Here is a 56,471-nt window from a genome sequence, read left to right as displayed (position 1 = left end):
CAGAAAATGACCTTTCTGCGGGGTTTGTTTTTTCAAACAGACACGGATTACCCTTCAAACGGGTCTTTCATCAAAATTGTGTCTTCACGTTCCGGGCTGGTGGAAAGAAGTGTCACGGGAGCGCCGATCAGCTCCTCAATCCGGCGGACATATTTAATGGCCTGCGCTGGCAGATCTGCCCATGAACGAGCCCCTGCTGTTGTCTCGCTCCAGCCCTGCATGGTTTCCAGCACAGGTTTCACTTTAGCCTGAGCCGCTGGTGAGGATGGGAAGCGGTCAATTTTCTGGCCGTCCAGCTCATATCCTACGCAAAGTGAGACTTCTTTCATGCCATCCAGCACGTCAAGTTTGGTCAGGGCGATACCGTCAACACCACCCACACGCACAGCATGACGCACCAAAGTCGTATCGAACCAGCCGCAACGACGGGGACGGCCTGTCACTGTTCCAAATTCATGACCGCGTTTGCCAAGCCCCTGCCCGACTTCATCATGCAGTTCGGATGGGAAAGGCCCTTCGCCAACGCGTGTTGTGTAAGCCTTGGCAATCCCCAGAACAAACCCAACAGCTTTTGGTCCCACACCGCTGCCTGAAGCCGCGATGGCCGCAATGGTGTTTGAGCTTGTCACAAAAGGATATGTGCCATGATCCACATCCAGCATCACAGCCTGCGCTCCTTCAAAGAGAACACGCTTGCCAGCTCTGACGGCTTCATCCAGCCGGTCCCATACAGGGCAGGCGAAAGGTAGGACTTTGGGAGCCACTTCATTGAGGAACGTCAGAACCTGCTCTTTGGTGAATGTTTCTGCGCCGAGACCTGACAGAAGAGCATTATGATGAAGCAGGAGTTCATCAATCTTCCAGTCCAGCGTTTCCGGTTCTTTCAGATCACAGAGACGGATGGCACGACGAGCCACCTTATCTTCATAAGCCGGGCCAATGCCCCGCCCTGTTGTGCCGATTTTATGTTCCCCGCGAGCCGCTTCACGGGCACGATCAAGTGCTCCATGAAGAGGAAGAATAAGGGGAACTGTCTCAGCAATCCATAATGTTTCAGGTGTGACGACAAGCCCTTGAGCCGTTACACGCTCAATTTCCCCCAGAAGCGCCTGGGGATCGACAACCACACCATTACCGATAACGCCGATCTTGCCGCTGACCAACCCTGAAGGCAGAAGGGAAAGCTTATAAACCTGATCCCCCACAACCAGGGTATGACCTGCATTATGTCCCCCCTGAAAGCGGACAACAATATCAGCGCGACTGGCAAGCCAGTCAACGATCTTGCCCTTTCCTTCATCCCCCCATTGGGTGCCGATTACGGTTACGTTGGACATAAAAACAGACTTTCCTTACAGCAAGAACAGAAATTTAAACGATTAAAGAGCTTCAGCGTGGCCATTATGCCAGTAGTGGCTGCAACGCAACCGGCGAGCCTCGTCTGAAGACGCTCTGGTCTCTCCCAGAGCCTCAATTGTGGCAAACCCTTCTTTATGAAGAGCCGATAAGACCTCATGCACCAGACCTGATGGCACCAGACAGCGCGGCCGGCGGGAAGGAACAGGGGCGACTTTCAATAAAGCCTCAGGATGGAGCGTCAAACCGCATGCAGGCTCCTTGCCTGCCAGATAACGCCCGCCGCGTCCCAATTCATCTCGCGATTTGAGAGCAAAAACCGTGACGCAAAGCCCTGTGTGATAACGCCATCCCCTGAAATCAACAGGGTCAATTGTCAAACGCAGGGACGGAAGACGCTGCCTTAACGCAGCAACACTTTCCTGCAACCGGTCCAGATAGGGTTTCAGAGACGGTGGGAAAACCAGTTTCCCAAGACGTTCCAAAGCCCGGTCAGCCTGCCCGGCGGCCTCCATCATTCCCAAAAGAAGCGGTGCCAATGCCCCACCCTCTTCAGCAACCGCCGCCGCGTCCCGGCGATCAAGCGCATGAATAAGGGCCTCTCTTTTTGCCCCTTCAAAGCTTTGATCAATCAAATTCCAGACGAGCACCGGCATGGATAGATCGAAAGAAACACCTTTAATCCCCAGCGCTTCAAGTGCTTCTGCCCCCAGGGCAATTACTTCAGCATCGGCCTGAGGGGTGTCCGGGCCAATCAATTCAATCCCGGTCTGTAAAATCTGCCTGTCTGATTCACGCCCTGCCGTGCCGATTACAACGCAATCGCCAGCATAAGAGAGGCGTAAAGGCCTTGGCATATCATGAAGCCTTACCTGGGCAATACGCGCAATTTGCGTCGTCATATCAGGCCTCAGCGCCATCATACGATGAGAGGACGGGTCCATAAGGCGGAAGCTCTGCTCAGACAATGCCTCACCAGCACCGCTGAGCAGGGACGTTTCAAATTCCAGAAGGGGAGGACGAACGCGTTCATAACCATAAGAGCTGAACACATCCATCACTTTGGCAATACCCTGCGCTTCTGCTTCAGCATCGCCTGGCAAAAGATCGACAAAGCCCATAGGTAACAGAGAAGGGCTCAGAATATCTGTTGAACCCATCATGCTGTAAATTCCTTTCTGGTTTCCTCAGCCGCCCAATCCAGCCAGGGCAGAAGGCGGACAATATCTTCAGATTCAACCGTTGCACCGCCCCAGATACGTAAACCCGCAGGCGCATCGCGATAAGAGGCAAGATCGTACCCCGCCTTCTCTTTAGCGAGAAGCCCGGTCAGGTGCTTTACAGCTTTCCCGCGCTGTTCTTCGGATAACGCCTCAAACCATGGCGCTGTAATTTTCAGGCAGATTGACGTGCAGGAGCGCGTTTCCGGCCTCTCTGCCAGAAATGAAACCCAGTCAGAGGCTTCAACCCAGGGTCTCACGACAGAAAAATTCTTTTGCGAACGCGCTTTCAGAGCCGGAAGCCCTCCCACCTGCTCTGCCCATTTTAGACTATCGAGCGCATCTTCAACACAGAGCATGGAAGGTGTGTTAATGGTATCACCTTCAAAAATTGCTTCAATCAGACCTTTTTTATTCGTCAGGCGGAAAATCTTGGGCAAAGCTCTCGGAGCCCCCTGCTCCAGACGCGCGACAGCCCGTGGGCTGAGTGCCAGCATCCCGTGAGCGGCCTCTCCCCCCAGAGCCTTTTGCCAGGACCATGTCACAATATCGAGCCTGTCCCAAGGCAGATCCATCGCGAAGGCGGCAGACGTCGCGTCACAAATAACCAGTCCTTCATGCTGTGCTGGAATGGCTTCAGGCGATGGAATACAGACGCCTGATGTCGTCCCGTTCCACGTCAGAACAACATCGCGGGACCAGTCAATACGGGAAAAATCGGGTAGCTGGCCATAAGGCGCTTCCAGAACGCGGATATCCTCAAGCTTCAGTTCATTTTTAAGATCTTTGGCCCAGATCCCGGAAAAACTCTCAAAAGCGAGAACATCAACTCCTCTTTGCCCACCAAGCCCCCATAAGATCATTTCCACCGCTCCTGTATCAGAAGCAGGGACAATCCCTACGCGCCAGTCCTGCGGAATCCCCAGAACAGCCTTGCTCCGTGTAATGACTTCCTTAAGACGTGCCCGCCCCTCCGGCGAACGATGCGAACGCCCCAGAAGTGCCTCTTTCAGAACATCGGGAGACCAGCCGGGGCGTTTGACACAAGGACCGGAAGAGAAAAAAGGACGTGCGGGGCGCAAAGAAGGTTTGGAGTGAAGCATGGCTAAAGGGAAATCCATCAGCAAAAGAAACACGATAAAAACCGGATCAGCCCGCTCCTGAACGTCACAACGTCAGATGTAAGCGCCACCGATGACAGAAGACCTTCCGCTCCAGAACCAGCTATCACGCAAGCTTACTGCCGGCTGGGACATTAACATAGTGCGCCTGTGCTGTCATGGCTGCTTATGACCTGGCGCAAGAGGAGACTATAAATTTTTCTGAAAAAGTGGTGCGAGAGAGGGGACTCGAACCCCTAAGCCTTGCGGCGGTCGATTTTGAGCCGACTGCGTCTACCAGTTCCGCCACTCTCGCTTTTTAAGACACCTTCTGACCGGAGAAGATATCCATTGAGAGAGCTCAATAATCCATCTTCTCCGAAAGAGCTATAGTAAATCCGCAAAAATGTGAATTTTCGTCAGATGCGCCCGCTCATAAGCATAAGATTACGCACAGCCGCGCCTGAAGCACCTTTGCCAAGGTTATCCAGCGTTGCTGTCAGAACGATCTGCCCTTCATGGCCATGAACGCGCAGTTCCATATCGTCACGTCCGGCCAGACGGTCTGCAAGCAATGTGGGTTCCTCTTCACAGACGCGAATCGTTTCAGAATTCTGATAGGCTTTTTTAAGAACCTCTTTAACCGCCTCCTTTGAAGGAAAGCCCGGAAGCTTCACCAGATGCAGAGGAACCGAGACAATCATTCCTTGTGCAAAATGACCCACGGATGGAACAAAAAGCGGCTTATGCATAAGTCCGCTATAATGAGTCATTTCGGGCAGATGCTTATGCGCAAGTCCCAGCCCATAAAGCATGAAGGCGGGACCATGGTCACGCTCATGGTCTTCAATCATTGTGCGCCCTCCCCCACTATAGCCGGAAACCGCATTTATGGAGACAGCATAATCAGCAGGCAAAAGACCCGCCTGGACTAAAGGGCGCAGCAAGGCGATTGCACCCGTTGCATAACAGCCGGGATTACTGACGCAGGACGCATTGCGAATCAGATCGGGTTGTTTTTCAGAAAGTTCCGGCAGGCCATAGACCCAGTCCGGAGCCACTCTATGCGCTGTGCTGGCATCCAGAAAACGCGTAACATCCCTACCAAGCGCAACAGCTTCCCGGGCGGCATCATCGGGCAGACAAAGCACTGTAATATCAGCCTGCTGCATAAGGGCCTTACGGGCTTGCGGATCTTTCCGCAGGTCCGGATCAATATGCAGAAGCTCAAACCCATACTCAGCGGACAGATTTTCCAGCCTGTGGCGAATCCCCAATCCTGTGGTTCCGGCTTCTCCATCAATAAAGATTCGCGTTGTCATGACTATTCCTTTTTTGCCTTACCACTCGAGGGATGTCTGTTTCTTTTCATAAAGATACATTGTCTGCCCATCACGCAAGAACTGTTCAGAAAGGGTCATACCAATACTGCCCAGAACAATCCGGGATGCTAGATTATCTTCACGCGTGACGGCAACAACTCTCTTTTCCCCACTATCCAATGTGAAAGAAAGTGCCCGGGCGGCCGCCTCACGGGCAATCCCTCTGCCGGAAACGGCCGGAAACAGAGCGATCCTCAACCCAAGCCCTCGCCCATCGGGGCGTTCATGCACACCGGTCATGCCGACGAAACGATTCTTTTCAAAGATAGAGAAAATGCCAACACCCCGCCTGGCCCAGAACGTGATGTCTTCCGCCATTTCACGTTCCGCCTGCACGCGATTGCGCACGCCGCCAAGCATGGCACCAAAAGCACCTATATCGCTTTTCAAGCGGGCCATAGCCTCCATATCCTGCCAATTGACAGGACGGAGGACCAGGCGCGCTGTCTGAAGCTCACGCCCCAGCACAGCAGCCTGTAATGATCATACGATCCTTAACGCGCGATGGGGCGATAACGGATACGACCTGGCTCAGTCGCATCAGGCCCCAGACGACGGCGTTTATCTTCTTCATAGTCCTGGAAATTGCCTTCAAACCATTCGACGTGACTATCACCTTCGAAGGCTAGAATATGTGTTGCCAGACGGTCAAGGAACCAACGATCATGGGTGATGACCACAGCACACCCGGCAAAGCTTTCAAGAGCTTCTTCAAGAGCACGCAGCGTATCAACGTCAAGGTCATTGGTCGGTTCGTCGAGCAGGATCACGTTATTATCCTGTTTCAACATTTTAGCGAGGTGAACGCGGTTACGCTCTCCCCCGGAAAGAACCCCGACACGTTTCTGTTGATCTGAGCCCTTGAAATTGAAGGCTCCGACATAAGCACGTGAAGGCACCGCCCGTTTGCCCAGATAGATGACATCTGTCCCGCCTGAAATTTCTTCCCAGACGGTTTTATTATCATCCAGGCTATGACGGGACTGATCGACATAACCAAGCTTGACCGTATCACCGATGGTCAAAGACCCGGCATCAGGCTGATCCTGACCCGTAATCATTTTAAAGAGCGTGGACTTACCGGCACCATTGGGGCCAATCACGCCGACAATCCCCCCTGGTGGCAGTTTGAAGCTCAGATTCTCGATCAGCTGACGATCACCAAACCCTTTTGAAAGGCTTTCCGCCTCAATAACCGTTCCACCCAGACGAGGGCCAGGCGTGATAACAATTTCAGCCGTTCCGCCGACGCGCTCCTGCTCAGCTGCCAGCATTTCTTCATAACGGGTAATACGGGCCTTACTTTTAGCCTGTCGGGCCTTTGGAGAGCTGGCAATCCAGTCCTGCTCTGCGGCAAGAGCGCGCTGACGGGCACTTTCCTCTTTCTCTTCCTGAGCCAAACGTTTGCGTTTCTGAACGAGCCAGGAAGAGTAATTCCCTTCAAATGGATAACCACGACCACGCTCAATTTCCAGAATCCAGTTCGTGACATTATCGAGGAAGTAACGGTCATGGGTGATAACCATGACGGTGCCGGCATAATCACGCAAAGTCTTTTCAAGCCAGGCAACACTCTCTGCATCAAGATGGTTGGTCGGTTCATCGAGCAGAAGAAGGTCAGGCTTTTCCAGCAGAAGACGGCAAAGGGCCACGCGACGACGTTCACCGCCTGAAAGATGGGTCACCGGGCTGTCAGCAGGTGGGCAACGCAGAGCGTCCAGAGCGATGTCTAATTTGCGATCAAGCTCCCAGCCATCACCGGCATCAATCTTTTCCTGAAGTTCTGCCTGTTCTGCCAGAAGAGCATTCATCTCCTCATCGGACATGGGCTCAGCAAATTTAGCGGAGATTTCATTAAAACGGTCGACCGCATGCTTGATTTCACCAAACCCGATGGCCGCATTTTCACCAACCGTCAGATTGGGGTCAAGCTGGGGCTCCTGCTCCAGATAGCCGATCCGCACACCTTCAGCGGCCCAGGCTTCCCCTCCGAATTCCTTTTCAATCCCTGCCATGATTTTAAGCAATGTGGATTTACCGGCACCGTTCACACCAAGAACACCGATCTTCACACCAGGGAGGAAGGAAAGCGTAATACCCTTGAAGACCTCTCTCCCACCAGGATAAGCCTTGGTAAGGTCCTTCATGACATAGACGTACTGATAGGCTGCCATGGGAGGTCTCCTTTAACGCAAGCCGGAAAAATGACAGAGAAACACACTATAACCCTTGAGGTTAACCTGGTGGCAAGGTGTCAGAAAGAACACCCTGCGCCCGGCAGGACTCGAACCCGCAACCTAGCCGTTATGAGCGGCCAGCTCTAACCAATTGAGCTACAGGCGCCCAGGTGAGACATGGAAATCGCCTAATTTTATCTTTTTTTCAACCCCATTAGCTACAAATAATATCCAAATTCTATAGAATTGCCCCTGGAAATGGCTTTTCTGCTAAAAAAGTAACAGTTTTTTAGGATGGAAGGTCTTTCATTACGTCTTAATTGTTTTTTGCAACCCTCAGTGAGTATGATTCCTATGGATATTTCCAAAATCGCAGCGGGCAAAGATGTGCCTAATGATGTTAATGTCGTTATCGAGATTCCGCAGGGTTCTCAGGTTAAATATGAAGTCGACAAGGAAAGTGGTGCTATTTTTGTCGATCGTTTTCTTTTCACACCTATGGCCTACCCGACCGCTTATGGATTTATTCCCAACACATTAGCTGCTGACGGAGACCCGGTTGATGCCCTGGTTCTGACACCCAATGCCGTTGTGCCAGGATGCGTGATCCGCGCCCGTCCGATCGGTGTGCTGAAAATGGAAGATGAAAGCGGCCGCGACGAAAAAATCATTTGTGTCCCTCACGATAAAGTTCACCCTCAGTTCCGTGACATCAACAAAATTGAAGATCTTCCCGAAATCACCCTGAAAGCGATTTCCCATTTCTTTGAGCGTTACAAAGATCTGGAACCCAATAAGTGGGTCAAGGTCTCTGGCTGGGATAATAAGGAAGAAGCCGGGAAAATCATTCTTGACGCTCTTAAAGCGGCACAGAAATAACAACCGCCCCTAAATAATGGAACCGGTCGGTCTTAAGGGTATTAAATACCAGACTGACCGGATATATATTTTAGGTATGCTTGCATATTGGCAACACGATGGTAAAAAAATTCTGACCTCACGACGTTGTTGGCAACACTTTTTCTTCAATAATCGCTACAACCACAGGATGGAAAAAAACGACACCGTTTCAAAAACTTATATGACAGGATCTTCTATGGAGCACAGGCTTTTAGAAAAAAAACGACCTTCATTCGGTCATGCTCTCTGTAAAACATTTTTTGCCACACTTCTTTTGAGTGGGGTTTCCATTACGGCACAGAAAGCCCAGGCCCAGACAGCGCCAGCTGACCATTCGAAAAATTTTTCTAAAGCCGCCACGGCTGCTCCTTCAGCCACTCCCCCTTCTAAAGAAACGGGTATCATTAAACCTGCAACACCTGAACTTCTTCAGGATCTGGCGCCAATTCACATAAATCCTTCTGCTACGGGCCTCAATTACGGATATGAGCCCATTCAATATGGTGTTTATGACCAGAATGGCATGGATATGGCTGAACGCGTCACACTGCCACTGAACAATATTGCCTTTGGTAAAAACAGCTCTGTCCCGGCCCTGCCCCACCCGGAAGCCATTCTTCCCGACCCATTCGGGTGGAACAGCTATCTGCGGTCTCATGGTATTGCCATCATGCTGGATAACACAAACGAATTTGCCAATGGTGTTACGAGCCCTTCGAGACGATGGAATAGTCATCATGGAGGCAGTTTACGCAAAGGTGGTGCCAATGCCGGACAATATGCTATTGAAAGTGATATTGACTGGGAAATGCTTGCCGGCCTGACGGGTTTTGCCACACACGCTGTTGCTGTTGGCCGTTATGGAACACCGGGCAGTAATATGTATGGCGACAACCTCAATCCCAGCTCTGAAATTTATGGTGGTGGTGGTAACGTTTTTTTCCATATGGTCTATTTTTACGGAGAGGAAACCCTTCTCAAAGGCCATCTGGACATTGCCGCTGGACGCATGTCTTTTCTCTCAGACTTCTCAGCCGATACGCTTTACTGCAACTTCATGAATAATGCCTTTTGCGGTAACTTGAAGCCCTCTTCCGACAATTATGCCCACTCCTCTTACCCCGCTGCCAACTGGGCTATACGCGTAAGATACCGCCCGACCAACCACACCTATTTTCAAATTGGTATCTATTTCCCACAAAAAAATGTTTATGATTACACGCGTAATCGCTCAGGTCTCAGATATAGCAGCTCAGACTTAAGTGGACAGAGCATCCCTGTTGAGTTCGGCTGGACGCCTGAATTCGGCAAGGACAAACTTCCTGGAAATTACAAGGTCGGCTTTGCCGAGGACACTGCTGAACACGACGATAATTATTACGACGTCAATGGCAAGCCATGGGCCATTACAGGGGGCAAAAAACGCATCAATCACAACGCCTGGGCTGCCTGGGTTATTGTTGACCAGATGCTGATCCGCAACAAAACACCTGACACCATGGAGGGTGGCCTGTCTCTTGTTGCTGGTGCTTATTTCAACCAACCGCGTTCCTCTACACGTAAAAACGAGTTCCAGTTCGGCCTGGTAGACACAGGCTTCTGGCCCGCACGCCCTCTGGATGCCTTTGGCGTTAATTATAGTTATACGAGTGTCTCTGGCAGCGTGAAACGTACGCAGAAGCTGCAATTGGCTCAGGGAGGCCATGTCACTGCCATAGGAGGCCCTGCCCTCATGAATGGCTCTTATGACCTTCAGAGAAGCGGCAGCACGATTGAGGCCATGTACCGCATCCACGTCACACGCGGCGTCACCTTTGCGCCTGATTTCCAGTATTACATCCATCCCGGTGGGCAAAGAAGCCTGAAAAACGCCGCAATGATCGGCTTTAAATCCCACATCCAGCTTTTTTAAGATCATTCCGCCCGCTCATAGACAGACATTTCATGAGCGGGTTTTTTGTATCCTGATGATACGTTCTCTATCTTCAGCCAAAAGGAAAGACTTATTGCGGATTACGGATCTTTATAATTTTCTTACTTATCTGACGATTCCAGGCGGGTAATGGTTGTCTCAGGAAATCAAACAGAAATTCCCTTTGAAAAACCATCTTTAACCAAGAAAGACACTCTTTAAAATTTTAAGGAGATTTAACTCTGAAATCATTTTTCAGAAAAAAGGAAGAATAGTTTGCCACTCTTTAAACTATTCTGTTTTATAATAGACCGACTGGAGCGGGCGATGGGATTCGAACCCACGACCCCAACCTTGGCAAGGTTGTGCTCTACCCCTGAGCTACGCCCGCGTTCCGTCGTTCGGTAGGTGCGTTATGCTCGAAAATTCGGATCAGCGCAAGCCCTAAAAAACAAGTTTTTTCATTTTTTTATCTTTTTTTTCAAAAACCTTTAAATCATTGGAAAGGAGACCATCATGACGAGACTGACAGCTAAGGAAAGACGGGCTTTGCCCGATAGTGCTTTTGCTGGTCCTAACAGGACCTACCCTATTCCTGATCGCTCTCACGCTGCCAATGCAAAGGCCCGGGCGACGCAAGCCTTTGAAGCAGGCCGTATGCCTCTCAGTGAGGAATTAACGATTGATCATAAAGCTGACGAAGTTCTGGATGAAGAGCCTAAAGAAGGTCATAAATAGGACCCGCTGTGACCTTCATCCATTATCTTCTTTGCTAAGAAGTTCTTATTTATTAGGGCCGTAAGAGACTTCAGTGTCCGTCTGGACGGGGTGCGGCGCCGTGTCAGCGGTGGCCGTTGATTGCTGAGCTGCGGCTCCGGTTGCGCCCCCGCCCATCGCAGGCCCGTGCCCTTCTTCATCAGGCACATTCGCAGGCATGGAAAGGAAAGGAACCCGGTCAGATGATTTTTTGTGCCCGGATTTTCCTAAAGCCAGAGACGCACCTGGGTAGGCTTCCGTCATATCAGCTTTTGGACCATTGAACTGAGGGCCTTCGTCATCAGAGCAGGCAGCCAGAATTAATGGGCATAAAATAGACAGAATCAGTAATTTATTCATTATGACATCTCCCCTCGTCATTTCCATCATTGACGCTTCTCTCTTAGCATGGAAATAGACAGCAATGTTTAAAGGGAAGCCCACCTCATTTCATCGTTATTTTCAAGCCTGGTGTGACAGTCTTTTTGTAGACCATGCCATTTTCAGGCTTGTCTGGACCAATCTTTCACCTGTTATTGAAGGGAAAGTCTGGCGCAGCAATCATCCTACACCAAAACGAATCAAACATTTGAAGAAGATGCTTGGGCTCCGTAGCATTGTCAATTTAAGAGGGCATCGCCAATGCGGCTCTGATGCTCTTGCGCGCGCCTGTTGTGAAGCTGAGAACCTGCCCTATATCGATATGGCTTTCGAAAGCCGAAATGCCCCCCACCGGGACCGCATTCTGAGATTTTACGAAATTTATAAAACATTACCGACGCCAACCCTCATACACTGTAAATCCGGTGCAGACCGGGCTGGCTTAGCCAGTGGCCTGATTGTCCTTTTCGAAGGGGGAACAGCGCAACAGGCCTTACAACAACTTCATTGGCGGTTTTTGCATTTTAAAGGATCACGCACTGGGGTTTTGGATGCATTTTTCCTCTTATTTCAGAAAGAAGGGGAAGGAAAAATGCCTTTTATAGAGTGGGTGAAATTCCATTATGATGAACAGAGACTGCGTAACGCGTTCAAAGTCCGTCCATGGAGCCATATTGTGACGGACTATATCCTTCGCCGGGAATAAGGATTTTATCCATCCTGCTCGGCCAGATTTTTTAAAAGTTGCAGGATCTGCCGCCTCGTCGCAACGTTCTGCACGCGGTAATAAGCCCTGACAAGCTTCAGTGTTTCCGCTTTTGTCAGAAGCTTCGCATCATCAAGGATATCATGGTGTGCCATATGGTTTTCATGGCTTACAGGAGGCCGCAGAGGCCTGACTTCATCACGCATGACCTGCTCAGTTTGAACGGTCGAGACGCGGTGCAATTCTTCAAAGAAAAAACCAACCGGTATCTCAAGAACCCGAGCAATTTCGTACAGGCGCCCTGCTCCTATCCTGTTTGATCCCCGTTCATATTTTTGAACCTGTTGAAATGTTATCCCGAGAGCCTCTGCCAGTTTCCCCTGGGATAACCCCCGAAGGACACGAACCAGCCTTATCCTGTTCCCGACATGAATATCTACCGAAGTAGGTGCTGACATCCCCCTTATGGCTCCTTTCAATAAGGACCACACAATAACGAGCGATCTCTCCAAAAAACGAAGACAATATAGTTTAAATTTAATTAAAAAGCAAATTTAAATTAATAAAGAAAAACTAAGATACTCTTCTGTATCCAACACATATAGAGAAAGCGATCATCAATATAGAAATAAACGTCGCTATTAATTTACCACATAACGAGAATATAGTTTCCTTCTTAGGAGACGGTATAATAGAGCTCATGATTTCCTCTTGACCCCATTTTGTTCTTTTTACCTCATGGCCTCGTGAATCATAAACTGCCGATACACCCCTATTATTTACAAAAACCACTGGAAGACCTTCCTCGACCGCACGCATACGTCCAGTCGCAAGATGTTGGTAGGGCCCCGCACTATTGCCGTACCAGGCATCATTGGAAATTGTCAGTAACCAGTCAGGCCGGTTATGCCGCTCCGTCACTTCTCCGGAAAAAATAATTTCGTAACACACCATCGGGCCAACACGCCCTGTTTCAGGATAATCCCACGTTTCAAGACCCTTCCCAGGCGTTATGACTTCCGGAAGAATATTAAAAGGGATAATGGCAGGCTGGTATTCCCCGAATGGCACCAGACGGCTTTTATCGTAAATGGCTTTGATATTCCCCTGGCTATCAATAGCCTCCAGGCTGTTATACCAACGATGATCAACTCGGCGATCTGAGCCAATAAATGACGTAGCCCCCTGTGCGGCTGCCGCAATATCCTTACGCGCCCATTCATCCTCATCGAGCAAACCAGGAAATGCCGATTCCGGCCACACGACAACAATTGGCCTTTTCTCAGAAAGTCTTTGGGCTTTTTCAACCCCTTCCCGCGTGAGAGACAGATAGGACTGAAACTGTTTGACAGCATCATCATGCCCCAGAACCTCTTTTTCAGGAACATTCCCCTGCACAAGCACAAGTCTGGGATTGGAAACGGGTTTATAATGAGGGTGCGTCCATAACCACCCTCCAGCAATGAGCCAGAGAGAAAAACCTGCCATAACGCAGATGAGTCCTTTCCTCTTCTGCCATAGCGACAAAGAGGCCAGCACCAATAATGCCGTCAGCCCATCAACCCCTATAATGCTGGCTGGCTGTATAAGGATGTCACCGACACGCCCAGGGACCTCCAATGCACTACCGAGAGGGTTCCATGGGAAACCGGAAAAGATAAAAACGCGACTCATATCAGCCAGCGTCCAGGCACCCGTAAACATGAAAACACGCGGCCAGCCAGGGCTGACAAAACGGCAAAAAACAGCAGGAACCGCGATCAGGGGAGCGATAATCAGCGACACGCCCGGGGCTGCAAGCGGTACAACCCACCAATATTCATGAACACGGGTTAAAATGGCATTTGTCAGCCAGTAGAGCCCGGCTATATGAAGGCCCATTCCGAAAAGAAAGCCCCGTAAGGCCGCTTTGCGAGCATTAGGGGCGTCCTGAGCTACCTGAAAGAGAACAGGAAGCGTCAGAGCCAGAATAGGGAAAAAATTGATTGGCGGCAAAGCCAGGGCTGACAGAGCCCCTGCCCCCAGCAAGAACAACGCCATCCGCCACTCTGAGCGAAAGCAGGGTATCTTGAATATAGGAGACATGATCCTCTGTAGCTTTAATCCAGGGCGTCCCTCAAACGACGTTCATAATGACGATAATATTTATCGGCCAGAAGTTCGCTTTTTACGATGACCGCAACGTCGGTCGTGTTGAACTGTTCATCAACAACGGCACCATCTCCCACATACCCCCCAAGACGAAGATAACCTTTAATCAAAGGTGGCAAACGAGACAGGCAACTTCTCTGATCCAGTTTCGCCGGGTCCGTACGCTGCATGGTAACGTAACGCTCTGGAAGCGCTTTCACGCGTAAAGCCGGTGGGGCCAGATGATTATGATAAAGCCAGGTTAATTCGTCATTCAACGCATCAGGATCCGTCCCGTGCAAACTGGCACATCCAAACAGAACATCAATACGATGCAGGAAGATATAAGACGCAATCCCCCGCCATAAAAGCTGCATGGCTGTACGACCACGATATTCCCTGGCGACACAAGACCGTCCTACTTCCAGCAGGTGCCCGGGAAACCCGGTCAGGGGGGAGATATCATATTCAGAGGAAGTATAAAAACGCCCTATCTTGCGTGCGGCCTCCGAACGCAAAAGGCGGTAAGTCCCAACCACACCAGCCGCATCTGACGCCTTGGAGTGATCAATGACCAGAAGATGGTCCGCAACCTCGTCAAACTCATCAGAGTCCAGACGCGTCTGCATGACTCTTTCATCAGGCCGCGCACCCATTTCTTCGAAAAAAACTTTATAACGCAAAGCCTGAGCTGCTTCACGCTCGGAATCAGTCTGTGCGATTCTTACACCAAGGGCGCCGCCGCGTAATTCCTGGAAGCCACCATTACGATCAAGCGAAAGCGTCGCCAGTGTTTCCATCTGCTCACGCGCTGTCTCGCTACTGACAACCCGCACATCATCATCCTGATCTGCTGTCTGATTATTTTCTGACGAGAGCGCCGATTGTGGCTCGAAAGAAGGACCCTGTGCCAGCATTTTTACGGTCATATCTGGTCATCTTTCATTACGTGATCCACTCTCTCCACGTCTTTGCGACATAGCTCCGGCAGCTGTCTGCTGTTTTTCAGGCGTTTCATCCTCCGCCCTGTCAGACCGTCTCCCGAAGAGTTCTACATGATTTGAAACCAGACTGTAACCCAGTTTGGCAGCGATTTTCTCTAAGAGAGCCACGAGTTCGCCACCCTCAAACTCTACAACGCGCCCCGTATCAACATCAATAAAATGATAATGGCGCCCATGCTCGGTCGCCTCATAACGCGCCCGACCGCCACCAAAATCACGTTTTTCAAGAATACCTTTTTCCTCCAGTAGCCGGACCGTTCTATACACAGTTGCAACGGAAATCCGGCTATCCAGAGCGGACGCCCGACGGTAGAGTTCCTCTACGTCGGGGTGGTCCTCAGCCTGAGACAATACATAAGCAATAACACGACGCTGGCCTGTCATCTTTAAGCCGTTCTCGACACAGAGACGCGCTATGGGAGAATCCCCCACACCCGCTCCGTCGAGAGGACGCCGTTTTTTAGACTCGTTATAATTAACTACCATATAGAGGGGCCTAGCCGATTAAAGGTCGTTATGTCCAATTTAAAAATCAGGCAAAACACTACTTAACCCCTCTATAATGGATTTTTTCCTTATTGTTGCAAAGAGGGCTCACTCACCCCGGCGACGACCAAGTCCGATACGGCGTGCCAAAGACGAGCGATGATTGGCATAATTAGGTGCAACCATCGGATATTCTGGCGGAAGCCCCCAACGCTCACGATATTCCTGCGGCGTCATGTTATAAGCTGTTTTCAGATGACGACGCAAAAGTTTCAACTTTTTGCCATCTTCCAGACAAATAATATAATCAGGGAAAACGGACTTACGGGGAGGAACCGCAGGAACCGGCTTTTCTTGCGTTGCAGAAGGACGCTCAGCAACACCGGCTAAGGCACCGTAAACGGAACGGACAAGGTCGGGAACTACTTCGGCCGCAACATCGTGGCTCCCAACATAAGCAGTAACGATCTGAGCGGTTAACGCGCGCAGGTTCGGAAGATCAGTATCTGATGACATGGAATTACCTGTTCTCTTTCATGGTTTAGTTATCGAGCTTATGGAAAAGGTCTCAAAGGTAGAGGTTTCATACTATTTTCTTCTGGAAGATTATAGTCTTAATAGTGAATAAAACTAACAAAATTAGACCTTTAATCTTCCGATGAAGAAAAACTGTTCTCAAACATCCTGTCTATATATATAGTTTATCCAAATAGAATTAAAAGGTTCTTAAATAAAATAATTATTTTATATAAAAAAATTATGTGTTTTCACGTTATGGACAAACACTCATCCTGAAGCTACTGTAAAGAATATCTTAACAGAATTGCCTCACTTCCGTCACGATAATACCCGGAACGGCGGCCGACTTCGTGAAAACTACAATTCTTATAAAAAGAAATAGCCCCACTATTGTTAACACTGACTTCCAAGTAAATAAACCTGACAGCCCCCTCCACAAAACTTAAAAAATATTTAAAGAGTGCCTGACCAACACCTTGCCTTTGCTTTAATGGTCTTACAGCGACCGTCAGGACTTCGCTTTCATCAAGAACTGTCCTGACAAGTAAAAAACCAAGAGGTTCATCATCCCGCACAGCAAGCCATGCAGTAACACCAGGCAAAGACAGAAGTTGCCCAAACGAGGCTTCATCCCATACTTCGCCTGTATTTTCGAATGCTTCTTTGTGAATCAAAGCCAATAACGCAGCCCCTTCCGGGCCGATGGTTCTGATAATCACGCTATTTTCCTATCTATAGCTTCTTAACGTGGTGACGGCCTGATACCTTTGGCAGGCAAACGTGCTTCAGGTGGGTCAATATATAATGGGGCCAGAGGAAGAGACTTTTTCAAACAGGCTGCCCGGTAGATCCCCACAGCATCAGGCGCAGCAAAAGCTAAAACCGTAACATCCGGTTTTATAAATAGTCCCTGCTCACCAATACACTCTTCGAGAGCATCCTCTCCATAGACTGCATCTCCGAGCACAAGCGGCCACGTTTCACTCACTAAACTACCAAGATCGGCCGCCCTGACGTCCTGATCGGGAGGGTCGATAAAAACACGCCCTTTTCTTGCCAGACAAAGACATACGGCCTGAGGCGCCCCTGCTGTTTCCCGCAAGGCATCTCCGAGCCGAACGCCTTTCGCCTCGCAGCCCCAACCGCGCGCGAGACCAGCGGCCAATGAAAGAGACGCTCGCAACCCCGTAAAAGACCCCGGCCCAATGACGGCAACAACCTGGTCAGGCGCTTTCTGCCACTCTGCTTTTCTGAGCAAAGCCTCTACAGTCGGAGCAAAACGTTCCGAAGCGCCTCTCCCCGCCATAACTTCCGAAGCAATAACCCTTTCGCCTTCCATAACAGCGATCAGATTCGTACGTCCGCTGCCGGCACCGGCTCCATTTAAAATCAAAGAACGCACATTTTCCTGTCTGATCTCATTAAAAGGCTGGTTTTTGTTAACAGAACGAATCGAAGAAGCTCGTTTTACAGACACAAACAAGCCTCTTCAAAAGAGAGGCGCTCAGCACGACCGGCAGAATCAGTTTTTTCCGTTTCACAAGGGTAGCCTAGCGCGACAAGGAAGTTGGCTCTCCATCCCTGCTGTTTCATAAAGGTTTCTTCAACAATCATACTGTCAAAACCCGACATGGGCATCGCGGCAAGACCAAGAGCCCGTGCCGCCATAATCAGATAGGCCCCTTGAAGCGTTCCATTCCGGAAAGCCGTCTCTTCACTCAGACCAACGTCACCGGCAAACCATTCCCTCAGTCCGCTGATATCATTTAACCGGGGCAGGTTCTCAAAAAAAAGCGGGTCATGAGCCACGACGACAATCACAGGAGCTGACATTGCTTTTGCAATATTCCCCGCAGAAAGCGCTGGTTTGAGTTTCTCATGAGCCTCCCCACTCGTCAGAAACACAAACCGACCAGGCTGACAATTTCCTGAAGTTGGCCCCAATTTGAGTGCATCATAAAGCTCCTGCAACAAGTCTTCCTCTACCGGACGGGAGGAAAGTTCGTGAGGCGTATGATGATCCGTAAATAAAGATTTCAATGGAAATTGCGTCTCTTCTGTCATGAAGTAGAGTTACTCCTCTACCTGCTCGACCGATGTTACTTGAGGGATATAATGACGCAACATGGACTCAACCCCATGACGCAAAGTCGCCTTGGATGAAGGACAACCAGCACAGGCTCCCTGCATGACAAGCGAAACAACTCCTTCTTTGTACCCTCTGAAGATAATATCCCCCCCGTCACCCGCGACAGCCGGACGCACCCGTTCATCAAGCAGCTCTTTAATCTGCGTAATAATGTCCTCATCCTCGGAAGAGACGGCACTATCTGCAGACTGTTTCTCAGGGGAGTCACTATGATGATAAAAAGGCTGCCCCGACTGAAAAAAAGAGGTCAGAGATGCAAGAACAACCGGGCGAAGCTCAGACCAGTCAGAGTCGTCAGTTTTTGTTACAGAGATAAAATCATGCCCCAGAAAAACGCTTTTGACTTCCGGTAGGATAAAAAGAGCTTCTGCCAGAGGTGAAGAAGAAACGTCGCCCCCACGAATCGTGAAGTTAAGAGGCGCCTTATCCCCCATAACCGCCCGTCCTGGTAAAAATTTGAGTGTTGCAGGATTAGGGGTGTTCTCAATCTCTATAAGCATAACGTTGTGTCTGTTCCGGACTCTTCTATTCGGTTATCATGAGTCCCACGAAATGGAGCTTTTATCGTCAAAATACAAGACAAAATAACGATAAGTTTATTAATCGAGAAAAAGTGACGGAATATTTAGGGAAAAAGATTAAATTCAGATTTAATCTTTTAGCTAAAAATTTATTTATCGCCTATTATGAAGCCCCTTAAATCTTTTCAACAGGGCTGGTAGATTCATGGACGACCTTCCTCTCTCTTCAAATTCTTCAGCGCACGTTCCCGCAGGTGTGGTTTCAGGTGCCGATTACCGCACATTACTGGAAGCCTGCCGGACAGGCGGCTATGCCCTGCCTGCTGTTAATGTTGCCAGCTCAAGCATGGCTAACGCTGTTCTTGAGGCGGCATCCCAGGCGCGTTCAGATATCATCATTCAAATATCGCATAGCGGTGCCCGTTTCTATGGCGGCAATAGCCTGGCAGACAAACATAAAGCGGCTGTCTATGGCGCACTGTCTCTGGCTCATCACGTCCATCTTCTGGCCCAGTCTTATGGCGTGGCCGTTATTTTACATACAGACCATGCGAATCGCTCCCTCATTCCATGGCTGGATGATCTGATTACTCATAATGCGCAACATCACGCCAGAACGGGCCGCCCGCTCTTCTCTTCTCATATGCTTGATCTGTCCGAAGAGACAATGGATGTAAATCTTGAGCTTTCGGCCCAGATGCTCAAACGCCTGGCCCCACTCGATATCGGGTTGGAAATAGAGCTGGGAATTACAGGAGGCGAAGAAGACGGCATTGGCCATGAGTTCGATGAAAACGCGACTGATAATGCCCGTTTATACACGCAACCAGAGGAAGTCCTGAGAGCCTGGCAGCAATTGAGCCCTCTGGGAATGCTTTCTATTGCGGCAAGTTTCGGCAATGTGCACGGTGTTTATAAACCTGGAAACGTAAAGCTCCACCCGGAAATCCTCAGAGAATCGCAGTCTCTTGTGCAACGCACTGCTCATACAGCTGCCAACCCCCTCCCTCTCGTTTTCCATGGAGGATCCGGTTCAGAGCTTCATAAGATCAAAGAAGCGATTTCATATGGCGTCTTTAAAATGAATCTGGATACCGACACCCAATTCGCCTACGCCCATAGTGTCGCCGCATTCATCAAGGAAAATCAGGAAGCTTTTGAACATCAGATTTCCCCGACAACAGGGAAACCTTTCAAAAAGATCTATGATCCACGCGCCTGGCTGCGTCTTGGTGAACAAGGGCTCGCTAAACGCGTTACCGAATCCTTGAAAATCCTTGGCTCAGAGGGCAAAAGCATCGCCCGCTAAAGCTCTCAGGACTTGGCAGAAGACGAAGGAAGTTTCTGACAGGAAACTTCCTTTTGTTTTTCATGGCCACAAACAGGGAGCGGCCCATGAGCATGAAGGGGCCAGAAAAGCTCGATTCCCACTGAAATCAGAATCAGGAAAAGAGCCATAAGCGCCCAAGGCCATAGTGACGGCAATGGCTTCCCCCATGAAGGGATCCGTTGTTCATTTTGAAGAACTTTCCCCTCATTCAGGATTTTCTTGAGGTCACTCATCTGCCGCCCCTGCTGCCTTTAAATGAAAAACAATCCAGCTTTCAGACAGAAGGCCGCCCGAGCACGGCCATCATTTCGGTCCATTCTCTTTTTGTCAGTCCTGACGTCTCCTGTGTCACATCGTCTCCGGCGAGAAGTCGGCGCACGACTTTCAACATTCCAGCAGAAAAACTATAGGCTCCAAGACGATATTCCTCAAAAGCGGCAGCTGTATGCGGGACCCATGCCTTAAGAATTTCAATCATTTTCTCGGCATAGACGCGAATTTCATATTGAGCATGAGGGTCTGCTCTTAAAGCCAGAAAATGCATGAAATTATGCAGATCTATTTTCCAGTACCATTGCGTGTACATATTCAGGGTCAGATTGATACGGGCCAATTCACGAGCAACGCCGCCACGCTCAGGAGCCAGAAGATCTTCATAATCTGCATAACAACGAGCGGCATCCCGTTTAAAAATCTCCAGGACATCCTGTGCCTGGGCAGGATCAATCACGTCTCCCCGCCCCTGATTATTTGTGGCACTCTGCGTCGCAATCTGTGACAGATCAGGGAGATAGAACTCTTTATCCATGACAGAATAACGCGCTGAATACTCATTCACATTCGCCATACGATGACGAATCCACTGCCGGGCAACGAAAAGTGGCAATTTGACGTGAAATTTGATTTCGCACATTTCAAAAGGGGATGAATGGCGATGACGCATCAGATAACGAATTAACCCTGCATCTTCTGAAACACGTTTTGTTCCCGTCCCATAGGACACTCTGGCAGCCTGAACGATGGCATTATCATTACCCATATAATCCACCACACGGATAAAACCGTGATCCAGAACCTCGATCGCTTCAAACAGCAATGCCTCCATAGCGGGAACTGTGGGGCGGGACGTTTGCTGAGGTGCATTACGCTGAGCTGCGATTTCAGCACGTTGCTCTGGTGTCAGGGCCATGGGAGAGTATCCTCAATTTTGTCGTCAAAATAATTAGTACACCCTTCTAACACATAAAAGATTTATCTTCTTGCAAAAGAAAGGATCTATCCCTATCTTTCAACGTGCCTGGGGCAACCCGGCTATGGCGATAAACGGTAGATGGAATAAGTGTTGTGGACCCGGGGGCGGTACCCGGCGTCTCCACCAATCCTCCCTTATTAAGCGAGGGATTTTGGGGACGAAACAGGCTCGACACGCATGGTAAAGATCTATCTTTTGCCCGGCATTGTACCACCGTTATCGGGCTGAACTTACAAGTGCCAACGATAATTCAGAGGTGCTCGCTGTCGCAGCTTAAGCGATAAGCGCGGTTCGGGGGGAACCGGGCAACAGAATCCCCCCACTTTTAAGGACTGCTTCTGCAGTAACCGTGATGAGGATGTCTCCCTGAAATATCAGGGGATACGGGCGGGTTATCTCTAGTTAACAATTGTGATTGGGTTATGAGCGACGATTTTAACGGTAATGGACCAGACGATTTCGAATCACCCCTTCCTGATAGCCTGATCCCTTATGATGCATGGCTGGAAGATGCACACCGGGATGTTATGCTCAAGGCGCTTGATTATGCCAGCCAGAATGGCCTCCCCGGGGAACACCATTTTTATCTGACATTTCTGACCAATATTGCTGGCGTTGATATTCCACAACGCCTCAAGGACCGTTATCCGCAAGAAATGACCATTGTCCTGCAACATCAGTTCCGCAATCTTGTCGTTGACCATCAGAAAAGAGAAATTTCTGTCGGGCTTTCTTTCGGTGGCATTCCAACAACACTGACCATTCCTGTCAATGCAGTCACAGCTTTTGCTGATCCTCATATCCAGTTCGGTCTGAGATTTGCAGCCCCTACCTTTATTGATGACCTTCCTTGTGACGAAAATCCGAATGAGGAATCTCATTTTTCGACTGACAGTGAAAACATAACGGCTGCTTTATCCAGAAAGGAAAAACCCGTTTCCCCTCAGGAAGGCCGTCAGCAGGCTGAAGTTGTGAGCCTTGATGCTTTCCGGAAACGTCATCCTGACTCCGGCACTCATACCTAAAGGCTGTCTTATAAATTTCTGCTTTTTCAAATCTGCGTCTGCCCGTAAAGAATCAGCTCTGTAAGGTAGTCCTGCACTGGCTGGCTCTTTTGGGGTTATCGGCAGTCTTTATCTATGTCTTCCTGCTGATTCACCTGACAGCAGGCTTTATGCTGGGATCAATGATCGCTGCCATTATCCTGGCTGTCACAAGTTCTCCGCTGAAAATCCACCGTTCTTTATTTGCCCTTTCCCAGGCAGTGCTTGCAAGCGTCGTCGTCGGCAGTCTGTCACTCTCTGTCCTTAATGATATCGGGCGACACTGGGGCGTTATGCTCTTCAGTGTCTTTTCCGTCATTATCGTCAGTTTTCTGAGTGGTGCTATTCTGGCCTGGTTTCGTATTATGCCGGGAACGACAGCTTTATGGGGGTCTTCCCCCGGCGGCGCTTCCACAATGATGCTTATTTGCGGCTCTTTTGGAGCGGACCCGCGCCTGGCTGCCTTTATGCTTTATTTTCGGGTGATACTGGTCGCTCTTGCCACATCACTGGTTGCCTGGTTCGTTTCAGGCACACATCATGAGCCTTATTTACCGCCCACGCCCAAAGGAGATCATTTGCTCACAGTGGGCTTTATTATCGTCACCGGAATGATTGGAGCGCGGATTAATTTTCCTGCTGCGCCCCTTTTGCTCACGATGGCTGTGGGAGCCTTCCTGCAACTTTCCGGCGCGTTTATAATCGCACCTCCTTTATGGATCCGTCTTCCTGCCTACATGATCATTGGCTGGACAATCGGATTACGTTTTACAAAACCAATATTACAACATGCCTTACGAACTCTTCCGGCTGTTGCTTTTTCATCCACTCTACTCGTTACGATCTGCGCCTTACTGGCTCTTCCTGTTGCAAAGCTGGCTCATATCGACCTGCTAAGTGCCTATCTTGCAACCAGCCCTGGCGGTTTAGATACGATTATCATCATCAGCACGGGCGCCAAAGTGGCATTGCCATTTATCATCGCGCTTCAAACAGCCAGAATGCTGGCCGTCCTGGCCCTGGGCCCCTTGATTGCCAAACCATTAGGTCGTTGGCTTGAAACACATTCCAGACAAAAAAGGCCCCCACTCATCCATGAGCAGGAGCCAAAGTAAGATCTCACCGCCATAAAATGGGAGGGAGGGTTTAGTGCCCCTCACCTCTCAGAGCGTCAAATTCATTAACCTGTTCGGCCTCTGTTGGAGCGGCAGCTGCTGCTCGGCTTTTACGCAGGAACTCTTCCCACTGCGGGACGTAATGGGCATAGCCCGCTGTATTTCTGAAAAACCAATGCCGCCAGGTATGGAAAACAGGGTCATGCTCACGGTACGTAGGGTCATCCAGAAGATGGCGCGCAGCAGGAGGCTTCCCTGCATGAAAATGCACTATGGTCGCCTCATCACTCACACCCCAATAAGGCTTCCAGTTATAACGCGCTGAAAGAGGTGACCAGTTCTGATTATAGAAAATACGCAGTAATTCCTGATCATACCCTGAGACATGATAAAAATTATCACATAAAAATTCGACCATGGCCGGCAGGTCATTGCCAATACGCTCAAGATTCATGACCATGACACCGGAATTCATATCACTATAATAGTCCTGCGGTTCGAACTGGCCACAAGCTGCAAATATTTCGGGGCGACAGAATTCCACGCATGGATCACGCAGGAACATGACATCGCAATCGGTATAAAGAACGTATTTATCTTCTTTTTCCAGAAGAGGCAGCTCCAGACGCATAAAAGCACCAGCGGCTGTCAGCATATAATTAGGCCATTCGGGCTTCTGCTTTCTCTGAGCTTCCTGAAGACGGTCGAAAAAATGAAGCTTATGGAAAATCACATTGACGCCAGCAGCCCGCATTTCACGGGTGAAATCACATTCTTCCCCGTCAAACACCATATGGGGCACCAGGGTTGTGTTTTCTTTCGCAGACTGAACTGCAACACGAATACAGTCAATAAAACCATGTTCAGGATCATTAGAAAGTGTCAGCTCAGTAATTGCGAAAAACCACTTCATCCCTGCTTGCCTCTCATCGACACAGTCACTCAGTGCTTACACTGAAGTAAAAATATTGATACAATTTAACGAGCACAAAGCTCATATATGTTCCGGAGTTTTCCCCTGGTTTTTACCAGTTTTTGGAAAGAAGCCAGAACTCCTCCGATGTCAGGGTAATGACACCTTGCCCTTCCGTTTCAGCCGCGGCGTGGGCGAGAGCATGAATACGCTCAATCATAAGGAATTTACGTTGATAAGCCTCTGTCGTTTCAGGAGCGGCCCTCAATGTATGGAGCGCTGCTTCAGCTGCTTTCTCAATTCTTTTCGCATCAAGTGCTGCATAAGACATGCTCGTTTCTCCCGAATAACCTTGCCATAATAAAGTAACTGTAACTTTTAAAATCCTGTTTAATATATCAGTGCCCAGGATAAAAAGCAATTTACAACAGTATCACTAACCTCGTCGGCACCTGATAAACCAAGTTCTGTTTTTTCTTAACTTAAAAACAGGCGACCTCACTGGCCGCCTGTTTTCATAAAAGCGTAAAACTCTGTTTATTTCTGTGGTGCGCGGCTGTTCGTTCCGGCCACGTGACGGCCCCAGGAAATCAGCTCGCTTGTGCAATCATCACGAGGAATGACACATTCAATCAATACAGGACCGCCTTTATGGGCCAGAGCCGCCTTGATTGCCTCGTCAAGCTCCCCATTGGTCGTGGCGCGTAATCCTTTGCCATGACCATCTGTTGCATTAAAGGTGTTCATAATATTGGCGTAGTCCCAATTCTTGACATTATTATAAGGACCATCGTGAATCTGGACTTCGATTGTGTAACCATCATTATTGATCAGGAAAATGATCACTTCCAGATTATTACGAATCATCTGGGCGACTTCCTGAGCGGTCAGCTGGAATGAGCCATCCCCAACCATCAGGATATTACGCCGCTTTGGCTCTGCCACAGCATAGCCGAACATAGAAGGCACAGACCAGCCGATATGGCCCCACTGCATCTCATATTCCACGCGGGCACCACGGGGTAATTTCATCCGGTTGACATTGAACCAGGAATCACCGGTTTCACCAAAAATCGTGGTGTCACTTGTAATCATGGCCTGAACTGAGTTCTGGATATGGGCACGCGTCAAGCTCGCCGCTTTATCCTCTTTTGCAGGAACAGCCTCTTTTTCATTAACCATGAGACGTTTATATTCGACCATCGTTGCATCTTTTTTGGCCTTGCCGGCAAAATGCTTTGCAACGCCTTCAAGAACGTCACGCAGGTGAATCCCTGTAAATGTCTGATCTCCAACCGTGATGACATCTTTATCAGCATTCACGACAGTTTCACCACGTGGCCAGTAATTCCATCCTTCGGTTGAGTAGTCGTTAAAGACGCAGCCAAGAGCCAGAATACCATCGGCCCAGTTAAACAGATCAACGACCTTTGGTGAGCTTGCGCTGCCCCAGTAAGTGCCGACATAACCGGCATGATCTTCAGGGAAAAAGCTTTTGGCTGATGACATGGTTGCCACTGCACAGCCAAGGGCATCTGCCAGGTGAATTGTCGCTTCTTCAGATTCAGCAGCACGCAATTTGCTGCCAACCAGAATGACAGGCTTGGCCTTACTCTCAATAAATTTGGCGATCGCAGCAATGGCGGCTTTCAGCGTGGCAGGATCTGAAGGACACTGATTCAGAATGGCACTGATCGGTCCGGGAGCACGGCAGGGTTGTGCTGCGACGTTACAGGAAATTTCGATATAGGCCGGCTTTTTCTCGCTTAAAGCCGTTGCAATCGCATAATCAATCTTTTCCGGAGCGCCTTCAGCCGAAATAATTGATACGGCTGCACAGGTCAGCTCTTTCGCAATGCGCAGCTGATAGTCATAATCTGTTGTACCGATCGTATGATGCAGGATATGACCACTTGCATAATCATTTGAATTAGGGGCGCCGGAAATCAGAATAACCGGCAGATTCTCTGCATAAGCCCCACCAATGGCATTTAATGCGGAAAGAGCCCCGACACTGAAAGTCACAATCGCCGCTCCGACACCATTGGCGCGTGCATAACCCTCAGCAGCAAAACCGCAATTCAGCTCATTTGAACAATAAATTTGAGTCGTATCTTTATTAAGAAGGAATTGATCCAGCAAAACCAGATTATAATCGCCAGCGACAGCAAAATGATGCTTTACCCCGACCTGGGCCAGACGCTCAGCTAAGTATTTACCGACATTATAAGACATAAATTCCTCGTTCACAGGTTAATTTATGACAATAATAGCCCAGATTATTATATAAGGGACAAAATTTACTAATATATCTCATGATAAACTGGGACTTATTATCATCGATCTTGGGGATAATATCACCATTATGTAAATCAGTGGTATAAAATGCTTGTGAATAATAAATAAAAAATCAACTATTATTAGTTTTATATATATCTATTAAATTTTATATATGACCTAAACACTGTAATGATGCGTTTACACAACTGAATTCTGCTCCTTTCCAGAAAAGAACGATTCATTCTGTTTTCAGCCAGGCAGAAATATATATATGTCTCCCTGCCAACATGTCTTATACTCCGCGAATTCCGGGCAGACGTAACAGACAATTACAGGTTCAAGAATGCAAACAGCCAGCCATGTTACCAGGACACCCCAAAACGGGACTTCTCAGAACTTTCTGCCCCATTTTTTAACGGCTGGCCTTCTTCTTTTGCTGACAGCCTGTTCACAGACAGGCCCTTCACGGCCTGGCGTCCCGCTGATGCAGGAAGTCGCAGAATATAAAGCGCGTGCCCGGTCTTACTATGCTCCCCCCGGTCCCGCTGAAGACCCCTGGGGGCCTTATATACGTGAAGCTTCTGACCGTTTTGATGTGCCTGATATATGGATTCGATCCGTGATGAATCAGGAATCAGGTGGCCATTTATATGATGCCAATGGCGGACTGATCACTTCAGGACCGGGTGCTATGGGCCTTATGCAGGTTATGCCACCCGCATATGATGATCTGAGAATGCAATTCAACCTTGGTTCTGATCCTTATGATCCACACGACAATATTATGGCTGGCACGGCCTATATCAGGCAGATGTACGATATTTACGGAACACCTGGCTTTCTGGCCGCCTATAATGACGGCCCCGGAAACGTGGACCATTATCTGCGCCAAAATAAGCCTCTCCCCCGGGAAACGCGCCATTATGTCGCAGCTATAGGCCCCCATATTATGGGCACCTGGCCCCATAATCGTTCCCGAGCGGATCTGATGGTCTCACATTATGACAAAACAGCCCAGCGCTATGCTCCTTCCGCTGTAACAGATTCCCTGAATAATACCTCCCTTGATGAGGGAGCGCCGGCAGCGGTAGCCGTAGCACGCGCCCCTTATACACCTTCCCCTGCCACACCGGCTGTTTCTGAGAGCCAGTCTGTCAGTAATGTATGGGCATCACGCGGATTTGCACCGACACCTCCGCCCCCGGCACCGACCACAACCTATAGTCACCCTGTTACACATTCCCCACCGGAACGCACTCTGGAAGACGAACTGGTGCAGGTTCGTTCCATCCCACTGGCTCATCCCACCACCTATAAGCGCGGACGGGTGACAGATATGGTCAGTGGCAGCCAGACAGGATGGGCTATTCAGATCGGAAGCTATGCCAGCCGCAAGCAGGCCAGCGTTGTCGCTGCAAAACTCCAACATCTTGTTATATCCAGAGGACGCGCCTCAATCTCGATCACACCCGTACGGGTCAGGAATCGTACACTGTACCGTACCCGCTATACAGGATTAACAAAGTCCCAGGCTTCCCAAAGCTGCCGGAAATTATCTTCCTCAACTGCCTGTTTTACTGTTTCACCTTGATATAAGAGCCCACTCCTTGAAAAAAACTCTCTCTTCACCGGACCATTTTGTTGGAACAGCCAAGCCCCTCGCCCTCAAGGATGACGTTGTCAGCACCGCTCTTTACGATGGCCCGGGGGACTGTTACCGCTACTGCCTGAAAAGGGTCTGGGATGAAAATCGGCCCGTCATTATGTGGCTCATGATGAATCCATCCGTCGCAACCGAATATGGTGACGACCGCACTGTCGCCAAATGCCAGCGATATAGCCGCGCCTGGGGCTATGGTGGCATGTTTGTCGGCAACAGCTTTGCCTATCGTTGCACAGACCAGAAACGGCTCCTTGAAGTTGCTGATCCGGTCGGCCCTTTAAATGACCACTATTTAATAGAGATGGGAAAACAGGCTGAATTCGTTATTCTGGCTTATGGCACACCACAAGCCAAAGCCTTACAGCAAAGAGGCAACGACGTAGCCCGTTTGCTTGGCAGTGAAAATATTCCGTTAAAGGCTATGCGCCTGAGTAAAAAAAGCGGGCGCCCCGAACACCCGCTTTATCTTCCTTCTGCCTTGACACCAGTTACTCTGGAGCCAGCTTTCTTTTCTCCGAACCCATAACTAAGGATTGAGCAGGAACGGATTCTGCAACCCAGTTACGGCGTTTGGTCGTATTTCCAATTCCGGGATTCATGCAGTTACAGGGATCAAGCTGTTTATAATGCTCCACCATGGAGGGCGGCGCATTATAAAGATGGCCAACATTATGCTCGGCCGGATAGCGGGCACCACGCCCATCCAGAATAGGCCACATGGCGTGTTCAACGGCCATGGGGTCAACCCCTTTTTTCACCACATAGTCCTGATGAAGCACATGACACAGGAAGTGACCATAATAGAGTTTCAGAACGAGCTTATCCTCAATTTCGGCGGGGAGTTTTTCAAACCACTCCCAATCATTGCGCCTCAAACCGACATCGAGAGCCAGAAGGCCTCCTGTTTCTGAACGGTGAATCGCATTATAACGCCCCGCGGCACCAGCCGCTGCAAAACGATGAAGAAGGGCCCGTTTCCCCTCTTCTTTCGTGCATTCGAAAACGCCCCCCTCTCCTAACATGGAAAGATTTTTTGAAAACCATGGTGCCAGTTTTTCACCCAGCGTCCCGGAGGTCTGGATAATTAGGTGATGTTCATACCGGTCACGGCAGACTTTCATCCGTTCCGGCACCTGAGAGGGCAGGAACTTGCTCATAAATTGTAAAATCCGGTCTCCCAGAGCCGCAGGGAGCCACGAAAAACGATGGGGCAGTAAATCAAGCCATGCTTTCACACCAAAGAAAAATGGAAGATGCTCTGTCCCCAGAAGCCTGATCATGGCCACTGTATCGCGGCCGTAACGATCGGCAATATCAAAGGCGTCCCGGTGCATATATTCGCCACAAATAGGCAGCTCATCAAATTCTGTCAAAAGAACCCGGCGAACTTTTTCCAGCACTTTTTTATCGTTCGTCCCTAAATAGAAAACGCGCGTTTCCTCTTCTTTGGGGAATGTATCCAGACGCACGGCAAAAACAACCAGCTTACCGGCACAACCGGACGCTTCATAAAGACGGTCAGGATCCGCATTGAAGCGCGCAGGTGTATCGGCTTCAACTTCTCTGACACGATTTACGTAGTCTGCATCATGACCACGCCCTGCGGACCAGCTAACAGCTTTTTCGTCAAAAACGCCTTTTTCAATAGCGGCAAGAATGGCCTCAGGATCATCACCACAGGTGATTCCCAGATGATTGACGAGCTCCAGCTCTCCCTGCGCATTAACACGACCGAACAAAGCCATTTCCGTGAAAGCAGGCCCCCTCTGGACCAGAGCTCCACCGGAATTATTGCTGACCCCTCCCAGAACAGAGGCACCAATGCAGGAAGAACCAATCACGGAATGAGGCTCACGCCCGAGAGGCCGGAGGCGTTTTTCAAGTTCATTCAGCGTCGCACCGGGAAGGCAGAGAACCTGCTTACCCTCTCCGAGAAGGTGTATCCCTTTCAGGCGCTTTGTGCTGACAATGACCACAAGACGGTCATAATAATCACCATCAGGTGTTGAACCGCCCGTCAGGCCCGTATTGGCGGCCTGCATGATCAGGATACGATTTTGTTCGACGCAGAGTTTGGCGACACGCCATAATTCGACCAGGCTGCCTGGCAGGATGACCGCCTCTACGGTCCCTCCTCCGAAGCGAAACCCTCGCTGATAGCGGAAGGTCTGACCCGCCGAGGTCAATACGTGAGACCGCCCGACAATATCGCCCAGGCTGGAAACAAAATCGCTCATCAGAACTCTCCCACTTCAGTTGACCTTCACAAAAGAAAAAGGTCACAACTGCTTTTGTATTGGAGGCATCTTACCATAGGGCCTGTATTATAAAACCATATTTATATTATAGGCGGCCTGTAAGAACGGTCATTTTATTTTGAACGACCAAATAATGTCTCTAAAGCATCTTTACTCAGGCGCAGCCAGGTAGGGCGGCCATGAGAGCAGCTATTGGCACGTGGATTCCGTTCCATGTCGCGTAAAAGGGCGTCCATTTCTTCAAAATTAAGCTTCCGACCCGCCCTGATACTGCCGTGACAGGCCATACGTGCCATAATAGCTTCGAAACGCTGATCGAGGCTGTCTGTCTGGCGTGCCGTTTCCGCCTCTTCAGCAACCAGCTCTTCTGCGATATCACGAATAAGGCCCGTCACGTCGCCCCCTTTTAAGGGGGCTGGAACAGTGCGTATCAGGAGTGTCCCCTCTCCAAAAGACTCCACTTCCAAACCCAGCCGCGCCAACTCTTCACGGCAGGACAGAACCGCATTCAGCTCATTTTTACGTAACTCAACAATATCGGGAAGAAGAAGAGCCTGAGCTGGAATATTCCCCTCTTCAAAGCGTGTTCTCAGGCGCTCATGTGTCAGGCGTTCGTGAGCTGCGTGCTGATCAACAAGAATCAGATCACCATCGGGTGCAACGGACAAAATATAGGTTGTGTGAATTTGTCCGATCGGCACACCAAGCGGATGAAGCGTTTCTTCAGATTTTTCATTCTTCTCAGCCCTGTCAGATTCAAGAGACTCTGACGGGGCATAGTGACGGCGCGTTTCAGAAAATCCCTGATCTGCTGACACGGGTGATGCAGAAAAGCGCCTATAGGATGGTTTAAATCCCAGATCGGGAAAGCTCTTTTCTTTCAACGAAGTAGAAACAGGCTTTTCAGGCGATGATCTGTCACGTGAGAAAGCACCATCTCTTTGAGGTTGGACCTCTATCAAGGAGGCAATATCAGCTTCTATTCCGCCCTGCTGGCTTGCCCCGCGCGTCAGAACGCGCCCAATCGCCCCGATTACAAAAGCCCTGACTTCGGCTTCTTCAGCAAAACGCAGTTCTGTCTTGGCCGGGTGGACATTGACGTCCACTTTCGCATAAGGAAGCTGAAGATGAAGCGCTAAAATAGGGAAACGCCCACGCTCTATCACTGAGCGATATCCAACCCTTACGGCTGTTTTCAAAACAGGGTCTGTAACCGGGCGATGATTCACAAGCAGAAACTGCCCAGCCCCTGTGGCCCGCGTCTGAGCAGGATTACATAAATACCCTGTCAGATGCATGGCGCCGCGTTGCTCATCCAAAGGAAGAAGGCTTTCCGGGCGAACGCCTAAAATCGTTGCGACACGTTCTTCCAACGGTTGAGGGGGGAGATTAAAGACCTCTTTTCCCTCAAGTCTGAATAGAATCGCACATTCCGGGGCGCTCAATGCCACACGCCGCATCACCATTTCAGCATGACTGCCTTCTACGCGCGCGCTTTTAAGAAACTTGCGCCGCGCAGGAGTCGCAAAAAACAGATCTCTTACGGCAACAACCGTCCCTTCTGATCCAGCCTCTGGCACAGGAGCCGTTTTAACCCCTCCTTCTACCGTAATCTTCCAGGCTGTATCGCTCCCTTTCTGGCGCGACGTAAGAGAAAGGCGCGCACTGGCCCCGATTGATGGGAGCGCCTCTCCCCGGAAACCAAGCGTGCGGATCTGCACCAGCTGCTGGTCTGAGAGTTTTGACGTGCAATGACGCTCTACCGCAAGAGAAAGCTGATCTGGCGGGATCCCCCACCCATTATCAATGACTTCGATTAAATCGCACCCGCCGCCGGAAAGGCTGACTTCCAACCGGGTCGCGCCTGCATCAAGAGCGTTTTCGACAAGCTCTTTCAGGGCTGCGGCGGGGCGTTCAACAACTTCCCCCGCGGCAATAAGATCAACAACATGATCGGAAAGACGGTGAATTGCAGGGTGATGAGGCACCCCGTTTCCAGCTGATCCTCTCTCCGATAAGTCTGATGTCATTTCCCTGCCATTGTTGGGGTCGCTCCGTTAGACAAATTCTGCCCCAGAGCCATATTTCTTTGAATTCTCTGATTTTCAGACACGCCGTCCACCACGGAACCCGAACGCCCGGCCTGCCAGAACATAAGGTTGTCAACAAACCCCGCTTCAGCGTCACCCAGTTCGGCATTTCGCGGACCTGCGGCTGAAGATTTCACTTCCTTGACCAAAGCTGACTGACCTTCACTCCCTGTGCCCTGAACGGGATGAAGCGCAATGTCAGGAGCCAATGTCTCCAGCGCCTGCATACGAGGACTCTCATCGGGGCGGTGTGCCTGGGCAGAGCCTGGAACAACCAGAACCTCTGAAGGTGGCATGGAAAGTGGCGTACGGGTCGTCACTGTATATTCATCCGGTGTAGGACGTCTCAACCCGAAAGCACGGGAAACGTCACTCCCTGAACAGGCCGCCAGAGTGACACCACAGAGAGCGATAAGCCCCATCCGCACACTACATGTTACAATAAAAGGAGTTCCACGCCGCATGATCAGTTCCCGCACTGCATTCATATTAGTTCACCAGTCCTAACGTCCTTGAGAGCTTTGGGCAAGTAACGTATTTTAATTATCACGAAGGGAAAAGAGAAACACCCCCTCTTTTCCTCCGTCTCTTTTCAGGGGATCTGGCCTTTCCGATCTGAAAAAAGCGAGTCAATAATCCATAGGGCGACTCCGCACACTATGGCAGAATCCGCGATATTAAAGACGTACCATGACCAGTTTCCAATATGGAAATGAAGGAAATCAACAACCGCTCCATAATTGAAACGGTCAATGACATTTCCAATCGCCCCTCCGATAATGCCCCCACATGCGATAATCACCAGCCAGCGGCGGCTTTTCATCAGGATGAAAAAAAGCCCCATGACCGCGAGCAGTGAAATAACAATAAAAATCCAGCGTGTATGGCCGCCGAACATGCCGAATGTGACAGCATGATTCCAGACCATGGTCAGATTCAACCAGGACGTCACAGGGACACTGTTTTTCAGAGGGAGTTTAAGCCCGTACAGGATCCAGTATTTGCTGACCTGATCAGCCAGCAAAACCAGAAACATGACAACCAGCCCGACGAGTTTCTCAGTCAAACCGTGAGACGCTTTTTTCTTCCCTTTTGGGCGAGCTGTCTCACTCATCAGGCGTCAACAACATCAGAGCAGCGCAGGCAAAGCGCAGGATGGGTCGTATTTTCTCCCACTTCTGCCAGAACGCGCCAGCAACGGGCGCATTTCTGCCCCTCTGCCTTAGCTGCTTTCGCAGACACGTCATTGCCCGCTGAGTGCATATCAACGTGAGAGGCAATGCACAGCTCAGCCCAGTTAATGGATTCCTCTTTCGTAATAGAGGTAAGCTCATCGGTCAGAGACAGATCCAGCTTTGCTTCGAGAGAGGATCCAATAGCGCCATTCCGGCGTAAGTCTTCCAAAGAGGACGTTGCTACAGCACGGGCAGCACGTAGGCTCTCCCATTTTTCAGCAAGAAGGGAATTCTCCCATTGGGCGTATGGCACAAAGAGCGATTGCAGGTGAACACTTTCCTGCTCCCCGAAACGGGCCTGCCAGGCTTCTTCTGCTGTAAAGACCAGAGCAGGCGCCAACCATGTTGACAGGGCCCGGTGCAGAATATCCAGAACCGTTCTGACTGCCCGGCGCGTCCTTGAATCCGTTCCATCGCAATAAAGCGAGTCTTTGCGGATATCAAAATAGAAAGCCGAGAGGTCATTATTACAGAACCCATGAAGCTTTGGATAAACACCCGTCCATTCATGCGTATCAATCGCTGTCTTCAGGCAACTATAAACGTCACTGAGACGATGAAGAATATAGCGCTCAAGTGAAGGCAGCTCGTCATAAGAAAGTTTTTCACTTTCTTCAAACCCGTCAAGCGCTCCAAGCAACCAGCGCAATGTATTGCGCAGACGGCGATAAAGCTCGCCCTGCTGTTTAAGGATTTCCTGACTGATCCGCAGATCTTCATGTGTGTCTGAGTTCAGGACCCACAGGCGCAATACATCCGCCCCAAGGGTTTTCGTCACGTCATCAGGGACGATTGTATTACCCAGCGATTTGGACATTTTGCGCCCCTGACCATCGAGCACAAAGCCATTCGTGACGACGGCTTTATAAGGCGCGATCCCTTCCGCCCCAACGCTTTCAAGCAGGGATGACTGGAACCAGCCACGATGCTGGTCTGAGCCTTCAAGATAAAGATCTGCTGGGAAATTCATTCCCTCCTGATGGAGAACGAAACGATGGCTGCATCCACTTTCGAACCAGACGTCGACAATATCAAAAACCTGCTCATAATCTTCAGGATTACGGCCTGTTCCTAAAAAGACAGCCGGGTCTGTGTCATACCAGGCATCAGCCCCACGCTCTTTGAAGGCTTCGACGATTCTGGCCATAACGTCAGCGTCACGCAACACAGCACCTGTGCGTTTTTCAACAAACACAGCAATGGGTACACCCCATGAACGCTGTCGTGAAATACACCAGTCAGGACGTTGCGCAACCATTGTTGTCAAACGGCGACGAGCCTGTGCGGGGACGAACGTTACCTGTTCCAGAGCCTCCAGCGCCTGCTGGCGGAGAAACTGTCCATGCTCCCCTTCCATCGCAATAAACCATTGCGGTGTTGCCCGGAAAATGATCGGTTTTTTGGAACGCCATGAATGAGGATAGGAATGCTGAATCGTACTCCGCCCCATCAGCCCTATCGCACGGTTTTCCTGTGCGCCTTTCAGGCGAGCCTGGGTGAGCAGATCACACACAGGGTCAGCCGCCTTGAACACATGCAGGCCAGCTAGTTCAGGAACCCAGGGCGCATAGCAGCCATTATCCTGCACAAGTTCAGGCACTTCCATCCCATGGGACGTACAAAGCTGGAAGTCATCCTGACCGTGAGACGGTGCCATATGCACAATGCCTGTGCCGGCATCAGTCGTGACGAAATCACCTGCCAGCATGGGGACGTCGAAATCATAACCCTGCCCCCGTAAAGGATGAGCAAAAAGGCTCCCCGCAAGGTCACTCCCTGCGAGAGTGTGCAGAACCTTCCATGACGTCATACCGACTTCAGACGCAAAAGCCTCAAGACGTTCAGCGGCAATAATGAGTTTCGTCCCGACAGGAACAGTACTTTCCTCGGAAACGCCTGTCACCTGAAGGACGCTGTAGGAAATTTCCGGACCACAAGCCATTGCTCGGTTCGCAGGAATCGTCCAGGGGGTCGTTGTCCAGATAACAGCGGAAGCCCCTTCGAGAACGTGCCCGGGTGTTTTATCGTCTATAACAGGGAAAGCGACGTAAATCGTTGTTGAAACAACGTCATGATATTCGATCTCAGCTTCCGCCAGAGCCGTCTTTTCGACCGGGCTCCACATAACAGGGCGCAAACCACGATAAAGACGCCCATTCAGTAAAAATTTGCCAATTTCTTCAAGGATTTGCGCTTCTGAGCGATAATCCATCGTTACGTAACGATGATCCCACTCAGCCTGAACACCGATCCGTTTAAAATCCTCGCGCTGCGTTTCCACCCATTTGGCGGCATAGTCACGACATTCAGCCCGGAACTGAAGAACGGGAACACTGTCCTTGTCCTTACCCTTTTTGCGGTAAAGTTCCTCGACTTTCCATTCAATGGGCAAACCGTGACAATCCCATCCAGGCATATAACGCACCTGAAACCCTGCCATGCGATGGGCACGGTTAATAACGTCTTTCATGATTTTATTCAGGGCGTGGCCGATATGGATATGACCATTGGCATAAGGAGGGCCATCATGCAGCGTGAAAATCGCATCTTTACGCGCATCAGCCTGCCTGATCTTGCCGTCCAGCCCGGATTCTTCCCACTGCTTTAAAAGCTCCGGTTCCCGCCTGGGGAGATTCCCACGCATGGGGAAAGATGTTTTAGGCAGAAAAACCGTATCACGATAGCGATCCTGCTGCTCGCGGAAGGAGGAATCGTCATTATCAGAAGAATGAGACATGAATAAGCGCGCCAGTTCCTGAACAATAAATGCTTTGACATATGGGGAAAACTTCCCCCTATGGTCAAGCCCTGAGCGTCAGGTTCCTTCAGGAAACTGCACAGAGTGTTCCGGCAAGCACCTTACGTGCCTCGTCTGCATCCTTGGCAATCTGCGCTTTTAGGGCATCAAGTCCATTAAAGCGCTTTTCTTCTCTCAACAGGGCGACAAAAGAGACGTCCAGAGTTTTCCCATAAAGATCTTCGTCAAAATCAAAGAGATGGACTTCGAGACGACTCTCTTCATTGCCGTCATTAATGGTTGGGCGGCGGCCGATATTGGCCACTCCATCAAGCTGACGGCCATCGGGGTGCCGGACCCGGACGGCATAGACACCGCGAGCAGGCTCAAGGACTGAACGCAAAGCGATATTGGCTGTAGGAAAGCCTAAAAGCCTGCCGAGCTGGTTCCCCTTTTCCACGACCCCTTTAACAGACCAGTTCCTCCCTAAAAGATGGGCAGCCTGCTCAGGATAGCCTTCCTGCAGAAGGCGACGGATCCGGCTGGAGGAAATAGGGCCGCTTTGATCAGAAAGCTGCTGAACAATCGTCAGTCCGATATTATGAGCCCCCAGCTCTTTTTTCAGAAATTCCGCATCTCCATGACGTCTATGCCCGAAGGCAAAATCTGCACCGCACGCCACCTGCCCCACATTCAGCGCACCGACAAGAACGTCATCGACAAAGCGCCGTGCAGAGATATGGGAGAAAACCTCATCAAAAGGAATCTGCACGACAAAATCGACACCATGAGCCTCAAGGAGCTGCCGCCTTTCTTCCGGTCCCATCAGCCGGAAGGGAGGGTCCTGGGGCCGGAAGACAGTGCGGGGATGAGGCTCGAACGTCAACACGCCGAGTGCACGCTCCGGGCACACATTATGAAGCTGTTCCAGGAGATAGAGATGGCCTTTATGAACACCATCAAAATTTCCAAGGGCAACAGCCGCTTTCTGCGGAAAGTCAGGGAGATGATGCCAGTCCTGATAAAATTTCATAACTCATCCGTCTCAACTGGAAAGCTGCTCCCTTATTTTTACCGGGGAGCGTGAGTAGAAGTCTCTTCAGCCATGCTGGCATCTTTAGAGCCAGTCGTGGCCGGATGCCCATCGGGGGAAACAGCATTTGCCTGGGAAGACGCATTTTGTGGCGGGGCGATCGGTGTCTGTGGCGTTTTGATATCCTGGGCTGGGGTTTCATCTTCAGCCATCGTTTTTTTGAAAGATTTAATCCCTTTGGCAAAGTCACCCATAAGACTGCTGATCTTACCGCCGCCGCCAAAAAGTACCAGCACGACAACGCCCAGAATAATCCAGTGATAAATACTAAAACCGCCCATTAAATAGACACTCCCACAACAAGACTGTGTTTATGTGGCCATTCCTGACCTCAAAAGCAACATACAATAGTGTTATCTTACTATCCTACTAGCCTGGTAGGATAAAACCATAGGTCGGATAAATTCTTTCGCCCCATTTTTCAGTGGGGGACCACCATACACGCACCTGACTCCAGTTATGACGGGCGGAAACGTCTATGACGGGAACATTCATTTCCACCTGCCCCGGCACCCAGTTTGCATGTTCAACCGTGATCCGCCCCGTAGATGTCACTTTCCTGACAATCGATACGTGGCCATAAGGCATATGGCGTGTTGCCTTGAAAACCAGTATGGCCCCTGCTCGTGGCCGGAGGGTCCGCCTGTATCGTCCTTTAGCTTGTAACCACCAGCCCCCGGCATCTCCCTGCAACAGCACTCCCGTCCGCGAACGGGCATAAGGCGCGCATTGCTGGGAGCTATTATAAGAGGCTATCCCTGATGAATGCAGGACTGGATGACCTGGGCTGCCTCCACCCGCGCAGCCAGCCAGGACCGAAAGAGGCAGCATTAACAGAAAGAGATTTGCACTTTTTGCTCTTATTCCCATGCCTGTATCTCACTGTTTTAATTCACGAATGATACATCTCATAACGACCTGAAATGATAGATCATATCTTCGGCCTCGTCTCTATCCATCGTCAGAACTCTCTGTGCAATATCACGTGAGAAACCATTACGGGCAAAAATAGCCAGAATTTTTTCAGGTTCCTTCCCGGCCCGATCCTGGCGCGTAAAAGGCCCGACAGCCCTTTTCCGGGCTAAAATCAGAGCCGCCACAAACTCGGCTTCCTCCCCCGTTTCCTCTGACAGATCCTCCAGTGTTTCCCGGACGGTTTCTTCAACCAGATCCGTTTCAACGCCTTTTTGAAGCAAATATGCCTGCACGGCACGCCGTGAACGACCAGTGCGCACTAAAGAGCGGGTTCTGGAACGGGCAAAATTTTCATCATCAATAGCGCCAAGTCCGGTCATGCTATCGAGAATTTTTTCAATGTCACTTTGAAGGGCCTGTTCCTTTACAGCAAGATCTTCACTCTCGGCCCCCGCTTTTTCAGCCCTCAGCACCCAGCGCCTGACACGGCGGGACAGGACGCGTTTCAGGCCCTGACGGGTTGTGGCAAAGCGCGCTAGATGTGCCAATGCTGCTTCATACAGAGTTTGTGATGTCGGCGGTTCTGGAGCTGATATGAAATCCTGCATGGTCTTCACTCAATTATTTACAATCAGGACATCTGAAGAAGGATCAGACACTCCGTAGAGATGATATTTCAGGGACACTTCCCAATATTCTTCGTCTCGTATTATATTAGCTGGTAATGCATTATTTATTTTTTCTGACGAGAGACCCGATTTTATAGCCCATAATCACGGTTATTCGCACAGAAAGAATTCTTTTGCAGCATCACATTATGCGCCAGATGGCGTTCACAATATCACTATTACAGGTTCTCACCCTATGATTTCCGCGATCATGCCAAATTATAAACGTTTTGACCTTTCCTTTACTCAGGGTGAAGGGGTATGGCTCACGGGGCATGACGGGCGACGATACCTGGATTTTGGAGCCGGGATCGCCGTATCCTCGCTCGGGCACGATCATCCCAAACTTGTCAGCGCCATTACAGAGCAGGCAGGCAAGGTCATGCATGTTTCCAATCTCTACCGCATTCCACAGGCAGAGGCCCTGGCCAGACTACTTGTGGAAAACAGTTTTGCCGATTCTGTGCTTTTTTGCAATTCCGGTGCTGAAGCTAATGAGGCCCTCGTCAAGATTATCCGGCGTGCCCAGTTTAAAAATGGCCACCCTGAGAGAACGCATATTATCTGCTTTAACGGGGCATTTCATGGCCGGACCCTCGCCATGATCTCAGCGACCGGCAACCCGGCCTATCTCGAAGGGTTCGGCCCCCGGGTTGAAGGGTTTGATCATGTGCCCTTTAATGACCTCGACGCCGTCAAGGCCGCCATCACACCACAGACAGCGGGGATTCTGCTCGAAACCATTCAAGGTGAAAGTGGTATCCAGCCCGCAAAACCCGAATTCCTTCAGGGCCTCCGTGCTCTTTGTGATGAACATGGGCTTTATCTGGGCATTGATGAAGTACAGACGGGTATGGGCCGCACCGGCACACTCTTTGCTCATGAAATCGCCGGCATTGAACCAGACGTCATTTCTGTTGCCAAAGGGATTGGTGGCGGCTTCCCTCTTGGGGCCGTTCTGGCACGTGAAAAACTGGCAAAATATCTCACGCCCGGCACTCATGGCTCGACTTATGGCGGCAATCCCCTGGCCTGCGCAGCCGGCCTGGCCGTTACAGAGGAAATATTAAAGCCAGGTTTTCTTGAGCATGTCCGCAAAACGGGTCAGAGCTTCGGAACAATGTTGGAAAAACTTGTTGAGGACTATCCAACCATTTTCTCCGAAGTGCGTGGGCGTGGCTTAATGCGTGGACTTAAATGCAGAATTCCCGTCAGTGACGTCCTGACTGCCCTCCTGGATGAGGGATTGCTTGCCGTCGGAGCGGGAGATAACGTTCTGCGTCTTGTACCCCCTCTCATTGTTTCCCAGGCAGACTGTCAGGAAGCTGTTAACCGCATCGGAGACGCCTGTAAAAAACTGATGCAGTCTCCTACTCATCATCAGGAAGACCGCATATGAAACCGAAACATTTTCTCGATCTCAAGGATTGCAGCACCGAAGATTTGAGGACCATTCTGGAGATTGCCGCACGCGTTAAAGCTCTGCAACAGGGCCGTCTTCATCCCTTGCACCCGCAACAGCCATTAGCCGGTCGCACTTTAGGGCTGATTATGGCTCAACCTTCCACCCGCACACGTGTCTCTTTTGAAGTGGGCATGACACAGTTGGGAGGGGCCGTTACGGTCCTCTCCCCTTCCGACATGCAGCTTGGCCGGGGTGAGACCATTGCAGACACGGCCCGCGTCCTTTCCCGTTTCCTTGACATTATTGTCCTGAGAACCGGGCATGACACGGCCTTGCGTGAACTGGCAAAATGGAGCTCTGTTCCCGTGATCAACGGCCTGACCCCCGTTTCTCATCCCATTCAGATACTGGCTGATATCCTGACCTTTGAAGAACATCGCGGTCCGATCACCGGGCGCACTCTTGCCTGGGTCGGGGACGGAAATAACGTGGCTACCTCGCTGATAGAGGCGTCTGCCCTTCTCGGTTTCTCACTCCGCCTGGCAACGCCTGAGGGGTTCGAGCCATCTGAAAGCGCTCTTAAATGGGCACGCGCCAAGGGAGCCACGATTGTTACAACCAGAGATCCCGTGGAAGCGGTCAAAAATGCTGACGCCGTTATTACCGATACGTGGGTCAGTATGGGCGATACGGATGCAGAACGCCGGCACCAGCTATTCAAACCCTATCAGGTGAATGAATCCCTTATGAGCCACGCCTCAAAAGACGCCCTGTTTATGCACTGCCTGCCTGCCCATATCGGTGAAGAAGTCAGCAAGGAAGTCTTTGAAGGACCTCATTCAGTCGTCTTTGATGAGGCCGAGAACCGCCTGCATAGCCAGAAAGGGCTTCTTCTATGGTGTTTGAACAAGGGATAAATCCCTCTTGAAGAAAGGCCGGAACCCTCCTATCTGCATCCAATAGAATTCAGACCAGAGAGGACATGATGGTTAACGATAAAGACACCCCTTCCGATACAGCACGCCCGGCCGGGGTCCCTGATCTTGTTGTGCCACATGCCGTTCTGCCTTTTTATCTTGCCAATGCTCCAGTCAGAGGCCGTCTGGTCAGGCTGGGGCCTTTGGCTCAGGCGCTTCTGTCGCGCCATAATTACGCCCCTGAAATCCTCAAACTGGGAGGGGAAGCGCTGGCTCTGGTAGGGGCCATGGCGACAGCTCTGAAATTTGAAGGTTCTTTTTCGCTCCAGATCAAGGGAGATGGCCCCGTTTCCCTTCTGGTGGCTGATTGTACAAATACAGGGGCCCTGCGCTTTACTGTGCAAATGGCTGAAAACGCCCCCTCTCCATTACCTGCCGATACGGCTTCCTTACTGGGGAAAGGGTACCTGGCTTTTACAGTTGATCAGGGCCCCGATACAGAGCGCCATCAGGGTATTGTCGCTTTGGAAGGTGAAAGCCTGTCAGAAATGGCAGAACATTATTTCACAACCAGTGAACAATATCCGTGCTCAATTAACCTTTTTGCCACTCAAACTGCCGGAACCTGGCATGCAGGTGCCCTCGTGCTGGAACGTATCGCAGGGGAAGGTGGACAGACGCAGGAAGACGTCAGTCATGACGATTTCGATGATGCCTGGGAGACAGCCTGCACCTTTGCCGCCTCTCTCAAACAGACGGAAATCTTTGATCCATCCCTTGATAGCCCAACACTTGTCAAAAGACTATTTGGCACTCTGGATGTAAAGGAAAGCGGCTTCAAGGCCTTGAGTTTCGGGTGCCGTTGCAACCGGGAGCGCCTGGCCACTCTTCTTGAACAATTCAGCGAAGAAGATCTGGACCATATGTCTCAGGAAGGCATTATTACGATGGATTGCAATTTTTGTAATACACATTTTACTTTCCCGCGTAATAATATTACTTCTAATATCTGATCTTTCCTTTATGAAAGGACCGTGACTTTACTGTGCGCCCGGTGGAACTTTCTTCAATAACGATCAATGGCAGGCCGGTTACAAAACTTTATCCCGGCTGGAAAGCTCTGAGTCATTACGAAGTAACACCGGGGCTTGACGTCATTCATCTGAGAGAGCTGGAAAGCGGGAAAGATGCTTTCTGGTGGCTCGATGAAGATGGGAGACACCTGGCCAGTCACGCAGCAGCCCTGCCGCTTGCCCGACAGGAACAGCTCATTACGTATATAGAGCCTGCTTTGACGCAGCTGCAATGGAACATGCAGCTGCCTGCGCCCGTGGCTTTATCAGACGATGAGGAAAAAATCAGAGCGTCCCTTATCCGTCTGCCTTATCAGGCCGTTTTTGAAATCATCATGATCTGGTGCAGTGCCAGGCTCTCCAGGACCATGATTTTTGCCCCTGACGCCATTCTTGATGCGTCTATCAAGCTTGATGAAGGCCAGATCGTTACACTCCGCCAGGATGCGTTGTCTCAAGCCATGCACGCCTCTTTTGACCCCGACGGGACTGTGCTGATTCACTCGCCTTTCTCTGACACATTTGCTGAGGAACAGCTGAAAGCAGAGTTGCCCGGCGGACCGTTCATCCGGTTTATAGACAAAACTGTTAACGTTATTTTCTATTTATTCTGGCATGCCCGTCATACGGGAAAGCCTTTCGGGCCTGATAATAGTGCTGTCACCTTCTATTACCCAAAAGGGTGTTTTCTTGTCGGGGAGTGTCCTTCTTCGGATCTCATCCCGTTATGGCTGATGTTTTTTTCCCTTTTCCACAATAAGGAAGTGGCAGAACGACTTCTTGAAACAGCTTCCATTGCCGGAGCCTCTCATGACCAGAAACCAGCATTTATTTCCTTTTCTGATTTTAACGCCGATCCCATGGCCCTGATCTCTCTCGATGATCTCAGTCAGGGAAAAATTTCCAATATAGGGGAGATCATGAACAATGATGCCCTTCCCCCTATGGCGATTCCCTTTGACAGCTCTGGTTCTTTCCCTTTCAGCCCCTTGTCCAAAACCAAAAAATAACCTTCTGCTGCGGTTGACGCACAACCATAATAACCCTTTTGTTCAAAGGAACGACGTAATGCTTTCGGAAATTCCCTCTTCTCCTTTCTCAAAGAAAAAAAACGCCCTGAAAATGATTTCATATGCGGGGTTAGTGTCATTACTGGCAGGTTGCGCCTCCAAACCGCCGGAGAACTTCCCTCCCCCCGATTTCAGCTATCTTCCTAAAATGAACCTGAATATCGCGCATCTGAATGTCTATGATAATGCCGTCCCCAAACGGAAAAACAGCCTCTCTGCCCAAAGCCCCACACCTCCCGATCAGGCCCTGACCTTAATGGCCAATCAGCGCCTTAACGCCACCGGCAATAGTGGGATCGGCACATTTACTGTAGCGAGCGCTCGCATCAGCAGGAGCTCCGACAATGTCCTGGTTGGCATGATGAGTGTCCGGCTTACACTCAGCGATCCGGCAAATGGCCATCATGGAGAAGTGACCGCTTCAGTAACGCATCAGGACAATGTCTCGGGCGAGAATTCAAAACAACACGATCTTTATGAGCTGAACCGGCATCTGATGGATGATATGAATGTCGAGCTTGAATATCAGATCCGCAAAAATCTGGGAGACTGGCTGACAGATGCAACGGGTGCCCCCTTAAACGCCGCCGTTAAAAGCCAGAACCTGGAGAGCATCAATGCTCAGATGAATGACCAGGGAACTTCCAGCGCGGAAGCACCTCCCCTTTCTTCCACGATGACGGCGCCAGCTCCTGCACAATCAGGCTATCATGGGAGCGTGCCGCCAACCACCACCGCGCCATCAGCACCCTCACCTTCAGCAACGCGGCAACTTCATTCCCCTCCGGCTGGGGTCCTCCATCTTCCTTATTAAAATAGGAAATCTGGAAGAGGATATTTTGATTCAGACATGCTTGCTTATTTAAAACCGGGCAAGCATGTCTCTTCCGACGCCATAAATATGGTAAAGGGAGCTGGCGGGCATATAATCCACTTTTTCTCTCATGGTCTCATCACGCTGATCGACCCATCCTCCATGGAGCGATAGCGGCATATAATGATCCAGAAAATGCGTATTCAAGGTGTAAAATTGTTTTACCTGCGCCTCATCCAGCTGGCCGATCAGCTGATTCTGGCGCCTGATTAATTCTGTCTGTGGCCAGATACGTGTTGAACGTTCCAGGATCGTTCCATTTTCAGTGATTGCGTCAAAGGCCAGTCCCGTTTGTGGGGCACATCCCATGGCCCGCCCTGTCTCAAAGAGACGATCAGCACTGTTCTGGAGTGTTTCATCCTGTGAGGCCGGTAATTCCGCCAGGCGGCGAAATTCACTGAACAGCCAGGACCATTCAAATAAATGACCGGGCTCTATCCGGTTATGGCCCCATTTCTGTTCCGGCTGCCAGTTCTGATCCATAAATTCGTAAAGCATACCGGAACGTGGCTCAATAAAATGACGACAGGCCAGTGTTACAATCTCTGTTGCACGCTTCAGATAAATTTCGTCCTGCGTTCCCTCATAAAGCACCAGATAGGCTTCCAGTAGGTGCATATGCGGGTTCTGCGAGCGTTGATCGCTGCCACAAGGAACAGACGTTACATAGCCCCCCGCTTCCAACGCAAAGATCTTGTCTATAATCGCCGTCGTTTCCCGGGCGATTTTTGCGTAATGCGGCTTTTGAGTTAGGCGATAAGCCCAACCATAGGCGAACAGAATAAAAGCGTGAGCATAGAGGTCACGGATCGTATTTGGGGCATGGCTATCTGGTGCCAGAGCGAAAATCCAGCCTAGAGCCTCATCACTCTGGTAATAAAGCCGCTCCACACGCTCAAGCACTTCGAGCGCCTGCTCGGCGCCATGTTTATAAAGCCCATCATTATAAGCCCTGCAATAAGTCGCAATCTGGCGCGCCTGCACCATCAAACGTAATTGGGGCACTTCAACAGCGTTCCCTTGCCAGCCTAATCTTTCATGATAAAGGCCACGCTTTCCGTCAAACCCTTGTTGGTGCCAGAAGGGCAAAGCCTGTTGAACCAGATGCGTCTCCCATTTCAGGGATAGTTTCTTCTGCATCTGTGGAAGGGAATTTACAGGATTCATGAAGCGAAATTTTCAGGACTGTCTATGCCGTATTTTATGAGCGATGGATGTTGTTGAACGCCCTGCCATAAGATCAACAAGCACCACTTTCCCGCCATAGGACTTCACGAAGGATCCACCGACAACCTGCTCTTCAGTATAATCAGCACCTTTAACGATAATGTCAGGTTTCAAGACCTCAATTGTTTCAAGAGGGGTGTCTTCTTCAAAAATGACCACCATATCCACCCCTTTGAGTGCGCCCATAACCAGAGCTCTCGCCCCCTGATCCTGGAATGGACGTTCCGGGCCTTTAAGACGTTTGACAGACTCATCACTATTCAAGGCGACGACCAATCGGTCACCTTGTGCTGCTGCCTGCTGGATAAGAGCGATATGGCCAGGATGTAAAAGGTCAAAACATCCATTGGCGAAAACGATTTTTTTCCCCGTAGTGCGCCATTCCGCAACAATTTCAGCGGCTGCTGCCAATGAGACTGGCAGCTCCTCATCACGCTGCTCCTGATGCAGAACCCTGCTCAATTCAGCACGTGTGACAATGGCGGTGCCCACTTTACCCACCACGATGGAGGCCGCTATCGTCGCATATTCAATGGCAGTCTCAATCGCTTCACCGGCTGAAAGCATGGCTGCCAATGTTGCCATAACCGTATCCCCTGCCCCGGACACGTCATAGACTTCCGATCGCCGAGCCTCCGCATGAAAGAGTGTGCCCGTCTGTCTGACCAGGGTCATACCTTCTTCAGACAAGGTGACCAGAACATCGCTGCCACATTGTTTCATAACAAGCCGGGCTGCTTTTTCTATTTCCTCATCATTTCCAAGAGGCAGATTGGTCGCACTCTGCATTTCCTGCCGATTGGGCGTAATCAGAGTGGCTCCATAATAGGCTGAAAAATCCTTGCGCTTGGGGTCCACAAGAATGGGGATAGAGCGTTTATGAGCCTCCGCAAAAACAGCTTTGATCACGTCATCCGACAGGACGCCCTTGGCATAGTCGGAACAGACAAGAATATCCGCCTGTTCGAGCGCCTTGACCGTCTCTTCAATCAATTTCTGTTTTGTTTTTTCTGAAAGCGGTTTGAGACGCTCTTCATCAATACGGACAATCTGCTGCTGACCGCTCATAACCCGCGTCTTGGTAATGGTGGCCCAATCAGGGTCCGTCACCAGAGTGGAGAGATCAATCAGGGGATTATGGGAAAGACTTTCCCGCAGCTTTTCAGCCTGATCATCTGCCCCGACCAGCCCGATCAAGGCGACTTCACACCCCAGGGAGGCCGCATTCAAGGCCACATTGGCTGCCCCTCCCGGTGTAAAATGACGATTTGAATATAATAAAACCGGCACCGGCGCTTCCGGCGAAATACGCTCAACGCGCCCTGTCACGTAACAATCAAGAAGAAGATCACCAATAACGACAATACGGCCGAAAGTCAGTGTTTCAATCATGATTTATAGACCCTGTTTATCAGCCATGACTCTGGCGCTCTTTTATAAGTGAACGAGCAAATAGATTCAGATCACCCGTATTAAATAAATAGCCTTTTACAGAAGCAGCTTCTGCTGCCTGCAGATCACTCTCTTTATCTCCTATCAAAAAGGAACGTGCCGGATCAATGCCATGCGCTTCAATGGCCTTGAAAATCATGCCCGGTTTCGGTTTCCGGTCGGGATGATCGCATCGATAAGACTCAATAACCGCCTGAGGGTGATAAGGGCAGTAATAAAACCCATCGACACCGCCTCCTTTCAGGGCCAATTGCGCCTGAAGCAGGCTGTTAAAAGCCTGAACCTCTTTTTCGGAGAAAAAACCTCTCGCCACGCCTGACTGATTGGAAACAACAATCAGGCAATAGCCACATGATTTCAAAAAGGCCAAAGCCTCAGCCGCACCGGAGACCAGAATCAGATCTTCAGGGCGATGAGGGTAGCCCGTATCAAGATTTAATACGCCATCCCGGTCCAGAAAAACCGCAGGTTGCAATCCAGAAGATCGCGTCAGTTTCACAGAAGCGCCGGACGCCAACATACTATCCCATTTCTGATATCATCATTTTTTCGGGGTCATAGTGGCGTCCTTTTTTGAAAGGCACAACAGGGCCGTCAATAAATTCTTAGGCCCCTTCCAGAAGGCTCTGATAATTAAAAGAAAAACTTTTCAGTCTGTTAAACCACAAGGCAGGGTCATCGCCTTCTTTCAGCACAACACTATCCACTCCGCAGCGTTTCAGAAAATCTGCCTGATCGGGAAGAATATGACCTTCAACCCGAATTTCCCCTTTAAAATGCAGATATTCCCTCAAGGAGCGTGCCTGCGTAAAAGCCCGCCCATCCTTGAAGGCCGGGAACTGAAGCAGAACCAGTTGTAGCGATTCAATAAAAGGCTCAAGCTCTTCGGCTTCTTCCTCCGGTTTCAGAAGCACGGCCTCAGCCTTGCTGCCCTCTTTCAGTTCAGCCAATGTCACCATTGTTTCGACGTAACAGGCTTTACGCTCGCCTAAATCAAGCAGTTGCATAAGCGACCTCCTTAAAAGGCTCACGCCCTATTCGCTGCAATGTCTCGAGGAAGGTTTCCCCTTCAAGACGTTTTGAAAGATAACATTCAATAATACGGGCCACAGCGTCCACTGTTTCATCTTCCGCCAGAGACGCCCCTAAAATTGTGCCAATTTTAGCGTGATCTCCCGTCGAGCCACCCAGAAGAATCTGGAAAAACTCTTCCCCCCTTTTATCAACACCCAGCAGGCCGATATTACCGGCATGATGATGGCCACAAGCATTGATGCAGCCGGAAATATTGATATTCAGGGCTCCGATCTCTGCCTGAAGATCGGCATTTCCAAAACGGGCCCCAAGTTTACGGGCAATCGGAATTGAGCGGGCATTGGCCAGTGAGCAATAATCCAACCCCGGGCAACAGACGATATCCCCGACAAGACCAAGGTTAGCCGTTGCCAGCCCCAGAGCTTTCAGCCCTTCCCAGACCACCAGAAGCTCATCTTTACGCACATGGCCAAGCACAACATTCTGAAGGTGTGTAATGCGTATTTCACCAAAGGAATGACGCTCTGCCAGGGCCGCCAGACCATGCATCTGCGCGGCTGTCACATCCCCGGGGATTTCTCCCGGAGCCTTGAGCGACACCGTTGCAATGATATAACCTTCTTTCCGGTGTTTATGGGTATTCGTCTTCACCCACTGTGCAAAAGCCGGGTGTTGCGCCATCTGCTTTTGCAGAATTGCCTCTCCGTCCGGCACGTCCACAAAATCAGGCGAGGCAAAGCGCGCCCTGATCGCTGCAACACTTTCCGGCGAGAGACGATAATGATTCAGGTCCATTCGGGAGAGTTCTGTCTCTACGGCTTTACGGTAGGCCTCAATGCCAATCGTCTGCACCAGAATCTTGATACGTGATTTATAGAGACTGTCACGCCGGCCGTAAGCGTTATAGACGCGCAGAACGGCTTCCAATGTTGCCAGCAGCTCCGTCTCAGGAACCGAATCAAAAAGCTCCTGCCCCACAACAGGAATACGGCCCAGACCACCACCAACAAAAATCCGGAAAAGAGGTCCATTCTCGCCCGGGCGGGCCAGAATACCGATATCATGGAAACGGGCAGCGACCCGATCTTCAGGGCTACCGGAAATAGCAATCTTGAATTTACGGGGCAGGAAGGAAAATTCCGGGTGCAATGTCGACCATTGGCGCAGAATTTCGGCATGAACACGCGGGTCCATCAATTCGTCATAAGCGGCACCGGCATATTCATCTGACGTGACATTACGGATACAATTTCCGCTGGTCTGGATTGCATGCATATCCACTGAAGCCAGCTCACGCAGCATGGCAGGAGCATCTTCGAGGGCAATCCAGTTGAACTGGATGTTCTGCCTCGTCGTAAAATGTCCGTACCCCCGGTCAAAACGCTCTGACAGGTCAGCCAGTTTATGAAGCTGTCTGCTATCGAGAATGCCATAAGGAATAGCAATACGAAACATATAGGCATGAAGCTGGAGATAAATACCATTCATCAGACGTAATGGCTTGAATTCATCTTCTGTCAGGCTGCCTTCGAGACGTCTTTTAATCTGCCCCTCAAACTCGACAATACGTTCTTCAAGAAACGCACGGTCCTTTTCCTCATAATTATAATGGCCGACAGAAATCGTCATGATAAAGGCTCCGAAGATGACAAAGAGGCAGACGCACCAGGATATGCAAAAGCCGGATTAACTGAAGGGCCGAACGCCCTGACATGCTCTCGCATTGTAACAGGTTGCGGCACAGGGCCAGCTTTAACCTGCACATCATAAACGCCGACAACGCCTTCTTTCTGGGCCTGACTGGTCGCTTCATCGAGAATCCTTGCAGCCTCCTCGGCTGTAAGCTGAGCAGCCTGTCTGATATCCTCACGCCACTTACCTGCCCGATCGCGCCATACAATACGACCATCCAGCAAGCGATTAGCTGTAACCATCAGAGCCTCTCCCGGCTCCAGGGACGACAGGGTTTTCATATCGCCATTTCCTTTCCTACGAAAAGACAGGGGCAGTAGAGCATGTTTCACCTCGATGCGCTACAACTTCCCCGACAATAACAAGAGCGGGGCTGCTCACCCCTTCACGCTGCACCTTGGCAGTAATCGTCTGCAAATTACCGGTCACAACACGTTCATCAGGACTGGTGCCTTTCTCGATGACAGCGACTGGCCAGTGCTCTGGCAAACCATGAGCCATTAACTGCTCACATAATCTCTGGAGAGGGGCAAGTCCCATATAAATCACAACAGTCTGCCCTTTTCGCGCCAGACTTGGCCAATGCAAATCGAGGCTGCCATCTTTGCGCGCATGACCTGTTACAAAAATGCAGCTCTGAGCACAGTCGCGGTGAGTCAGCGGAATTCCCGCTGAAGCACCACAGCCACTCGCTGCGGTAATGCCAGGGATGACACGCACCGCAATGCCCTCTTTCAGAAGCGCTTCCATTTCTTCGCCTCCCCGTCCGAAGATAAAGGGATCTCCCCCTTTCAGACGCAGTACCCGCTCACCCTTCCTGGCACGGCGGAGCATCTCGGCATGGATTTCTTCCTGAGGGAGGGTATGGTGAGAGCGTTCCTTTCCGACATAAATACGCTCTGCATCACGCCGGACACGATCCAGAATATCTTCTGAAACCAGCTTATCATAAAGGACACAATCCGCATTCCCCATAAGGCGCAAGGCAGCCACGGTCAGAAGGTCCGCATCTCCCGGGCCAGCCCCTACGAGCCAAACTTCTCCTTTGCTCTGATCCCCTGTCACCAGAGCATCCAATTTACTTAGGGCGCTTTTCTCGTCTCCAGCCAGAGCTGCTTCATATCCCGTACTATCGATAAAATTTTCCCATACGCGCCGTCTTTTTCCGATATCCGGCAATTTCGTCTTGAGCCACTCCCTTCTGGAAGCCATAAATGCGGCAACCTGGCCTAATCTGGCTGGAAGAGCCTGTTCAATCATCTGCCTTAGCCGACGCGCCATGACAGGAGACGTTCCGCCAGTTGTAATGGCCACCTGCACGGGATCGCGCATCACATAAGCCGGTGTAATAAAACTCGATAACGCCGCATTATCAACAACACAGACAGGCACACGATGCTTATGGGCCAGTCTTGAAACAAGCGCATTAAGACATTCATTATCCGTCGCAGCGAAAACCAGTCCTTGAGACGGGAGCGTTTTCTCAAGCTCCGCCTCTGTTACCTCACCGAGTCTGAGCGTAATGTCTTTTTCAGCGGCTGCCTTGATAATTTCAGGATGAGCCTGTTTAGCCCAGACGTGAATCTGCCCGCACCGCCCCTGCAAAAGCCGCAATTTATGCAACGCAACAGTCCCACCCCCTATAATAAGAACAGAAAGCGTATCCAGTCGGAAAGCAAAAGGCAGATAGGACGGGACAATTTTCATGACACAAAAACTTTATACAAACCTTTTAGGATAATTAACTAAAATAATTCGTTATTATTTCAAATATCCCAGATAGTTTCGTTTATTATGCTAGATCGAAAAACTCAAGGGGGCACGGCTGGGACGTGACAAGCCGGTTTTCTCTGCCTGCAAAAGCAGGTCCCCCAATGTCTCACCCTCCAGTTTCACCTCAATTTCCGCATCGAGCCGTTGCCAATAAGGGGATAGAACATTTTCAAACAGGACACTTTTTGCTGTTTCAGACGGCTCTTCAGATGCACTGACGACTCTGGCAATTTCCTTGAGCGTGATAATACGGGGGGATTTAGCCAACCTGTAGCCTCCTTTCGGCCCCCTGACACTATCGAGAAGCTGCGCACGTGAGAGAGCCTGCAACACAGGTTCAATCCCCCTGCGCATTAAACCATTGCGTTTCGCAATATCGTTTCCACTGATCACGCCCGAACGCCCTGCATAGAAAGCCACATCCAGCATAATAGCCAAGGCAGTCAGAATACGGTCTTTTCTAAGGTACATGATATCCTTCTTTGTATCGTTATAATATCATATTACCCTATTTACCCGATGTCATAGCGTAAAATAAAGAGATTAACGTTTCCTGCCGTGCAATTCCTTATATCTTCTGATAAGCTCACTCTCATGTCAGAACGATCATATCCATCCTGTCCTCAAAGCCCTGCTGTTCCGCCGCGCGGGCGGGTTTATGGCTCTATCCTTGAAACAGTTGGCGGAACGCCGCTTGTCGCACTGCATCGTTTGAGTCGGAAAGAAGGTCTTTCCACGCCTATTCTCCTGAAGCTCGAATTTTTCAATCCTCTTGGTTCTGTGAAAGACCGGATCGGGCTGGCCATGATTTGCGATGCGGAATCAAAGGGCCTTATTTCCCCTGACAAATCCATTCTTGTCGAACCCACTTCTGGCAACACTGGAATTTCACTCGCATTTGCCGCGGCAACGCTTGGCTACAAACTGATCGTAACTATGCCCGAGAGCGCTTCCTTAGAACGGCGAAAAATGCTGAGTCTTCTGGGAGCGCAACTTGAGCTGACCCCTGCCTCCCTCGGCATGACAGGCGCTATCAAACGGGCAGAAGAAATTGTCAGAACCTCTGAACATTGTTGGATGCCCAGCCAATTTGCCAATAATTCCAATCCTGCCATTCACGCTATGACAACGGCTGAAGAAATCTGGGTTGATACAAAAGGCGCCGTTGATGTCGTTGTCGCAGGTCTGGGAACTGGCGGCACAGCGTCCGGTATTGCCCAAGGGCTGAAAGCCCACAAGCAGGACCTTCAGGTGATTGGTGTAGAACCACAGGAAAGTGCCATCATTAACGGTGATGACCCAGGTCCCCACGGGATCCAGGGGCTGGGGCCAGGGTTCAAGCCTGAGACGTTAAATCTGACACTTATCGATAAAGTCATGACCGCATCAGAGCAGGATGCTATTGAAACAGCACGTCTTTGTGCCCGCACCGAGGGTATCCCCATTGGTATTTCCTCAGGTGCTGCTTTATCTGTTGCCCTTCAATTAGCAAAAAAGGCCCCTTATAAAGGGAAAACAATTGTTACCATTGCCCCTTCTTTTGCTGAACGTTATCTCTCTACAAGATTATTTGCGGGGCTCTGAAAGGTTTTATAAACTATCAAACAAAGAAAATTTAAATAAATAAGAACGTTACTTTTTATTACGTACAATACACATCATATCACGGATAGAGAAATATGAAGGTTGAACTCATAAATTCTCAAAATTAATTCATTTTTTACTCATATCTTCTTCTATAGAATCCATCATTTTTGACTCAAGAATATCTATCTCCCGTGATAGTTCAGGTGGGTAGCCTTTCATGCTTATATAACTTTTCGTAGCAAGTATAAAATCTTGCAAAGAATTTTTCTTTTTCTCTTTTAAAGCTTTAATCTTATTATTAAGCATATAAATAATATTAGGATCAAATTCAGGATTCCCATAATAATATAATTTATTTAAAATATCTTTTGCTAATAAGAATATATCATGCCCGTAATATAAACGAATTAAATCCGTATATTTTTTTAATTTTTTATTGGATAAAAATTCCTCAGCCATTAGATCCTTTGCATTGGGCAGACCTAGTTCGTCTAATGCTTCAGAGTTAAATTTTATATCGTTTCCTTGAATAAGCTTCTTCAAAATCTCTTTTTTCACAAAAATTCCAGATGATATATCAAGATCTAAGGTTTCAGATATTGCCGAAACATATTCACTTAATATATCCACTTTTTTTTCAAAGAATTTTTCAGATTTACCGATAGAATGTTGATTTTTCCAGGAGGTATCACTCAGATCATTTTGATATTTTATAATATAAACATTTGAAATAGCTGTTATCAGTCCACCAGATACGAGACCACCAATTATTGAAGAAATAAAATTTTTCCATTGCATCAGATAATTGTCCTAGAAAGGATATTCATAGATAAAATCATGATAAAGGATAATGTCTGTTTTATCACCTAGAGCCAATCACCTTTATAATCCGAGGCATTCTTTTGACGCTCTTCAATCAAAAGACCTCAGGCCTTTGTGAAGAGACTGTTAGCGCGGGGTCGCTTAGGGCAGCTTCCAATTCTGCAAGGACGAATTACTGAGCGATCACGACAACCATTGGAAGAAGTCGTTTTTAATAATCTTTGGGTATTATTTTTAGTGGGGGGATGAATTGGAAGCGGGGGCAGGATTTGAACCTGCGGCCTTCAGGTTATGAGCCTGACGAGCTACCGGGCTGCTCCACCCCGCAGCGGTGGTGGGTAAAGAGAGTGAGCGAGGGGACCTGGCGGCGACCGACTTTTCCGCACCTTAAGGTGCAGTATCATAGGCGCTAGGGTGTTTTACGGCCGAGTTCGGGATGGGATCGGGTTTAATCCCCCTGCCATAGCCACCAGGTCTTCCCGCTCACTCTGTAAAGAGAGAGTAAGAAGTGTTAGTGCGTATTTTTATGAGAAGTGTTTTTGAGTAGGAGATGACTGTGCATGTGTTTATGTGTGAGAGATATGAGCGATTAGTATCAGTTAGCTAAGAGAGTTACCTCCCTTACACACCTGACCTATCAACGTCCTGGTCTTGAACGGCTCTATGAGACCTAGTTTTGAGGCTGGTTTCCCGCTTAGATGCTTTCAGCGGTTATCCATTCCGAACTTAGCTACCCGGCTGTGCCACTGGCGTGACAACCGGTGCACCAGAGGTTCGTTCATCCCGGTCCTCTCGTACTAGGGACAAATCCTCTCAAGTCTCTTACACCCACGGCAGATAGGGACCGAACTGTCTCACGACGTTCTAAACCCAGCTCACGTACCACTTTAATCGGCGAACAGCCGAACCCTTGGGACCTGCTCCAGCCCCAGGATGTGATGAGCCGACATCGAGGTGCCAAACCTCCCCGTCGATGTGGACTCTGGGGGAGATCAGCCTGTTATCCCTAGAGTACCTTTTATCCGTTGAGCGATGGCCCGTCCACGTGGAACCACCGGATCACTATGGCCGACTTTCGTCTCTGCTCGAGCTGTCACTCTCGCAGTCAGGCGGGCTTATGCCATTGCACTCGACAGTCGGTTTCCGACCGACCTGAGCCCACCATCGCGCGCCTCCGTTATCCTTTAGGAGGCGACCGCCCCAGTCAAACTGCCTGCCATGCAGGGTCCCGGACCCAGCTAATGGGCCTCGGTTAGACATCAGAAAAAGTCAGGGTGGTATTTCAAGGACGGCTCCACAGGAACTGGCGCCCCTGCTTCGATGCCTCCCACCTATCCTACACAGAATTTTCCTGATGCCACTGCAAAGCTGCAGTAAAGGTTCATAGGGTCTTTCCGTCTGACCGCGGGTACCCCGCATCTTCACGGGGAATTCAATTTCGCTGAGCCGATGCTGGAGACAGCGGGGAAGTCGTTACGCCATTCGTGCAGGTCGGAACTTACCCGACAAGGAATTTCGCTACCTTAGGACCGTTATAGTTACGGCCGCCGTTTACCGGGGCTTCAATTCAATGCTCTCACATCTCCTCTTAACCTTCCGGCACCGGGCAGGCGTCAGGCCCTATACGTCATCTTTCGATTTCGCAGAGCCCTGTGTTTTTACTAAACAGTCGCTACCCCCTGGTCTGTGCCACCCATACATGGTTGCCCACATATGGGTCTCGTTTATCCCGAAGTTACACGAGCAATTTGCCTAGTTCCTTCAGCATCGTTCTCTCAAGCGCCTTGGTATTCTCTACCAGTCCACCTGTGTCGGTTTCGGGTACGGTCTATATGCCAGAGCTATTTCCTGGAATGGTCCAAAAGCATGCTCAATCCGTTAAGAGCATACAACATTTCTCATTCGTCACTTCTGGCAGGCCTGGGAATATTTACCCAGTTCCCATCGACTACGGCTTTCGCCCTCGCCTTAGGGGCCGGCTCACCCTGCGGGGATTAACCTTGCGCAGGAACCCTTGGACTTTCGGCGACAGTGTTTCTCGCACTGTTTGTCGCTACTTATGTCAGCATTCTCGCTTCTGATACCTCCAGAGAGGGTCACCCCGTCTCCTTCGCAGGCTTACAGAACGCTCCGCTACCGCGTATGATAAATCATACACCCACAGCTTCGGCACGTGGCTTGAGCCCCGTTACATTTTCGGCGCAGGGTTTCTATTAGACCAGTGAGCTATTACGCTTTCTTTAAAGGATGGCT

Annotated in this window: 54 protein-coding genes, 4 tRNA genes, 2 rRNA genes and 1 other RNA gene (1 of these 61 cut by a window edge); 16 read left to right on the top strand and 45 right to left on the bottom strand. The window is 50.0% G+C overall.

Features of this window, described 5'->3' with window-relative positions:
• Nucleotides 1–47: 47 nt before the first annotated feature.
• The 8 genes from ACSYSY_RS02870 to ACSYSY_RS02835 form a co-directional block, all read right to left on the bottom strand.
• On the bottom strand, nucleotides 48–1,337 hold the full coding sequence (locus tag ACSYSY_RS02870; RefSeq protein ID WP_491707814.1) for an adenylosuccinate synthase: 1,290 nt from the start codon (nucleotides 1,335–1,337) through the stop codon (nucleotides 48–50).
• A gap of 42 nt (nucleotides 1,338–1,379) precedes the next feature.
• Nucleotides 1,380–2,519, bottom strand: coding sequence for an ATP phosphoribosyltransferase regulatory subunit (locus tag ACSYSY_RS02865; RefSeq protein WP_491707813.1), 1,140 nt, complete (start codon nucleotides 2,517–2,519; stop codon nucleotides 1,380–1,382).
• On the bottom strand, nucleotides 2,516–3,679 hold the full coding sequence (locus tag ACSYSY_RS02860) for a phosphoserine transaminase (RefSeq protein ID WP_491708204.1): 1,164 nt from the start codon (nucleotides 3,677–3,679) through the stop codon (nucleotides 2,516–2,518). The genes ACSYSY_RS02865 and ACSYSY_RS02860 overlap by 4 nt, the downstream gene beginning before the upstream one ends.
• A 228-nt stretch (nucleotides 3,680–3,907) precedes the next feature.
• A tRNA-Leu gene (locus ACSYSY_RS02855) sits at nucleotides 3,908–3,992 on the bottom strand.
• 103 nt (nucleotides 3,993–4,095) lie between these two features.
• Nucleotides 4,096–4,998 (bottom strand): N-acetyl-gamma-glutamyl-phosphate reductase, encoded by a 903-nt coding sequence (argC, locus tag ACSYSY_RS02850; RefSeq protein WP_491707812.1) that lies wholly within the window; start codon nucleotides 4,996–4,998, stop codon nucleotides 4,096–4,098.
• 18 nt (nucleotides 4,999–5,016) lie between these two features.
• On the bottom strand, nucleotides 5,017–5,526 hold the full coding sequence (locus ACSYSY_RS02845) for a GNAT family N-acetyltransferase (protein WP_491707811.1): 510 nt from the start codon (nucleotides 5,524–5,526) through the stop codon (nucleotides 5,017–5,019).
• Nucleotides 5,527–5,552: 26 nt separating this feature from the next.
• Nucleotides 5,553–7,232, bottom strand: coding sequence for an energy-dependent translational throttle protein EttA (gene ettA / locus ACSYSY_RS02840; protein WP_491707810.1), 1,680 nt, complete (start codon nucleotides 7,230–7,232; stop codon nucleotides 5,553–5,555).
• A gap of 95 nt (nucleotides 7,233–7,327) precedes the next feature.
• Nucleotides 7,328–7,401: transfer RNA gene (locus tag ACSYSY_RS02835), tRNA-Ile, on the bottom strand.
• 188 nt (nucleotides 7,402–7,589) lie between these two features.
• Here ACSYSY_RS02835 and ppa point away from each other — a divergent pair.
• Together ppa and ACSYSY_RS02825 are read left to right on the top strand one after the other, a co-directional pair.
• The gene (gene ppa / locus ACSYSY_RS02830) at nucleotides 7,590–8,114 is read left to right on the top strand and encodes an inorganic diphosphatase (protein ID WP_491707809.1); all 525 of its coding nucleotides are present in this window, start codon (nucleotides 7,590–7,592) and stop codon (nucleotides 8,112–8,114) included.
• Nucleotides 8,115–8,316: 202 nt separating this feature from the next.
• Nucleotides 8,317–10,047 (top strand): carbohydrate porin, encoded by a 1,731-nt coding sequence (locus ACSYSY_RS02825; protein WP_491707808.1) that lies wholly within the window; start codon nucleotides 8,317–8,319, stop codon nucleotides 10,045–10,047.
• Between the two features lie 316 nt (nucleotides 10,048–10,363).
• Here ACSYSY_RS02825 and ACSYSY_RS02820 read toward each other — a convergent pair.
• A tRNA-Gly gene (locus ACSYSY_RS02820) sits at nucleotides 10,364–10,438 on the bottom strand.
• A 125-nt stretch (nucleotides 10,439–10,563) separates the two neighbouring features.
• On the opposite strand from ACSYSY_RS02820, the gene ACSYSY_RS02815 reads away from it, so the two are divergent.
• Nucleotides 10,564–10,785 (top strand): hypothetical protein, encoded by a 222-nt coding sequence (locus ACSYSY_RS02815; RefSeq protein WP_491707807.1) that lies wholly within the window; start codon nucleotides 10,564–10,566, stop codon nucleotides 10,783–10,785.
• A gap of 45 nt (nucleotides 10,786–10,830) precedes the next feature.
• On the opposite strand, the gene ACSYSY_RS02810 is transcribed toward ACSYSY_RS02815, so the two are convergent.
• Entirely contained in the window at nucleotides 10,831–11,163 is a 333-nt protein-coding gene (locus tag ACSYSY_RS02810) for a hypothetical protein (RefSeq protein ID WP_491707806.1), read from the bottom strand.
• 64 nt (nucleotides 11,164–11,227) lie between these two features.
• On the opposite strand from ACSYSY_RS02810, the gene ACSYSY_RS02805 reads away from it, so the two are divergent.
• Nucleotides 11,228–11,890, top strand: a complete 663-nt coding sequence (locus ACSYSY_RS02805; RefSeq protein ID WP_491707805.1) for a tyrosine-protein phosphatase — start codon at nucleotides 11,228–11,230, stop codon at nucleotides 11,888–11,890.
• 5 nt (nucleotides 11,891–11,895) lie between these two features.
• Here ACSYSY_RS02805 and ACSYSY_RS02800 read toward each other — a convergent pair whose 3' ends face one another.
• The 9 genes from ACSYSY_RS02800 to ACSYSY_RS02760 form a co-directional block, all read right to left on the bottom strand.
• A complete protein-coding gene (locus ACSYSY_RS02800; protein WP_491707804.1) occupies nucleotides 11,896–12,348 on the bottom strand; it encodes a helix-turn-helix domain-containing protein in 453 nt (150 codons plus the stop codon).
• A 115-nt stretch (nucleotides 12,349–12,463) separates the two neighbouring features.
• Nucleotides 12,464–13,930, bottom strand: a complete 1,467-nt coding sequence (lnt, locus tag ACSYSY_RS02795) for an apolipoprotein N-acyltransferase (protein WP_491707803.1) — start codon at nucleotides 13,928–13,930, stop codon at nucleotides 12,464–12,466.
• A gap of 59 nt (nucleotides 13,931–13,989) precedes the next feature.
• Nucleotides 13,990–14,820, bottom strand: coding sequence for a GNAT family N-acetyltransferase (locus tag ACSYSY_RS02790; RefSeq protein ID WP_491708203.1), 831 nt, complete (start codon nucleotides 14,818–14,820; stop codon nucleotides 13,990–13,992).
• 135 nt (nucleotides 14,821–14,955) lie between these two features.
• Entirely contained in the window at nucleotides 14,956–15,510 is a 555-nt protein-coding gene (locus tag ACSYSY_RS02785) for a Fur family transcriptional regulator (RefSeq protein WP_491707802.1), read from the bottom strand.
• A gap of 108 nt (nucleotides 15,511–15,618) precedes the next feature.
• The gene (locus tag ACSYSY_RS02780) at nucleotides 15,619–16,026 is read right to left on the bottom strand and encodes a Ros/MucR family transcriptional regulator (RefSeq protein ID WP_489805025.1); all 408 of its coding nucleotides are present in this window, start codon (nucleotides 16,024–16,026) and stop codon (nucleotides 15,619–15,621) included.
• 281 nt (nucleotides 16,027–16,307) lie between these two features.
• The gene (locus tag ACSYSY_RS02775) at nucleotides 16,308–16,748 is read right to left on the bottom strand and encodes a GNAT family N-acetyltransferase (protein ID WP_491707801.1); all 441 of its coding nucleotides are present in this window, start codon (nucleotides 16,746–16,748) and stop codon (nucleotides 16,308–16,310) included.
• A gap of 23 nt (nucleotides 16,749–16,771) precedes the next feature.
• Nucleotides 16,772–17,506, bottom strand: coding sequence for a tRNA (adenosine(37)-N6)-threonylcarbamoyltransferase complex dimerization subunit type 1 TsaB (gene tsaB / locus ACSYSY_RS02770; RefSeq protein WP_491707800.1), 735 nt, complete (start codon nucleotides 17,504–17,506; stop codon nucleotides 16,772–16,774).
• Nucleotides 17,497–18,093 (bottom strand): malonic semialdehyde reductase, encoded by a 597-nt coding sequence (locus ACSYSY_RS02765; RefSeq protein WP_491707799.1) that lies wholly within the window; start codon nucleotides 18,091–18,093, stop codon nucleotides 17,497–17,499. Before ACSYSY_RS02765 ends, tsaB begins: the two co-directional genes overlap by 10 nt.
• 9 nt (nucleotides 18,094–18,102) lie before the next feature.
• Complete coding sequence (locus ACSYSY_RS02760) at nucleotides 18,103–18,678, bottom strand: NifU family protein (RefSeq protein WP_491707798.1); 576 nt, start codon at nucleotides 18,676–18,678, stop codon at nucleotides 18,103–18,105.
• 226 nt (nucleotides 18,679–18,904) lie between these two features.
• On the opposite strand from ACSYSY_RS02760, the gene fbaA reads away from it, so the two are divergent.
• A complete protein-coding gene (gene fbaA / locus ACSYSY_RS02755; protein WP_491707797.1) occupies nucleotides 18,905–20,008 on the top strand; it encodes a class II fructose-bisphosphate aldolase in 1,104 nt (367 codons plus the stop codon).
• A 5-nt stretch (nucleotides 20,009–20,013) separates the two neighbouring features.
• Here fbaA and ACSYSY_RS02750 read toward each other — a convergent pair whose 3' ends face one another.
• Nucleotides 20,014–20,262: a hypothetical protein gene (locus ACSYSY_RS02750; protein ID WP_491707796.1), complete on the bottom strand. Its 249-nt coding sequence runs from the start codon at nucleotides 20,260–20,262 to the stop codon at nucleotides 20,014–20,016.
• 41 nt (nucleotides 20,263–20,303) lie between these two features.
• The gene (thyX, locus tag ACSYSY_RS02745) at nucleotides 20,304–21,218 is read right to left on the bottom strand and encodes an FAD-dependent thymidylate synthase (RefSeq protein WP_491707795.1); all 915 of its coding nucleotides are present in this window, start codon (nucleotides 21,216–21,218) and stop codon (nucleotides 20,304–20,306) included.
• A gap of 66 nt (nucleotides 21,219–21,284) precedes the next feature.
• Here thyX and ssrA point away from each other — a divergent pair.
• From ssrA to ACSYSY_RS02730, 3 genes are all read left to right on the top strand, one after another.
• Nucleotides 21,285–21,605, top strand: a transfer-messenger RNA (tmRNA) gene (ssrA, locus tag ACSYSY_RS02740).
• Between the two features lie 98 nt (nucleotides 21,606–21,703).
• Complete coding sequence (locus ACSYSY_RS02735) at nucleotides 21,704–22,306, top strand: SspB family protein (protein ID WP_491707794.1); 603 nt, start codon at nucleotides 21,704–21,706, stop codon at nucleotides 22,304–22,306.
• 89 nt (nucleotides 22,307–22,395) lie between these two features.
• Complete coding sequence (locus tag ACSYSY_RS02730) at nucleotides 22,396–23,439, top strand: AbrB family transcriptional regulator (RefSeq protein WP_491707793.1); 1,044 nt, start codon at nucleotides 22,396–22,398, stop codon at nucleotides 23,437–23,439.
• Nucleotides 23,440–23,470: 31 nt separating this feature from the next.
• On the opposite strand, the gene ACSYSY_RS02725 is transcribed toward ACSYSY_RS02730, so the two are convergent.
• The 3 genes from ACSYSY_RS02725 to ACSYSY_RS02715 all read right to left on the bottom strand — a co-directional run bounded on the left by ACSYSY_RS02725 (nucleotide 23,471) and on the right by ACSYSY_RS02715 (nucleotide 26,587).
• Entirely contained in the window at nucleotides 23,471–24,352 is an 882-nt protein-coding gene (locus tag ACSYSY_RS02725) for a hypothetical protein (protein ID WP_491707792.1), read from the bottom strand.
• Nucleotides 24,353–24,464: 112 nt separating this feature from the next.
• Nucleotides 24,465–24,683 (bottom strand): hypothetical protein, encoded by a 219-nt coding sequence (locus ACSYSY_RS02720; protein WP_491707791.1) that lies wholly within the window; start codon nucleotides 24,681–24,683, stop codon nucleotides 24,465–24,467.
• Nucleotides 24,684–24,889: 206 nt separating this feature from the next.
• Nucleotides 24,890–26,587, bottom strand: coding sequence for an alpha-keto acid decarboxylase family protein (locus ACSYSY_RS02715; RefSeq protein ID WP_491707790.1), 1,698 nt, complete (start codon nucleotides 26,585–26,587; stop codon nucleotides 24,890–24,892).
• A gap of 388 nt (nucleotides 26,588–26,975) precedes the next feature.
• Here ACSYSY_RS02715 and ACSYSY_RS02710 point away from each other — a divergent pair, with 388 nt between their 5' ends.
• The gene (locus ACSYSY_RS02710; protein WP_491707789.1) at nucleotides 26,976–28,223 is read left to right on the top strand and encodes a transglycosylase SLT domain-containing protein; all 1,248 of its coding nucleotides are present in this window, start codon (nucleotides 26,976–26,978) and stop codon (nucleotides 28,221–28,223) included.
• Nucleotides 28,224–28,239: 16 nt separating this feature from the next.
• Complete coding sequence (locus ACSYSY_RS02705) at nucleotides 28,240–28,821, top strand: DUF1643 domain-containing protein (protein WP_491707788.1); 582 nt, start codon at nucleotides 28,240–28,242, stop codon at nucleotides 28,819–28,821.
• On the opposite strand, the gene dld is transcribed toward ACSYSY_RS02705, so the two are convergent.
• The 9 genes from dld to ACSYSY_RS02660 form a co-directional block, all read right to left on the bottom strand.
• Nucleotides 28,784–30,532: a D-lactate dehydrogenase gene (dld, locus tag ACSYSY_RS02700; RefSeq protein WP_491707787.1), complete on the bottom strand. Its 1,749-nt coding sequence runs from the start codon at nucleotides 30,530–30,532 to the stop codon at nucleotides 28,784–28,786. The genes ACSYSY_RS02705 and dld overlap by 38 nt on opposite strands.
• A 134-nt stretch (nucleotides 30,533–30,666) precedes the next feature.
• Nucleotides 30,667–32,583 carry a DNA mismatch repair endonuclease MutL gene (gene mutL, locus ACSYSY_RS02695; RefSeq protein WP_491707786.1) on the bottom strand — a complete coding sequence of 639 codons (1,917 nt, stop codon included), beginning with the start codon at nucleotides 32,581–32,583 and terminating at the stop codon, nucleotides 30,667–30,669.
• The gene (locus ACSYSY_RS02690; protein WP_491707785.1) at nucleotides 32,580–33,107 is read right to left on the bottom strand and encodes a DUF3035 domain-containing protein; all 528 of its coding nucleotides are present in this window, start codon (nucleotides 33,105–33,107) and stop codon (nucleotides 32,580–32,582) included. Before ACSYSY_RS02690 ends, mutL begins: the two co-directional genes overlap by 4 nt.
• Nucleotides 33,108–33,235: 128 nt before the next feature.
• Nucleotides 33,236–33,679, bottom strand: a complete 444-nt coding sequence (gene lspA / locus ACSYSY_RS02685) for a signal peptidase II (protein WP_491708202.1) — start codon at nucleotides 33,677–33,679, stop codon at nucleotides 33,236–33,238.
• 77 nt (nucleotides 33,680–33,756) lie between these two features.
• A complete protein-coding gene (gene ileS, locus ACSYSY_RS02680; protein WP_491707784.1) occupies nucleotides 33,757–36,615 on the bottom strand; it encodes an isoleucine--tRNA ligase in 2,859 nt (952 codons plus the stop codon).
• A gap of 88 nt (nucleotides 36,616–36,703) precedes the next feature.
• Nucleotides 36,704–37,648, bottom strand: a complete 945-nt coding sequence (locus tag ACSYSY_RS02675; protein ID WP_491707783.1) for a bifunctional riboflavin kinase/FAD synthetase — start codon at nucleotides 37,646–37,648, stop codon at nucleotides 36,704–36,706.
• Between the two features lie 38 nt (nucleotides 37,649–37,686).
• Complete coding sequence (locus tag ACSYSY_RS02670; RefSeq protein ID WP_491707782.1) at nucleotides 37,687–37,989, bottom strand: twin-arginine translocase TatA/TatE family subunit; 303 nt, start codon at nucleotides 37,987–37,989, stop codon at nucleotides 37,687–37,689.
• A gap of 88 nt (nucleotides 37,990–38,077) precedes the next feature.
• Nucleotides 38,078–38,578 carry a CHAP domain-containing protein gene (locus ACSYSY_RS02665; protein WP_491707781.1) on the bottom strand — a complete coding sequence of 167 codons (501 nt, stop codon included), beginning with the start codon at nucleotides 38,576–38,578 and terminating at the stop codon, nucleotides 38,078–38,080.
• Nucleotides 38,579–38,616: 38 nt separating this feature from the next.
• Nucleotides 38,617–39,231: a regulatory protein RecX gene (locus tag ACSYSY_RS02660; RefSeq protein WP_491707780.1), complete on the bottom strand. Its 615-nt coding sequence runs from the start codon at nucleotides 39,229–39,231 to the stop codon at nucleotides 38,617–38,619.
• 256 nt (nucleotides 39,232–39,487) lie between these two features.
• On the opposite strand from ACSYSY_RS02660, the gene ACSYSY_RS02655 reads away from it, so the two are divergent.
• The 5 genes from ACSYSY_RS02655 to ACSYSY_RS02635 all read left to right on the top strand — a co-directional run bounded on the left by ACSYSY_RS02655 (nucleotide 39,488) and on the right by ACSYSY_RS02635 (nucleotide 44,570).
• Nucleotides 39,488–40,690, top strand: coding sequence for an aspartate aminotransferase family protein (locus ACSYSY_RS02655; RefSeq protein ID WP_491707779.1), 1,203 nt, complete (start codon nucleotides 39,488–39,490; stop codon nucleotides 40,688–40,690).
• Entirely contained in the window at nucleotides 40,687–41,613 is a 927-nt protein-coding gene (argF, locus tag ACSYSY_RS02650) for an ornithine carbamoyltransferase (protein ID WP_491707778.1), read from the top strand. The genes ACSYSY_RS02655 and argF overlap by 4 nt, the downstream gene beginning before the upstream one ends.
• Before the next feature lie 65 nt (nucleotides 41,614–41,678).
• Nucleotides 41,679–42,626, top strand: coding sequence for an Hsp33 family molecular chaperone HslO (gene hslO, locus ACSYSY_RS02645; protein ID WP_491707777.1), 948 nt, complete (start codon nucleotides 41,679–41,681; stop codon nucleotides 42,624–42,626).
• A 32-nt stretch (nucleotides 42,627–42,658) separates the two neighbouring features.
• Complete coding sequence (locus ACSYSY_RS02640) at nucleotides 42,659–43,696, top strand: hypothetical protein (RefSeq protein WP_491707776.1); 1,038 nt, start codon at nucleotides 42,659–42,661, stop codon at nucleotides 43,694–43,696.
• 112 nt (nucleotides 43,697–43,808) lie between these two features.
• On the top strand, nucleotides 43,809–44,570 hold the full coding sequence (locus tag ACSYSY_RS02635; protein ID WP_491707775.1) for a hypothetical protein: 762 nt from the start codon (nucleotides 43,809–43,811) through the stop codon (nucleotides 44,568–44,570).
• Between the two features lie 48 nt (nucleotides 44,571–44,618).
• On the opposite strand, the gene ACSYSY_RS02630 is transcribed toward ACSYSY_RS02635, so the two are convergent.
• From ACSYSY_RS02630 to ACSYSY_RS02595, 8 genes are all read right to left on the bottom strand, one after another.
• The gene (locus ACSYSY_RS02630; RefSeq protein WP_491707774.1) at nucleotides 44,619–45,797 is read right to left on the bottom strand and encodes an AGE family epimerase/isomerase; all 1,179 of its coding nucleotides are present in this window, start codon (nucleotides 45,795–45,797) and stop codon (nucleotides 44,619–44,621) included.
• A gap of 12 nt (nucleotides 45,798–45,809) precedes the next feature.
• Nucleotides 45,810–47,249: a D-glycero-beta-D-manno-heptose-7-phosphate kinase gene (gene rfaE1, locus ACSYSY_RS02625; RefSeq protein WP_491707773.1), complete on the bottom strand. Its 1,440-nt coding sequence runs from the start codon at nucleotides 47,247–47,249 to the stop codon at nucleotides 45,810–45,812.
• A 19-nt stretch (nucleotides 47,250–47,268) separates the two neighbouring features.
• Nucleotides 47,269–47,829, bottom strand: coding sequence for a D-glycero-alpha-D-manno-heptose-1,7-bisphosphate 7-phosphatase (locus ACSYSY_RS02620; RefSeq protein ID WP_491707772.1), 561 nt, complete (start codon nucleotides 47,827–47,829; stop codon nucleotides 47,269–47,271).
• Between the two features lie 85 nt (nucleotides 47,830–47,914).
• Complete coding sequence (locus tag ACSYSY_RS02615; protein ID WP_491707771.1) at nucleotides 47,915–48,316, bottom strand: DUF934 domain-containing protein; 402 nt, start codon at nucleotides 48,314–48,316, stop codon at nucleotides 47,915–47,917.
• A complete protein-coding gene (locus ACSYSY_RS02610) occupies nucleotides 48,303–49,973 on the bottom strand; it encodes a nitrite/sulfite reductase (protein WP_491707770.1) in 1,671 nt (556 codons plus the stop codon). Before ACSYSY_RS02610 ends, ACSYSY_RS02615 begins: the two co-directional genes overlap by 14 nt.
• Complete coding sequence (locus tag ACSYSY_RS02605; RefSeq protein ID WP_491707769.1) at nucleotides 49,970–50,317, bottom strand: DUF2849 domain-containing protein; 348 nt, start codon at nucleotides 50,315–50,317, stop codon at nucleotides 49,970–49,972. Before ACSYSY_RS02605 ends, ACSYSY_RS02610 begins: the two co-directional genes overlap by 4 nt.
• A gap of 16 nt (nucleotides 50,318–50,333) precedes the next feature.
• Nucleotides 50,334–51,743, bottom strand: a complete 1,410-nt coding sequence (cysG, locus tag ACSYSY_RS02600; protein WP_491707768.1) for a siroheme synthase CysG — start codon at nucleotides 51,741–51,743, stop codon at nucleotides 50,334–50,336.
• Nucleotides 51,744–51,833: 90 nt separating this feature from the next.
• Nucleotides 51,834–52,280, bottom strand: a complete 447-nt coding sequence (locus tag ACSYSY_RS02595) for an RrF2 family transcriptional regulator (protein ID WP_491707767.1) — start codon at nucleotides 52,278–52,280, stop codon at nucleotides 51,834–51,836.
• 123 nt (nucleotides 52,281–52,403) lie between these two features.
• Between ACSYSY_RS02595 and cysK the strand changes: the two genes are divergently transcribed.
• Nucleotides 52,404–53,393, top strand: coding sequence for a cysteine synthase A (gene cysK / locus ACSYSY_RS02590; protein WP_491707766.1), 990 nt, complete (start codon nucleotides 52,404–52,406; stop codon nucleotides 53,391–53,393).
• A 129-nt stretch (nucleotides 53,394–53,522) separates the two neighbouring features.
• Here the strand turns inward: cysK and ACSYSY_RS02585 are convergent, their stop codons facing one another.
• From ACSYSY_RS02585 to ACSYSY_RS02570, 4 genes are all read right to left on the bottom strand, one after another.
• A complete protein-coding gene (locus ACSYSY_RS02585) occupies nucleotides 53,523–54,194 on the bottom strand; it encodes a hypothetical protein (RefSeq protein ID WP_491707765.1) in 672 nt (223 codons plus the stop codon).
• 275 nt (nucleotides 54,195–54,469) lie between these two features.
• Nucleotides 54,470–54,546, bottom strand: a tRNA-Met gene (locus ACSYSY_RS02580).
• Nucleotides 54,547–54,577: 31 nt separating this feature from the next.
• Nucleotides 54,578–54,692: ribosomal RNA gene (gene rrf, locus ACSYSY_RS02575) — 5S ribosomal RNA — on the bottom strand.
• Nucleotides 54,693–54,786: 94 nt separating this feature from the next.
• A 23S ribosomal RNA gene (locus ACSYSY_RS02570) occupies nucleotides 54,787–56,471 on the bottom strand; it runs 1,054 nt beyond the window's last position.

The organism is Aristophania sp. ESL1100 (genome assembly GCF_058511235.1).
This window is presented reverse-complemented; position numbering and strand designations above follow the sequence as displayed.

What these genes read in the sequence shown, in the direction of transcription:
- ACSYSY_RS02870 (WP_491707814.1), bottom strand. Translation starts at nt 1,337, where the DNA reads ATGTCCAACGTAACCGTAATCGGCACCCAATGGGGGGATGAAGGAAAG.
- ACSYSY_RS02865 (WP_491707813.1), bottom strand. Translation starts at nt 2,519, where the DNA reads ATGATGGGTTCAACAGATATTCTGAGCCCTTCTCTGTTACCTATGGGC.
- ACSYSY_RS02860 (WP_491708204.1), bottom strand. Translation starts at nt 3,679, where the DNA reads ATGCTTCACTCCAAACCTTCTTTGCGCCCCGCACGTCCTTTTTTCTCT.
- argC (WP_491707812.1), bottom strand. Translation starts at nt 4,998, where the DNA reads ATGACAACGCGAATCTTTATTGATGGAGAAGCCGGAACCACAGGATTG.
- ettA (WP_491707810.1), bottom strand. Translation starts at nt 7,232, where the DNA reads ATGGCAGCCTATCAGTACGTCTATGTCATGAAGGACCTTACCAAGGCT.
- ppa (WP_491707809.1), top strand. Translation starts at nt 7,590, where the DNA reads ATGGATATTTCCAAAATCGCAGCGGGCAAAGATGTGCCTAATGATGTT.
- ACSYSY_RS02825 (WP_491707808.1), top strand. Translation starts at nt 8,317, where the DNA reads ATGACAGGATCTTCTATGGAGCACAGGCTTTTAGAAAAAAAACGACCT.
- ACSYSY_RS02815 (WP_491707807.1), top strand. Translation starts at nt 10,564, where the DNA reads ATGACGAGACTGACAGCTAAGGAAAGACGGGCTTTGCCCGATAGTGCT.
- ACSYSY_RS02810 (WP_491707806.1), bottom strand. Translation starts at nt 11,163, where the DNA reads ATGAATAAATTACTGATTCTGTCTATTTTATGCCCATTAATTCTGGCT.
- ACSYSY_RS02805 (WP_491707805.1), top strand. Translation starts at nt 11,228, where the DNA reads ATGTTTAAAGGGAAGCCCACCTCATTTCATCGTTATTTTCAAGCCTGG.
- ACSYSY_RS02800 (WP_491707804.1), bottom strand. Translation starts at nt 12,348, where the DNA reads ATGTCAGCACCTACTTCGGTAGATATTCATGTCGGGAACAGGATAAGG.
- lnt (WP_491707803.1), bottom strand. Translation starts at nt 13,930, where the DNA reads ATGGCGTTGTTCTTGCTGGGGGCAGGGGCTCTGTCAGCCCTGGCTTTG.
- ACSYSY_RS02790 (WP_491708203.1), bottom strand. Translation starts at nt 14,820, where the DNA reads ATGGAAACACTGGCGACGCTTTCGCTTGATCGTAATGGTGGCTTCCAG.
- ACSYSY_RS02785 (WP_491707802.1), bottom strand. Translation starts at nt 15,510, where the DNA reads ATGGTAGTTAATTATAACGAGTCTAAAAAACGGCGTCCTCTCGACGGA.
- ACSYSY_RS02780 (WP_489805025.1), bottom strand. Translation starts at nt 16,026, where the DNA reads ATGTCATCAGATACTGATCTTCCGAACCTGCGCGCGTTAACCGCTCAG.
- ACSYSY_RS02765 (WP_491707799.1), bottom strand. Translation starts at nt 18,093, where the DNA reads ATGACAGAAGAGACGCAATTTCCATTGAAATCTTTATTTACGGATCAT.
- ACSYSY_RS02760 (WP_491707798.1), bottom strand. Translation starts at nt 18,678, where the DNA reads ATGCTTATAGAGATTGAGAACACCCCTAATCCTGCAACACTCAAATTT.
- fbaA (WP_491707797.1), top strand. Translation starts at nt 18,905, where the DNA reads ATGGACGACCTTCCTCTCTCTTCAAATTCTTCAGCGCACGTTCCCGCA.
- ACSYSY_RS02750 (WP_491707796.1), bottom strand. Translation starts at nt 20,262, where the DNA reads ATGAGTGACCTCAAGAAAATCCTGAATGAGGGGAAAGTTCTTCAAAAT.
- thyX (WP_491707795.1), bottom strand. Translation starts at nt 21,218, where the DNA reads ATGGCCCTGACACCAGAGCAACGTGCTGAAATCGCAGCTCAGCGTAAT.
- ACSYSY_RS02735 (WP_491707794.1), top strand. Translation starts at nt 21,704, where the DNA reads ATGAGCGACGATTTTAACGGTAATGGACCAGACGATTTCGAATCACCC.
- ACSYSY_RS02725 (WP_491707792.1), bottom strand. Translation starts at nt 24,352, where the DNA reads ATGAAGTGGTTTTTCGCAATTACTGAGCTGACACTTTCTAATGATCCT.
- ACSYSY_RS02720 (WP_491707791.1), bottom strand. Translation starts at nt 24,683, where the DNA reads ATGTCTTATGCAGCACTTGATGCGAAAAGAATTGAGAAAGCAGCTGAA.
- ACSYSY_RS02715 (WP_491707790.1), bottom strand. Translation starts at nt 26,587, where the DNA reads ATGTCTTATAATGTCGGTAAATACTTAGCTGAGCGTCTGGCCCAGGTC.
- ACSYSY_RS02710 (WP_491707789.1), top strand. Translation starts at nt 26,976, where the DNA reads ATGCAAACAGCCAGCCATGTTACCAGGACACCCCAAAACGGGACTTCT.
- dld (WP_491707787.1), bottom strand. Translation starts at nt 30,532, where the DNA reads ATGAGCGATTTTGTTTCCAGCCTGGGCGATATTGTCGGGCGGTCTCAC.
- mutL (WP_491707786.1), bottom strand. Translation starts at nt 32,583, where the DNA reads ATGACATCAGACTTATCGGAGAGAGGATCAGCTGGAAACGGGGTGCCT.
- ACSYSY_RS02690 (WP_491707785.1), bottom strand. Translation starts at nt 33,107, where the DNA reads ATGCGGCGTGGAACTCCTTTTATTGTAACATGTAGTGTGCGGATGGGG.
- lspA (WP_491708202.1), bottom strand. Translation starts at nt 33,679, where the DNA reads ATGTTTCTGGTTTTGCTGGCTGATCAGGTCAGCAAATACTGGATCCTG.
- ileS (WP_491707784.1), bottom strand. Translation starts at nt 36,615, where the DNA reads ATGTCTCATTCTTCTGATAATGACGATTCCTCCTTCCGCGAGCAGCAG.
- ACSYSY_RS02675 (WP_491707783.1), bottom strand. Translation starts at nt 37,648, where the DNA reads ATGAAATTTTATCAGGACTGGCATCATCTCCCTGACTTTCCGCAGAAA.
- ACSYSY_RS02670 (WP_491707782.1), bottom strand. Translation starts at nt 37,989, where the DNA reads ATGGGCGGTTTTAGTATTTATCACTGGATTATTCTGGGCGTTGTCGTG.
- ACSYSY_RS02665 (WP_491707781.1), bottom strand. Translation starts at nt 38,578, where the DNA reads ATGGGAATAAGAGCAAAAAGTGCAAATCTCTTTCTGTTAATGCTGCCT.
- ACSYSY_RS02660 (WP_491707780.1), bottom strand. Translation starts at nt 39,231, where the DNA reads ATGCAGGATTTCATATCAGCTCCAGAACCGCCGACATCACAAACTCTG.
- ACSYSY_RS02655 (WP_491707779.1), top strand. Translation starts at nt 39,488, where the DNA reads ATGATTTCCGCGATCATGCCAAATTATAAACGTTTTGACCTTTCCTTT.
- argF (WP_491707778.1), top strand. Translation starts at nt 40,687, where the DNA reads ATGAAACCGAAACATTTTCTCGATCTCAAGGATTGCAGCACCGAAGAT.
- hslO (WP_491707777.1), top strand. Translation starts at nt 41,679, where the DNA reads ATGATGGTTAACGATAAAGACACCCCTTCCGATACAGCACGCCCGGCC.
- ACSYSY_RS02635 (WP_491707775.1), top strand. Translation starts at nt 43,809, where the DNA reads ATGATTTCATATGCGGGGTTAGTGTCATTACTGGCAGGTTGCGCCTCC.
- ACSYSY_RS02630 (WP_491707774.1), bottom strand. Translation starts at nt 45,797, where the DNA reads ATGAATCCTGTAAATTCCCTTCCACAGATGCAGAAGAAACTATCCCTG.
- rfaE1 (WP_491707773.1), bottom strand. Translation starts at nt 47,249, where the DNA reads ATGATTGAAACACTGACTTTCGGCCGTATTGTCGTTATTGGTGATCTT.
- ACSYSY_RS02620 (WP_491707772.1), bottom strand. Translation starts at nt 47,829, where the DNA reads ATGTTGGCGTCCGGCGCTTCTGTGAAACTGACGCGATCTTCTGGATTG.
- ACSYSY_RS02615 (WP_491707771.1), bottom strand. Translation starts at nt 48,316, where the DNA reads ATGCAACTGCTTGATTTAGGCGAGCGTAAAGCCTGTTACGTCGAAACA.
- ACSYSY_RS02610 (WP_491707770.1), bottom strand. Translation starts at nt 49,973, where the DNA reads ATGACGATTTCTGTCGGCCATTATAATTATGAGGAAAAGGACCGTGCG.
- ACSYSY_RS02605 (WP_491707769.1), bottom strand. Translation starts at nt 50,317, where the DNA reads ATGAAAACCCTGTCGTCCCTGGAGCCGGGAGAGGCTCTGATGGTTACA.
- cysG (WP_491707768.1), bottom strand. Translation starts at nt 51,743, where the DNA reads ATGAAAATTGTCCCGTCCTATCTGCCTTTTGCTTTCCGACTGGATACG.
- ACSYSY_RS02595 (WP_491707767.1), bottom strand. Translation starts at nt 52,280, where the DNA reads ATGTACCTTAGAAAAGACCGTATTCTGACTGCCTTGGCTATTATGCTG.
- cysK (WP_491707766.1), top strand. Translation starts at nt 52,404, where the DNA reads ATGTCAGAACGATCATATCCATCCTGTCCTCAAAGCCCTGCTGTTCCG.
- ACSYSY_RS02585 (WP_491707765.1), bottom strand. Translation starts at nt 54,194, where the DNA reads ATGCAATGGAAAAATTTTATTTCTTCAATAATTGGTGGTCTCGTATCT.